The following is a 43,104-nucleotide window of genomic DNA, read 5'->3' on the forward strand; positions in this document are numbered from 1 at the left end:
CGGTCGCCCCCAGATGTCGGGCCGGGCGGGCGGGTTTAAATATCCCACGGCGGGCGCGGCGCCCACGGGGGCGGCATCAAACAGCGGCGGGCTCCCCGCCCGCGGCCACATGGTGGCCACCCAGGGCGGTTTCCACGGCCGGACCATGGGCGCCCTCGCGCTCACCGGCCAGCCCGGAAAGCAGGAGCCCTTCCTCCCGATGCCCGGTGACGTCACCCACGTTCCGTACGGCGACGCGCAGGCGCTGGCCGCCGCCGTCACCGACGAGACGGCACTCGTCGTCATCGAGCCGATCCAGGGCGAGAACGGTGTGGTCGTGCCACCGGCCGGCTACCTCAAGGCGGCCCGCGCGATCACCGCGGCCACCGGTTCGCTGCTGGTCCTCGACGAGGTGCAGACCGGAATCGGCCGCACCGGCCACTGGTTCGAGTACCAGGCGCACGAGGGCGTCCTGCCGGACGTCGTCACGCTCGCCAAGGGCCTCGGCGGCGGACTGCCGCTGGGCGCGACCGTCGCGTTCGGCCGGGCCGCCGAACTGCTCGGTCCCGGCCAGCACGGCACCACCTTCGGCGGCAACCCGGTCGTCTGCGCGGCCGGACTCGCCGTCCTCGACACCATCGCGTCCGAGGGGCTCCTCGAGAACGTGAAGCGTACGAGCGCCAGGCTGCGGGACGGGATCGAGTCACTCGGGCATCCGCTGGTCGACCACGTCCGGGGCGCCGGCCTGCTCCTGGGTATCGTGCTCACCGAGCCGCTCGCGCCCCAGGTGCAGCAGGCGGCTCAGGACGCCGGTCTCCTGGTGAACGCGCCCGCCCCCGATGTCGTACGGCTGATGCCCCCGCTGAACCTGAGCGACGACGAGGTGGACGTCCTGCTCGGAGCCCTTCCCGGCGTCCTCGACGCAGTCAACGGGGATGGATCCTGAGAATGGGACGACGACGATGAGCCAGGCGCAGGACCACGACCACGCCGGACCTGCCGTGCCGCAGACCCGTACCGCACGCCACCGCCGGATCGTTGACATCCTCAACCGGCAACCGGTGCGCTCACAGAGCCAGTTGGCGAAGCTCCTCGCCGACGACGGGCTGAACGTCACCCAGGCGACGCTCTCCCGGGACCTGGACGAGCTGAACGCGGTGAAGATCCGCAACAACGACGGCGACCTCATCTACGCGGTACCGAGCGAGGGCGGCTTCCGCACCCCGCGCGTGCCCCTGGGGGAGTCGGCGAAGGAGGAACGGATGCGCCGCCTCTCCTCGGAACTGCTGATCTCCGCGGAGGCGTCCGCGAACCTCGTGGTCCTGCGCACCCCTCCAGGGGCCGCGCAGTTCCTCGCCTCGGCGATCGACCAGGCGGAACTGCACGACATCCTCGGGACGATCGCCGGTGACGACACACTGTTGCTGATCAGCCGGGACGCGACGGGCGGGCAGGCGCTGGCCGACCACCTGCTGCGGCTGGCGCAGAACCACCCCTGACGGGCAGGGCCTTGACGGGCACGGCGCTGACGGGCACCGAAGCGGAGGGGCACACCCGGTCGGGTGTGCCCCTCCGCTTCCGTGTGCCCTGTGCGAGAGCGGGCCGCACAGGGCTGGTCACGCGGTTCCCCGCACCCTTGGCGGGGCCGCTCCGGTCATCCCAGGCGCTGGGCCAGACCACCGGTGCATCGCACCTCGTCGCCCGCCGTGATGAGCAGGGCCTCGATGTCCGGCAGGGACTCCAGCCAGCTCAGAGCCTCACGGGAACCCATCGCGAAGGCGGCCGTCGCCCAAGCGTCCACCCACGTCAGGCGGGGACCCACCACGGTCACGGCGACCAGGTCGGTGACGGCGGAGCGGCCGGTGCTCGGGTCGACGATGTGGGCGCCGCGCTCGGCGGTGCCGGAGGTGGCCACCGCCAGCTCGTCCACACCGGCGGCGGACACGACGGCCGCGAGCCCACCGGGACGCAGCGGATCCGAGACGCCGACCCGCCAGGGACGGTGGGATCCGGGGACCCCGAACAGCTGGACGTCGCCGCCCCCGTTCACGCTCACGCCGCTCGCCCCGGCCACCGTCAGCCGGTGGGCGGCACGCTCGGTCGCCCAGCCCTTCACGATGCCGGTCGGGTCGAGCGGTCCCGCGTACCTCGTGCTGAACCAGCCCGCGCTCAGCCGCTCCGCCTCGGCGCACAGGTCGAGCACCTCGCCGACCTCCGGATCGCACTCCTCGACGCTCAGCTCACCGCGGGCCAGGCGCGAGAGCTGGCTGTCCTCGCGGTAGGTGCTGAACATCGCGTCCATCTTGTGGAGTTCGGCGACCGCCTCGTCCAAAGCGACCCGGACGACGTCGGGTTCGCCGCCCCGCACATCGAACGAGAAGACGGTGCCCATGACTTCTTCGGCGTGCCGCAGCGCGTGCGGCTCCTGGGAGGGGTCAGCCACCGGCCTTGTCCAGGGCCGACTGCAGGGACTTCTTGTATCCCGTGCTGGTGTAGGTCGCACCGGACACCGCGTCGATGTCGGCGCTCGACGCCGCGACGGCCTCCTGGTTGAGCTTGGGGACGGCCATCGCGGTCTTCTGGTCGCTCAGCCCGCCCTTGGGCGCCTGGACGGCCTCGGCCTTGGTGATCCTGCCGCCGCTGACGGTGACCCGGACCTGGACGGCGCCGTACTGGGTCTGGGCCACCTCTCCGGTGACGGTACGGGCCTGCGCGGCGGGAGCCTTGGGCGCCGCGGATGAACCGGAGGAGCCGGAGGAGCCCGCCGCACCGGTGGACCCCGCAGCCCCCGCCGACCCCGACGCCCCGCCGCCCTGGGCCTTCGCCTTGTCGAGCGCCGACTGGAGCGACTTCTTGTACCCGGCGCTGGTGTAGGTCGCACCGGACACGGCGTCGATGGCGGCGCTGCCCGCGGCGACGGCCTCCTGGTTGAGCCTGGGCACCGAGCTGTTGCTCACCTCGGTGCTGCGGCCACCGCTCGGGATCTGGACGACCTCGGACTTCGTGACCTTGCCGCCGCTGACGGTGATACGGACCTGGACAGGACCGTACTGGGTCTGGGCGACGTCACCGGTGACCGTCCGGGCCCCCGAGGACGACTGCTGCGCGCTGCCGCCCTGGGGCGACTCCTGCGCCGCCGCCGACTGCTGCGGTGCGGCCGCGCCCTGCGCCGACGCGGACGCCGGATCGGAGGCGGGCTTTAGCGACAGCAGCAGGACGATCCCGGACACGGTGGCGGCGCCGGCCAGCACGGCACGTCGAATGGGGTGGCTCTTCTTCATCGCTCCTGACTCCCGTCGCTCACATCTCGAACGACTCGTGATGGATGCGGCGGGCGGGAACCCCCGCGCCGCGCAGTGCTTCGTAGACCTGCTGTGCGAAGCCGGGCGGCCCGCACATGAAGACGTCGTGGCGGTCGATGTCCGGCAGCTTCCGGCTCAGCGTCTCCGCCGAGATGTCCGGGCGCTCCCCCTCGGGACTGTTCACCGCGTACATCAGCCGGGCCCCGCGCTCCTCGGCGATCGAGGCCAGCTCGTCCCACAGGGCCAGGTCCTGGGTGGTGTTGGCCCGGTAGAGCAGGGTCAGATCGCCCGCCGAACCCGGCAGCGTCTCGAACAGCGCCCGCATCGGCGTGATGCCGACACCACCGGCCACCAGCAGGACCTTGCCGCGGCTGCGCTTGGCCGCCGTCAGCGCCCCGTAGGGGCCCTCGGCCCAGACCCGGGTACCGGGCCGCAGGTCGCGCAGCGCGGAGCTGTGGTCGCCGATCGCCTTCACCGTGATGCGCAGCATGGTGGGACGCGGCGCCGCCGACAGCGAGTACGGGTGCGAGCTGAGCCGCATGCCCGGTGCGAGGAAGCGCCAGCGGAAGAACTGCCCGGCCTCCGCACCCATGCGGTGCAGTTTCCGGCCGCTGATCAGCACCGAGACGATGCCGGGCGTCTCCTCGACGACCGCCTCGACCCGCATCCGGTGCTTCAGGTTCAGCCGGATCGGGGCGAGGATCCGGTACCAGAGCACCAGCGCCGTCACCGACCCGTACAGCCCGTACCAGGCGGTCTTCGCGGCCGGTTCGACGGCGAACTCGTTGCCCGTGGACAGCTGGTGCCAGAACGTCAGGAAGACGGCGGCGTAGGTGAGCAGGTGGATGTGGTACCAGGTGTCGTAGCCCATCCTGCGGCGCACCGGGCCCATGGAGAGCAGACCGATGAGGAGCAGCAGACCGGTGCCGATCGCCGCCTTGCCCATGTCGGGCAGCTGGTTGATGGAGTCGATGGTCTGCTGGACGATGTCGCCGAAGCTCTTGCCCGCCTGCAGCGCGTAGCCCCACATGATCAGGACGAGGTGGGCGAGGACCAGACAGAGCGTGTAGCGGCCGCTCATCGCGTGCCAGCGCGCGACCCGGTCCGAGCCCACCCGGCGCTCCAGTGCGGGCACCCGGGCCATCTGCAGCACCACCAGTGCCATCAGGTACCCGGCGAGCAGCCCCGTGATGCGGCCCGCGTTGAGGATCTTGCTGTTGTCGTCCGCGATGGACGGGGTGTTGCTCCACCACAGCCAGATGACCCCGGCCGCGCCCGCCCATACGGCGAGCAGCAGGGGGACGGCGGGGGAGCGTCGTGGGCGGATTCGGCGCAGGGTCTGGCGCCGCGCGGCGCGGCCACCGGCGATCGTGGACACGGTTCCTCCGTGGTCGTCCGTGGGGACGGGGCGAGGGGAGAGGCCCCCTGGCCCAGAGATACGGTCGCCGACGGCTGTGCGTTCAGTGACCTCGGAGTCCGGTCCCTATTCCGTGAGCGCGGACGTCCGCCGGCGGGGCGCGTGCCCGCGTGGACGGGGCCGATCCGGGTGGTCGGTGCGGCGGGCGCCTGGCGCCCGGGCCGACGGATCGGGTGAAACGTGCGTTGGCCCACGCTTGTTGGCGTTCGGGTGTTGGCCCTCGGGTGGTGGCCTCCGACTGTTGGCCTGTTGCTGTTGCCCTACGGCCGTTGGCCCGAGTCCTTGGCCTGCGTGCTTGGCCCACATCCGTTGGTGCACGCAGGTCGACTACGCGTGTGGGTCACCACGGTGGGCCAACGTGCGTTGACCCACTCCTGTTGGCCCACTCCTGTAGGCCCACTTCCGTTGGCCAACGCCGACCCCCGATCAATACCTGGTCAGAGCAGTACTCCCTCCCGTCGTCCCGATCGCGATGTGCGGTCCCCGCGAGGGATCGACCCAGGTGAGGATCCGCCGCATGGCCTCCTCCGGCACCGACACACAGCCGGCGGTCGCCCCGCGCCCGTCGACATGGAGGAAGATGCCGGCGCCGCGGCCCCGTACCGGCTTGTCGTAGTTGAAGCCGACGACGAGGGCGTACGCGTACTGCGGGTCGTACGTGATCAGGTGCTCGGACTCGGTGGCGCGGCAGTCGGCGGGACGGGGCTCGGTCCAGCGGTTGTAGGAGCGGGAGTCGTTGTCCTCGCACCACCAGGACCCCTGGCGCACCCGGCGGTAGGGGGCCCGGGTGCCGTCCGGTGCCTTCCGGATGCCGAACGCGTACGGGAGGCCGTACAGCCCCGTGGGAGTCGTGTTCGTGCTCTGTCTGCGGGAGCCGCCCTCGACCAGCCCCCTGGCCCCGAAGCGGGCCACCGCCGACCCGGCCTTCACCCAGTGCCCGTCGCGCCGGTCCCACCAGGTGAGCGTGCCCGACGTCGCGTCCGCGCGCGGTGCCTGTGCCGTGATCAGCTGGCTGCCGCCGCCGGTGTCCGCGAGCTGCTCGGGGAGCGGCGGCGGCCCGCTCGGGGCGAGGGCGAGAAGGGACGCGGACGCGAGGGCGACGGCTCCTGTGCGCATGGCTCAGACGCTAGTGGGCGGCAGCGGGAGCGGCAGCCCGGGTAGGCCGTCCAGGCTCGTCGCGATGTGCTCCTTCTTGGTGAAGTACGTGTTCAGCGAGGCGTCGTCCTCGCGGGCGAAGCGCTTGGCGTGCAGGTCGCGGTCCTCGTCGTAGGACATGAAGGGCACCGCGTAGCCGCAGGTGTCGCGGACGAGTTCGGCCGTCACGACGATGATCGCGCGCAGGCCGTGCGGGGTGGGGTCGACGCCGGGGAAGTGTCCGAGCAGTTCCTTGAAGCGGGGGTCGTCACGGAAGACGGGCTCGCCGCGGCCGTGCACCCGGACGATGTTGGGCGGCCCCTGGAAGGCGCACCACATGAGGGTGATCCTGCCGTTCTCCCGCAGGTGCGCGACGGTCTCCGCGTTGCTGCCGGCGAAGTCGAGATAGGCGACGGTCAGTTCGTCGACCACGGCGAACGAACCGGTGATGCCCTTGGGGGAGAGGTTGATCGTGCCGTCCGGGGACAGGGGTGCTGTCGCGGTGAAGAAGAGGGGCTGGGCCTCGATGAACGTGCGCAGCCGGCCGTCGATGCGTTCATAAGTCTTTCCCATGTCTAACGATTATCGGGGAAGATCCTTCGCTTGTCTAAGGAATTCTTCCGGCGTGTCCGCCCCGAGTCGGCTCCGGGTCGGCTCCGGGTCGGCTCCGGGTCGGCTCGGGGTCGGCTATGCGTCCGCTCCGGGTCGACCCGGCCCGCCCGGCACCCCCGAGGGTGAGTCCCGATTGACGAATCATGCAGAGTTCTGCATACTCATGCATAACAGCGGATGCACTGCGAAGGAGAATCCCGTGACCGAGCGCGTCGTACTCGCCTACTCCGGCGGCCTGGACACCTCCGTCGCCATCGGCTGGATCGCCGAGGAGACGGGCGCCGAGGTCGTCGCCGTCGCCGTGGACGTCGGCCAGGGCGGCGAGGACCTGGACGTCATCCGCAAGCGCGCGCTCGCCTGCGGTGCCGTCGAGGCCGAGGTCGCGGACGCGAAGGACGAGTTCGCCGACGAGTACTGCCTCCCGGCGATCAAGGCCAACGCCCTCTACATGGACCGCTATCCGCTGGTCTCCGCGCTCTCCCGGCCGACGATCGTCAAGCACCTCGTGGCCGCCGCGCGGAAGCACGGCGCCACCACCGTCGCCCACGGCTGCACCGGCAAGGGCAACGACCAGGTGCGGTTCGAGGCCGGCATCGCCGCCCTGGCCCCCGACCTCAAGTGCATCGCCCCGGTCCGGGACTACGCGATGACCCGCGACAAGGCGATCGCCTTCTGCGAGGCGAAGCGGCTGCCGATCGCCACCACCAAGAAGTCCCCGTACTCCATCGACCAGAACGTGTTCGGCCGGGCCGTCGAGACGGGCTTCCTGGAGGACATCTGGAACGCGCCGATCGAGGACATCTACGAGTACACCGCGAACCCGGCCGAGCCGCGCGAGGCCGACGAGGTCGTCATCTCCTTCAAGGCGGGTGTCCCGGTCGCCGTCGACGGCAGGCCCGTCAGCGTCCTCCAGGCCGTCCAGCAGCTCAACGAGCGGGCCGGTGCCCAGGGCATCGGCCGGATCGACATGGTCGAGGACCGGCTCGTGGGCATCAAGTCCCGCGAGGTGTACGAGGCTCCGGGCGCGATCGCGCTGATCACCGCGCACCAGGAGCTGGAGAACGTCACCGTCGAACGCGAACTGGCCCGCTACAAGCGGCAGGTCGAGCAGCGCTGGGGCGAACTCGTCTACGACGGCCAGTGGTTCTCTCCGCTCAAGCGCGCTCTGGACGGCTTCATCGACGAGGCCAACCGGCAGGTCGACGGGGACGTCCGGATGACCCTGCACGGCGGCCGCGCGGTCGTCACCGGCCGGCGCTCCGACTCGTCGCTCTACGACTTCGACCTGGCGACCTACGACACGGGCGACACCTTCGACCAGGCGGCCGCCAAGGGCTTCATCGACATCTACAGCCTGTCGTCGAAGATCGCCGCCAAGCGCGACCTGGGGTGACACCGGAACCACCCCGCACGCACTAGCCTGACGGCCGCCTCCTCGCTTTCCTGGGTGCGGAGGCGGTCGCACACCGCCATCTTTGAGGAGCAACGCAAGTGAGCAGCAACAGCGGTGACGTACGGCTCTGGGGCGGCCGTTTCGCCGACGGTCCCGCCGAGGCCCTGGCCAAGCTGTCCGCGTCCGTCCACTTCGACTGGCGGCTCGCGCCCTACGACATCGCGGGATCGCGTGCCCACGCGCGCGTGCTGCACGGGGCGGACCTCCTCACGGACGACGAGCTGGCCCGGATGCTCGATGGGCTGGACCGGCTCGAAGCCGATGTGGCGGACGGTTCCTTCGTCGGCACCATCGCCGACGAGGACGTGCACACCGCCCTGGAGCGCGGCCTGTTGGAGCGCCTCGGCCCCGACCTCGGCGGCAAGCTGCGCGCCGGCCGCTCCCGCAACGACCAGGTGGCGACGCTCTTCCGGATGTACCTGCGCGACCACGCCCGGATCATCGGCGGGCTGGTCGCCGACCTCCAGGACGCGCTGATCGGCCTCGCCGAGGCCCACCCGGACGTCGCCATGCCCGGCCGCACCCACCTCCAGCACGCGCAGCCCGTGCTCTTCGCGCACCACGTCCTCGCCCACGTCCAGTCGCTGTCCCGGGACGCCGAGCGCCTGCGCCAGTGGGACGAGCGCACGGCCGTCTCGCCGTACGGCTCGGGCGCGCTGGCCGGTTCCTCCCTCGGCCTCGACCCGGAGTCGGTCGCCAAGGACCTCGGCTTCGAGCACGGCTCGGTCGCGAACTCGATCGACGGTACGGCGTCCCGCGACTTCGTCGCCGAGTTCGCCTTCATCACCGCGATGATCGGTGTGAACCTCTCCCGGATCGCCGAGGAGGTCATCATCTGGAACACGAAGGAGTTCTCCTTCGTCACGCTCCACGACGCGTTCTCGACGGGCTCGTCGATCATGCCGCAGAAGAAGAACCCGGACATCGCGGAGCTGGCGCGCGGCAAGTCGGGGCGCCTCATCGGCAATCTCACGGGCCTGATGGCCACCCTCAAGGCGCTGCCCCTCGCGTACAACCGCGACCTCCAGGAGGACAAGGAGCCGGTCTTCGACTCCTGCGACCAGCTGGAGGTCCTGCTCCCCGCCTTCACCGGCATGATGGCCACCCTCACCGTCCACCGCGAGCGGATGGAGGAACTGGCCCCGGCCGGCTTCTCGCTCGCCACCGACATCGCCGAGTGGCTGGTCAGGCAGGGTGTGCCGTTCCGTGTCGCGCACGAGGTCGCGGGCGAGTGCGTGAAGGTCGCCGAGGCCGAGGGCATCGAGCTCGACGGTCTGAGCGACGAGCAGTTCGCGAAGATCTCCCCGCATCTGACGCCCGAGGTGCGCTCCGTCCTGAACGTGCCGGGCGCGCTCGCCTCCCGCGACGGCCGTGGCGGTACGGCGCCGAGCGCGGTCGCCGTGCAGCTCGCCGAGATCAGGTCGGACGTGACCGCACAGCACACCTGGGCCACGGCGAAGCTGAGGAAGTGACACCTCCCGGGAGCGGCCGCCTCCGGGCGTGAGCGAACCGCCGGTCGAAAGCGGGCAGTACCGGGCGCGTGTTGAGCGGCACCGGACAGATCCGAGCGGCATCGGACAGGAAGTGGCGGCACCGGGCGGAAGAAGCAGTGGGTCCGGTGTGACGGGGGCATCGCGGGTTACGTTGGTCGGCAGCCGTACGGAGCCGATCGAAACGGAGCCCGCGATGCCCTTCGCCCGCCTCGCCTCAGCCACGACTCCCACCGCGCACATCGGGCTCGGCCTGGCCGCGGTCGGCCGCCCCGGGTACATCAACCTCGGCCGCGAGGACGACCTCCCGGCCGTACGCAGTGTCGACGCCCTGCGCGAGCGCACCCACGAACTCCTCGACGCCGCCTACGCCCAGGGCGTGCGCTACTACGACGTGGCCCGCTCGTACGGCCGCTCCGAGGAGTTCCTCGCCGACTGGCTGCGTTCCCGCCCCGAAGTCGACGACGTCGTGGTCGGCAGCAAGTGGGGCTACACCTACACGGCCGACTGGCGCACCGACGCCGAGGCGCACGAGGTCAAGGACCACGGCCTCGCCACCTACGAGCGGCAGCGCGCCGAGACCGACGAACTGCTCGGTGACCGACTCGACCTCTACCAGATCCACTCGGTGACCCCGGACAGCCCGGCCCTCACCGACCGGAAGCTGCACGCCGCGCTCGCCGAGGCCGCGGCCGGCGGTCTCTCCATCGGCTTCTCCACGAGCGGGCCGGCGCAGGCCGAGGCGATCCGCGCCGCGCTCGCCGTGACGGTCGACGGCGCACCCCTCTTCCGTACCGTCCAGTCCACCTACAACGTGCTGGAGACCTCCGCCGCGCCCGCGCTCGCCGAGGCGCACGACGCCGGACTCACGGTGATCGTCAAGGAGGCCATGGCCAACGGCCGCCTCGCCGCCGGGCACGCGCCGGACGCGGTCACGGACGTGGCCACGCGGACGGGGCTGGGCGCGGACGCCGTGGCCCTCGCCTTCGTCCTGTGCCGGCCCTGGGCCGGAGTCGTCCTCTCCGGCGCGGCCACCGCCAACCAGCTCGCCTCGAACCTGCACGCCGCGGTCGTCGATCTGGACGAGGACCGACTGGCCCGCCTCGACGCCCTCGCCGAGGAGCCGGGGGCCTACTGGGAGCGCCGCGCGCGGCTGCCCTGGCACTGAGAGACCCGTCGAGCGAGGATGAGTGAGACGTCGACGCTCCGAATGAGACATGAATGTCTCACATGGGTTATCCTTGTCTCATGGCTGTCGACCGTGACCATGTGCTGCGCAGCGCGGCCGCCCTCCTCACCCGCAGATCCACCGCCACGATGGACGAGGTCGCCCGGGCGGCCGGGATCAGCCGGGCCACGCTGCACCGCCAGTTCGCCGGGCGCGACGCGCTCGTACGGGCGCTGGAGGCGCTCGGCATCCAGGAGTGCGAGGCGGCTCTGGACGCCGCCCGCCTCGACGACGGCACCGCGCAGGAGGCGCTGCGCCGTCTGGTGACCGAGCTGGAGAAGGCCGCCGGACTCCTCGCCTTCCTCTACACCGAGAACCAGCTGTTCGAGGGCGAGGGGCAGAACGAGGGCTGGGCCCGGCTCGACGTCCGTATCGCCGCGCTGTTCCGGCGCGGCCAGGACAGCGGCGAATTCCGCATCGACCTCACCCCGGCCTGGCTCACCGAGGCGCTCTACGGGCTGATCGCCTCGGGCGCCTGGGCGGTGCTGGAGGGGCGGGTCGCCACCAAGGACTTCACCTTCATGATCGTCGAGCTGCTGCTCGGCGGCGCGCTACGGAGAGAGTGATCATGACCAGCACCCTGCGGCACGGGGGTGTCCCCGGCTCGGACGAGGCCGGGAAGGCGGGGGAGCACACGGCGGGGGAGTACACGGCGAAGGCGGAGAAGCGGCCGGGCCGCTGGCTCGCGCTCTCGGTCCTCGTGCTCGCCGTGCTGCTGGTGGCCGTCGACGCGACCGTGCTCGGTCTCGCGACCCCTTACATCAGCGAGGACCTGAGGCCCTCCGGCACCCAGCTCCTGTGGATCGGCGACGTCTACTCCTTCGTCATCGCCGGCCTGCTCGTCTCCATGGGCAGCCTCGGCGACCGCATCGGCCGCAAACGGCTGCTGCTGATCGGTGCCACCGTCTTCGGCGCGATATCCGTGCTCAACGCCTATGCGACGACACCGGAGCTGATGATCCTGGCGCGGGCGCTGCTCGGTGTCGCGGGCGCGACCCTGATGCCCGCCACACTCGCCCTGATCCGCAACCTCTTCCACGACCCGCGCGAGCGCAGCCTCGCCATCGGCATCTGGGGTGCCACGGCGTCCGCCGGTACGGCGGTCGGCCCCGTGGTCGGCGGCTTCCTGCTCGAACACTTCTGGTGGGGCTCGGTCTTCCTGATCAACGTGCCCGTGATGCTCGTCCTGGTGCCCGTCGGCATCAAGCTGCTGCCCGAGTCCCGCAACCCGAACCCCGGCCCCTGGGACCTGGCCAGTGTCGCGCTCTCGCTCGTCGGCATGATCGGCATCGTGTACGCGGTGAAGGAACTGGCCATGCACGGGTTCGCCTGGCAGCCGGTGGCCGTGGGCCTGCTCGGTGCCGCGGCCCTGTACGGGTTCGTACGGCGCCAGCTCAGCATGCCGATACCGCTGCTGGACATGCGGCTGTTCCGCAACCGGGGCTTCTCGGCGGCCGTGGCCGCCGATCTGCTGACCGTCTTCGGGATGTCCGGACTCGTCTTCTTCCTCTCGCAGTATCTGCAACTCGTGCAGGGGCGGGGGCCGTTCGAGGCGGGTCTGGCCGAACTGCCCGCCGCCGTCGGCGCGGTGGGGGCGGGCCTGGTCGCGGGCTCGGCCGCCCGGCGGTACTCGGTGCGTGCCGTCGTCTCCGGCGGTCTCGCCGCGGTCGGTCTCGCGCTCGCCGCGCTCACCCTGCTGAGCCAGTCCACCGGCTACTCGCTGCTCGGCACCGCGCTGCTGGCCGTCGGCGTCGGCGCGGGCTTCTCGTTCACCGTCACCGCCGACGTGATCCTCTCCAGCGTGCCCAAGGAGCAGGCGGGCGCGGCCTCCGCGGTCTCCGAGACGGCGTACGAACTCGGTGCCGCCCTCGGCATCGCCCTGCTGGGCTCCATCGTTACCGGCGTCTACGCGGGCTTCACCGGGCCCGCGGGCACCCCGGCCGGGGCCCACGACTCCCTGGGCGGCGCGGTGGAGGGGGCGGCGACCCTGCCCACCCACACCGCGGAGGCCCTGCTGACCGCGGCTCGCACATCCTTCGTGGACGGCCTGGCACTGGCGTCCGGCATCGGAGCAGCGGTACTGCTCGCCACGGCGGCAGCGGCATGGTTCCTGCTGAGGGACCAGAAACTGGAATCCGGGGTCTAAGGGCTGTCCCGTCAGGGGCGCGGGAAACTGCGCGACAAGCCGCGAAGCACCCGCGCCCGGGATACGACCGAACCGCCGGAGGCGCTACGCCGCCTTCGCCTTCGTGGCGTACATGTCCACGTACTCCTGACCCGACAGCAGCATGACCTCGGTCATCACCGAGTCGGTCACCGCGCGCAGGACGTAGCGGTCACGGTCCATGCCCTCGTACCGGGAGAACTCCATGGCCTCGCCGAAGCGGACCGTGACCCGGCCGGGGCGCGGCATCCCGGCGCCGCCGGGCTGCAGCTTGTCCGTGCCGATCATCGCGAACGGGACGACCGGCGCGCCGGTCATCAGGGTGAGGCGCGCGATGCCGGTGCGGCCGCGGTAGAGACGGCCGTCGGGGGAGCGGGTGCCCTCCGGGTAGATGCCGAAGACCTTGCCCTCCTCCAGGATGCGGCGGCCCGTCATCAGCGCCGCGACACCGCCGTTGGCGCCGTCCCGGTCGACCGGGATCATGCCGACGCCGGTGAAGAACCAGGCCATGAGGCGGCCCTTGAACCCCTTGCCGGTGACGTACTCGTCCTTGCCGATGAAGAGCACCTGCCGGTCGCAGACCAGAGGCAGGATCATCGAGTCGATGAACGTGAGGTGGTTGCCGGCCAGGATGACCGGACCGTCGCCCGGGATGTGCTCCACGCCCTCCACCCGTGGGCGGAACATCAGGCGCATGATCGGTCCGAGCACTGCCTTGATGAGCACGAAGCGGGACAACGGGCCCTCCGGTGTCAAGGGATTCGGTATGAGTCTGTGCAGGTGAGGACGATACTCGCGGCTCCCGGGTGATTGCACATCGGGTTCACCGTCCGGATACGCACTGTTGACCAATGTTTACCTGCCGTGGCCTGCGATCCAGCATGTGTCACCCGTTCGACACGATGTGACGGAAGTCGCCCCCGGACGGCGCAAGGCTCCCCCGGTCGGCCACCCCCGCCCGACGATCCGTCACCACCCGCCTCCCGTACGCCATCAGGCGGAGCCCAGGTGTTCCGCCGCGGGTCTCCCTCCCGTCACGCAAGGGCCCCTACGATCGAGCCGCTTTGTCAGGTGCAGGGCGGGTACGCGGGAGGAGCGCACATGGGGACGCAGGAGTCGCAGGAGCCGAACGGGCAGCACCGGGGCACGGCGCGACGGGCACTGCTCGGGGCCGCCGTGCTCGGCGCGGGCGGAGCGGTCCTCGGACCGGCCGGCGCGGCGCGAGCCGACGAACGTCACGGGGGCGCCGGTCACGGCGCCGGGTACCGGAGTCTGCCGAAGCCGACGGTGATCGGACACCGCGGTGCCAGCGGCTACCGGCCCGAACACACCTTCGGCTCGTATCAGCTGGCCCTCGACATGGGTGCCGACGTCGTCGAGGCGGGCGACCTGGTCCCCACCAAGGACGGTCACCTCGTCTGCCGGCACGAGCCCGAGATCGGCGGAACGACCGATGTGTCGGCGCACCCGGAGTTCGCCGACCGCAGGACCACCAAGACCCTCGACGGCGTCCCCACCACCGGCTGGTTCACCGAGGACTTCACGCTCGCCGAGCTGAAGACCCTGCGGGCGGTCGAGCGCATCCCCGCCAACCGCCCGAACAACACCCTCTACAACGGCCGCTGGGAGATCCCCACCTTCGAAGAGGTGCTCCACTGGCAGGACGAGCAGACCCGCAAGCGTGGCAAGCAGGTCTGGATCTACCCCGAGACCAAGCACCCCACCTACTTCCGGGCGCTCGGTCTGGGCCTGGAGGAGCGCCTCGCCAAGGTGCTGCGCAAGCACGGCAAGGACGGGAAGAACGCTCCCGTCATCATCCAGTCCTTCGAGCCGACCAGCATCCAGCGCCTCGACGGGCTCGTCGACAACCCGCTCGTCGTCCTGCTCTCCGCGGCGAACACCCGTCCCTGGGACTTCGTCGCGACCGGGGACCCCCGCACGGTCGCGGACCTCGTCAAGCCCGCGGGCCTGAAGTGGCTGGCCTCGTACGCCCAGGGCATCGGCCCCACGCTCGACCTGGTCATCCCCAAGGACGCGAACGGCGCCCTCACCACGCCGACCACCCTGGTCGCCGACGCCCACCGCGCGGGCCTGATCCTGCACCCCTACACCATGCGCAACGAGAACGTCTTCCTGCCCGCCGACTTCCGCCGGGGCACCGACCCGAACGCCTACGGCGACGCGTTCGGCGCCTTCCGGACCTACTTCGCCACCGGCATCGACGGCGTCTTCTCCGACAACGCGGACACCGCGCTGCTCGCCCGCGCGGACTTCGTCAACGGCTGACCCCGCCACCCCGGATGGGGTGACACCCGGCCGCCCCGGCAACCTCCCGCCGGGGCGGCCGCGTCCCGCCGCACATGACCCACGAGATGGTTTCCGCGCTGCGTCCGCTGCTCGCCGCCGAGGCCTCGGCGGAGGCGCACGCGACCGGGACCGAACCGAGCGACCTCGAACAGGCCGTGTGGCTGCGGCTCCTGGAGCGCCTCGCCTCGGCCGGCCCGCCCGCCGACCCGCAGGGGTGGCTGCGCCGCGCGGTGCGCTCGGAGGCCCGCCGCGCCCGCCGCACGGCCCGCCGTGAACAGCCGTACGGCTCCGAACCCGCCGACCCGGACGGGCCCGGCCCCGAACAGCGCGCGATGACCGCGGACTCCCGCCGAGCCCTGCACGACGCCGTACGCCGGCTGCCCGGCCGCTGCCCGCGCCTCATGGCGGCGCTGCTCTCCCCCCAGGACCTCACCTACCGCGAGATCGCAGGTGAGTTGGGTATCTCACAGGGCAGCCTTGGTCCGGAACGTTCCAGATGCCTGGGATGTCTACGGCGATTGCTGGCACCGGTGGTTGCGGCCCGCGGACCGCGGGGATAGGAGTGGGGGACAACCGGTGGAACAAGTGAGCGGGAGGCATGCACACATGGGCATGAGCGTGACCATCTCGGGGGCGACCGAGCAGGACGCAGAGCAGATCCTCAAGCTGCAGTACCTCTGCTACCAGAGCGAGGCCGAGCTGTCCGGCGACTACGGCATCGAGCCGCTCACGCAGCCGCTCGACTCCCTCAGGGCGGAGCTGGCGGACGGTACGGTCCTGGTGGCCCGGCTGGGGCAGGAGGTGGTGGCCTCGGTCCGCGGAACCGTGGAATCCGACGGCACGGCCCGGCTCAACAAACTCATCGTCCACCCGCGCATGCAGCGCCACGGGATCGGCGCCCGGCTCCTGCGCGCCGCCGAGGCTGCCCTCGTGGAGGAGCACGGCGCCAAGAGGATCCAGCTCCACACCGGACACCGCGGCGGCGGCAACCTGCGGCTGTACCGCAGCGTGGGCTACGAGACGGTCGGCACGTCGGAGGGCGACGACGGCGTCACCGTGATCGTGCTGGAGAAGCCCGCGGAGACCTACGCGACCACTGCGTAGCCGCGCCCGCCCGGCGGACACGGCCCGGCGGGCGCCCGGAGCACGCGACCGGCGGCCTCGTACCTCCGCCGGCCCGCGGTCTGACTACCGGCTTTCCGCGGAGCGCCGGCGCAGCCAGTACATGGCCGACAGCGGCAGCAGCACCGGAATGAACAGGTACCCCATGCCGTAGTCCGACCACACGGTGGCGTCGGGGAAGGCGGACGGCTCCACCAGCGTCCAGGTACCCACGATCAGGACACCCGCGAGCTCGGCGGCGCAGCACACCAGCGCCGCCCTGCGGGCCTTCTCGCCGCCCCGGACGAGCGAGTACGTGATGAAGCCGTAGACCAGGCCCGCGACCGCCGACAGCGAGTAGGCGAGCGGGGCCTTGTCGAACTCCGTGGAGATCTGCACGGCGGAGCGCGACACGGCGCCGACGACCATCACGCCGTACAGCCAGACCAGCAGCATCCCCGGGCCGCTGATGAGCCGCGTCCGCTTCCGTCCGGTCGCTTCTTCCTCGGTCACGGTGACCTCGGCCTTCGTCACGTCAGCCTCCCCAGATGTCGTACAGGCGCACTTCGAGGACGGCGAGCACCACGCCGCCGGCCGCCACCGTGACCGAACCCCAGCGGGTGCGCTCCGCCAGCGACATGAAGGCCACCGCGGGTACGCACGCGAACGCCCCGAGCAGATAGGCCACGAAGATCGTCGTGCCCTGTTCCGCCTTCTCGCCGCGGGCCAGCTGGACGATGCCGACCACCAGCTGGACGGCGGCGAGCAGCGACACCACCGCCATGCCGATGAAGTGCCAGTCCTTGGTGGGCTGATCACGGAAGGCGGCCCAGCCGCACCAGGCGGCGAGCGCGAGCGCGGCGACGGCGGTCGCGACCGTCAGGGCATCAAGCATGCCGTGACCCTATTACGGGCCAAAAGGCCCGATGCCCTCGCCCCCGGCCGCCCCGTAGGGTCGGGGCCATGAAGATCCACGCTGACGCCCTGCTGTTCGACAACGACGGAACCCTCGTCTCGTCCCTGGAGTCGGTGAACCGCTGCTGGACCCGCTGGGCGCGGGAGTACGGCATCACCGCCGAGGACTTCGCCCGGATCGAACTGCACGGCCGCCCCGCCGTCGAGATAGCCGCCGACCTGCTGCCCGCCGACGTCGTCCCCGAGGCCCTCGCGCGCATCGAGCAGCTGGAGGTCGAGGACGTCCCGGGAGGCGTCCTGCTGCTGCCCGGAACCGCCGCCTTCCTCGGCTCGCTGCCCGCCGAGCGCTGGGCCGTCGTCACCTCCGCCACCCGGCGGCTGGCCGAGGCCCGGCTCGACGAGGTCGGTATCCGGCCCAAGACCCTGATCTCCGCCGACGACGTCACCCGCGGCAAGCCCGACCCCGAGCCCTACCTCCTCGCCGCCCGCGAGCTGGGCGTCGACCCGGCCCGCTGTGTCGTGTTCGAGGACGCGCCGGCCGGCCTCCAGGCGGGCCGCGCGGCCGGCATGACCACCGTGGCGTTGGCCACAACCCACGCGGCGTCCGAGCTGGTCGCGGACCTGGTGGTGAAGGACCTCTCGGCCCTGTCCGCACTGGTCACGGGCGGGGGAGTGGAGATCTCCGTCCGCGGCTGAGAAGTGTCCACCGCTGTCCACGATGCGGACAGCGGTTCCGGGCCGAACCACTCCGTCTGCTTTACTTCACTCCATGACCACGACGAGCAGCCGCACCCTTGCGACCGAGGCGACCATGACGCCCGGTGCTCGTTGTATGTGTCGAATGTGCGCCTTCTAGAGGGCCCCCGCACCACCGCCTGATCCCGCGCCCCGAAGCGGGACCACCGCGCCCTGAGTCCGTACCGCGTACGCGACAGGGGCTGCCCCGCGCACACGTTCTCCTCCCGGTTCCCTCCGGTTCCACGGCCATCGCGCGCCGTCCCGAGAACCGTGCCGCGTTCAAGACCGAATGCACCCGTGCCGGCGCACACCCACGCCCCGCACTCGACAGTGACGGAAACCCCTGTGATCACGACAACGGGCCTCACCAAGGTCTACCGCTCGCGCGGCCGTGAAGTGACCGCCCTCGACGGCGTCGATCTGCATGTCCGCGAAGGCGAGGTGTACGGCGTCATCGGCCAGTCCGGCGCCGGCAAGTCCTCGCTCATCCGCTGCGTCAACCTCCTGGAGCGTCCCACCGCCGGTACGGTCACCGTCGCCGGACAGGACCTCACCGCCCTCGTCGGACGCGGCCCGCGCGCCGGCAAGGAGCTCCGCCAGGCGCGCAGCCGTATCGGCATGGTCTTCCAGCACTTCAACCTGCTGTCCTCGCGCACCGTCCAGGAGAACGTCGAGCTGCCGCTGGAGATCCTCGGCATCTCGGGGAAGGAGCGTTCCGCCAAGGCGCTCGGCCTGCTCGACCTGGTCGGCCTGTCCGACAAGGCGAAGGTCTACCCCGCACAGCTCTCCGGCGGCCAGAAGCAGCGCGTCGGCATCGCCCGCGCCCTGGCCGGCGACCCCAAGGTGCTGCTCTCCGACGAGGCCACCAGCGCCCTCGACCCCGAGACCACCCGCTCCATCCTCCAGCTGCTGCGCGACCTGAACCGGCAACTGGGTCTGACCGTTCTGCTCATCACGCACGAGATGGACGTCGTCAAGACCGTCTGCGACTCGGCCGCGCTCATGGAGAACGGCCGCATCGTCGAGTCGGGCACGGTCGGCGAACTGCTCGCGACCCCCGGCTCCGAGCTGGCCTCCGCGCTCTTCCCGGTCAGCGGCGACGCCTCCGGCGACGACCGCACGGTCATCGACGTCACCTTCCACGGCGAGGCCGCGACCCGGCCGGTCATCTCGCAGCTGTCCCGGACCTACAACATCGACATCTCGATCCTCGGTGCCGCGATGGACACCGTCGGCGGCAAGCAGGTCGGCCGGATGCGCATCGAACTGCCCGGCCGCTACGACGACAACGTCGTGCCGATCGGATTCCTGCGCGAGCAGGGCCTGCAGATCGACATCCAGGGCCAGCAGCCCGCACTCGTGAAGGACGGTGCCAAGTGACCTGGTCGGAGATGCATCCGCTGCTGTCCCAGGCCTGTTGGGACACGCTCTACATGGTCGGCTGGTCCACGCTGATCGCCGTCGTCGGGGGTCTGCCGCTCGGCATCCTGCTCGTCCTCACCGACCGCGGCGGACTCCTCCAGAACGTCGCGGCGAACAAGGTCATCGGGCAGGTCGTGAACATCGCCCGCTCGATGCCGTTCATCATCCTGATGGTCGCGCTGATGAACTTCACGCGCACGATCACCGGAACGACGATCGGTCGCGAGGCGGCGATAGTGCCGCTCGCCATCGGCGCGATCCCGTTCTTCGCGCGGCTCGTCGAGACGGCCGTCCGCGAGGTGGACGGAGGGCTCGTCGAGGCCGTGCAGTCCATGGGCGGCAACACCTGGACCGTCGTGCGCAGGGTGCTCGTACCGGAGTCGCTGCCCTCACTGATCTCCTCGGCGACCACCACCGTCGTCGCCCTCATCGGCTACTCGGCCATGGCGGGCACCGTCGGCGCCGGAGGACTCGGCGACATCGCCATCCGTTACGGCTACCAGCGCTTCGAGACCGGGCTGATGTGGATCACCGTGGCGATCCTGGCCGTGGTCATCTCCGTCATCCAGTTCGCCGGCGACTACGCCGCCCGCGGGCTGCACCGGCGCGGCGGCCACTCTGGTGCGGCACCCAGGCTCCGGCTGCTCAAGGCCGGGACGTCCACGACCGCGGAGGCCGGCGCCCCCGCGGAGGCCGCCACCGCGGACGCCGGCAAGGCCCTCTGAGCCGGGTCGTCCGAGCACCTCACCCCTCACTCCCCACCCGCGTACTTCCCCGTCCCACCCGACACGGGGACGCTCAACCCCTCAGGAAAGGCACTTTTCGTGCGTAACACTGCCAAGATCACCACCGCCGTCCTCGCCGCCGGAGCCCTCACCCTCGGCCTCTCCGCCTGCGGTTCGGACAAGGACTCCGCCGCCGACACGAGCGGCCCGCTGATCGTCGCCGCGAGCCCCACCCCGCACGCCGAGATCCTCGACTTCGTCAAGAAGAACCTGGCGAAGAAGGCGGGCCTCGACCTGGAGGTCAAGGAGTTCCAGGACTACATCGTCCCGAACACGGCGACCGAGGACGGCTCGGTGGACGCCAACTACTTCCAGAACCAGCCGTACCTGGACGACTTCAACAAGAAGCGCGGCACCCACATCGTGCCCGTCGTCACGGTGCACCTGGAGCCGCTCGGCCTCTACTCCCACAATGTCAAGAGCGCCGACGCCCTCAAGAGCGGCGCGACCGTCGCGGTCCCGAACGACGCGGTCAACGAGGCGCGCGCCCTGAAGCTGCTCGCGTCCAAGGGGCTCATCACCCTCAAGGACGGCGCCGGCAGCGAGGCGACCCCGCAGGACATCTCCAAGAACCCGAAGAACCTCAAGTTCAAGGAGGTCGAGGCGGCCCAGACCCCGCGCTCCCTGGACGACGTGGACGCCGCGGTCGTCAACGGCAACTACGCCATCTCCGCCGGCCTCAAGCCCGCCGACGACGCCCTCGTCCTGGAGTCGGCGACGAACAACCCGTACGGCAACTTCCTCGCCGTCAAGAAGGGCAACGAGAACGACCCGCGGGTGAAGAAGCTCGCCAAGCTCCTCACCTCGCCCGAGGTCAAGAAGTTCATCCAGGACAAGTACGCCGGCTCGGTCATCCCCTCGTTCTGATCCGTCTTCGGCGGTCCGTACCGCCGCACGGTGCCCACGACCACACGCGGTGGTCCTCCCCCGTTCCCCTTCGGGCAACGGGGGAGGACCCCGTGGTGCGGTTCGGTGCTTTCATGCTGCATGCTGGGCAGTTCAGCGGGCCCGAAGGTTCCGAGGGCCCCAAGTCCCCGACGGTTACGGAGCGGCGCATGACTAGCACCTTCCCCGACATCTCCATCAGCACGGAGCGGTTGGTCCTGCGCGCGCTCGACGAGGACGACGTTCCCGCCCTGGCCGAAATGATGAACGACGAGCAGGTCGCGGCCTGGACCGACGTGCCCCAGCCCTTCACCGAGGAGGGCGCCCGCACCTGGATCAGCGAGCACGCGCCCGCGGAACGCACCGCCGGCCGCGGACTCGACCTCGCCGTCACCGAGTTCCTCACCCAGCGCCTGGTCGGCATCGTTCAACTCGGCAGGACGAACTGGCACATCCGCTCCACCGAACTCTCCTACGTCATCGCCCCCTGGGCCCGCGGCGAGGGTTACGCCTCCGAGGCGTCGCTCGCCACCGCCCGATGGCTCTTCCGCGAGCAGAAGTTCGAGCGCATCGAGGTGCGCACGGCGGCCGACAACACCGCCTCCCAGCAGGTCGCCCAGAAGATCGGCTGCATCAGCGAGGGTGTGCTGCGCAACGCGTGCATAGCGCACAGCCGTACCGAGGACGGCCGTTGGGTCGACCACCGCACCGACTTCATCGTCTGGAGCCTCCTCCCCGAGGACATCGAAGGAGTCGGCGACCAGCTCGCGGACTCCAGCGGTTTCACGTCGTTCTCCGACTGGAACTGACCACGGGACGGACACGGAACTGGGCACGGGACTGAACACAGGACTGGGCACAGTGCTGGACACGGGACTGGGCACACGGCTGGGCACGGTACTGAACACAGGGCTGGGCACGGAGGCGGTCCGGAACCGAGACCCGGGGGCTCCCGCGGCCGGAGCCGGTGACCGCGCACGCCCCGTCTGACCCCTCACGCGCGACGGCACCCCTCACGCCCGACGGCACCGCCCACGCCGGACGGCACGACGCATGCCGCACGGCACCGCCCGTGCCGGGCGACGGCACCGCTCCCGCCCGACGGGACCCGCGCGCGGCCCCACCCGGCGACGCCAGGTACCCTCACGGAGCCCGCTCACGGGCTGCCCCCTGACGACCTGCGAAGACCCTCTGGAGACTGACGACGATGGCCGACCGCGTCACGGTGATCGGCTGGGACGGCTCCCCCCTGACCGCGGCGGCGCGCTCCGCCCTCGGCGCCGCCACCCTGGTGGCCGGAGCGGCACACCACCTGACGCTCCCCGAGGTACCCGAGGGCGCCGAGCGCATCCGGCTCGGCAGCGTCGCCCTCGCCGCCCGCCGCATCGCGGGCCACCGCGGCAGCGCCGTCGTCCTCGCCGACGGGGACCCCGGTTTCTTCGGCGTCGTACGTACCCTGCGCGCTCCCGAGTTCGGCCTTGAGGTCGAGGTCGTGCCCGCCGTTTCCTCGGTCGCCGCCGCCTTCGCCCGCGCCGGAATGCCCTGGGATGACGCACATGTGGTAGTCGCACACCGTCGCTCCCTGCGACGCGCGGTGAACGTATGCCGAGCCCACACCAAGGTGGCCGTCCTCACCTCGCCCGGTGCGGGCCCCGCCGAACTCGGCCTGCTCCTCGAAGGCGTCCACCGCACCTTCGTCATCTGCGAGGAGCTCGGTACCGCACGCGAGCGGGTCACGATCCTCACCTCCGACAAGGCCGCCGACCACACCTGGCGCGACCCCAACGTCGTCATCGTCATCGGCGGCTTCGTGGCCGCGGCCGAGGACGGCGGCTGGATCGCCGGACGCGACCCGGCCACCGAGCCGCGCGGCTGGGCACTGCCCGCCGAGGCGTACGGCGGCGCGCTCGGAGAAGGAGAGACGGATCTGCTGCGCGCGGCCCAACTCGCCCGGCTGGGCCCGCGCCTGGGGGATCTGGTGTGGGACATCGGGTCCGGCAGCGGTGCCTTCGCCACCGAGGCCGCGCGCACCGGCGCCGCGGTCATCGCGGTGGACCGGGACCTGCGGGCCTGCACCCGCACCGACGACGCCGCCCGCCGCTACGGCGTGCAGATGCAGATCGTGCACGGCGACGCCCCGCACATCCTGGAGAACCTCCCCGAACCGGACGTCGTGCGGGTCGGCGGCGGGGGAGCGGAGGTCGTCTCCGCGGTCGCCGACCGCCGTCCGCAGCGCATCGTGACGCACGCGGCGACCCGGGACGCGGCCGAACTGGTCGGCCGGAACCTCACCGAGCACGGTTACCAGGTCGAGTGCGCCCTCATCCAGTCCGTCGAACTCGACACGAGGGCCTGGACGGAGACGGAGCGGAGCGTCGCGTTCCTGCTCACGGGCCGTCTTCCCGATCGCAACCCGTGATCCTGTTGTCGTACCGCGCGCGGTAGGCTGGCCGATCGTTGTACCGCTCCAGGATGATCGGCTTTTCGTAGGCCAATGTCCGGAAAACGCGCCCGTTTTGAGGCGAGTGTGGTACGGCAGGACCGGAGGACGCGCAACGTGGCGCAGTCCACAGCGGGCCGTCGCGGATCAAGCTGTCGCGAGGGTCGGACGACCGGGACAATGCCAGTTAATGGCTTTGTCGTCTTTGTTGGCCGGTCGTTCGTGCCGCTGGGCACGCACGCTCGTTCTTCACTGTGGGGCGGTCGGTGCGCCGTTCCGGGCGAGCAGGACTTGGAAGCACTAACCGATGGGCGAGGGGTACGCATGACCGACACCGGCCAGGTCCCGGGCGAGGGACTGCCGGAGAACGCAGGCATGGTGGAGCAGCCGGGCGCCCCCGCCCCGGACGCGTACACCTTCCTCGACCCCTCCGAGAACCACGCCGAGGACGACGACCTGCTCCTCATGCCGGGTGCCCAGGGTGCCTGGGGCAACGAGGTGGGCCCGCCGGCCCCCCAGCCCCCCGTCCACGAACCGGGCCCGCACGAGACGGCGGGCCGGGACAGCGGTTCGGTCGACCTCAGCGCCGTCCGCGGAGCCGGTCCCGCGACCGCCGCGCAGCCGGTGACGCCGCGCCGCCCCCTGCACCTCGGCCCCCCGACCCCGGACGTCTCGGCCGGCCCGGTGCGCTCGCTCGCCGACCGCGGCCCCGCCTCCGCGCCGCTCGCCACCCCCGCCCACGCGATGAACCCCGCGACGCCGGTCCGGCACGCCGGTCCTCCGACGACGGGGCCCGAGTACCTCGACGTTCCGCAGCTGTCCGAGATCCCGCCGCAGGGCGCGGTGCCCTGGGGGGTTCCGCCGACCGGTCCCGAGCCGACGGCAGAAGAAACGGTCGTCCCGGCCGCGGGAGAGGGTGCCGAGGCCGGCTTCGCCGCCGGACCGGAGTCGGCGTTCGGGTCGGCGCCGCCGCACGACGAAGCCGCGGACCCCGCGGGGTCCCTCCCGGCGCACCCGGCCGCCGAGGAGACCGGGCCCGCGGGGCTCGCGTCCCCCCTCGTCGTCGACGGGGCGGCCGGGGACGCCGTTCCCGCGCAGGCTCCCGCGGCACCGGAGGCCGGCCCGTCGGCCGAGTCGGCGCAGGACCACCTCGCCCGGGCGGGTGCGGAGTCCGCGCAGGACGCCGAGGCCGCCCACGTGCCGGCTGGCCCGCTGGACCTCCAGGCCCCGGAGACTCCCGACGCCGCCGCCTTCGAGACGGCCCACGACGTTCCGCGGACGGAGCCGACGGCGGACGACGCCGCCGCGCAGATGTCCGACGCCCACGTGACCGAGTACGCCGCCGCCCCGGCGCAGGTTCCCGTGGACCAGGCGGACCCGACGGACCAGGGGGACCTGACGCCCGAGCAGGCCTTCTCGTACGCCCAGGACCAGGCCGCGCAGGAGCAGCTCGTCCACCAGGACCAGGTCGTCCAGGAGGAGCAGGCGGCTCACCCGGCGGTCCCGGCGGCCGCCGACCCGTCCGTGCACCTCGCCGATCAGGCCGTGCGCCTCCCGGGCCAGTCCGTCCCCTTCGTCGAGCAGGCCGCCCACGCGGCCGAGCAGGCGGCGCGGTTCCAGGACCGCGCCGTCCGGTTCGTCGACGCCGGTGTCCACATCCCGGAATCGGCGGGCCGGTTCGCGGACGTCGCCGCCGGTGGCCGAGCGGGCGGGACGGGCGGCGGGTTCGCCGAGGCCGCGCGGCCCGCGTCCGCCGCGCATCCCCACGCGCCCTCCCTGACACACGAGTCCGCCGACGCGGTGCCGGCCGCGGACGACTCCTACGGCCGGGCGGTCCCCGGTGCCGGGGCCTTCCCGGTCCAGGCCGCCCAGTTCGCGCCCGCCGCCGAGGCGCACGCCGCGTTCGCCGATGCCGCCGCCGGTGTCCCGGTCGGCGTCGCGACCCACGGCGAGACGTCCCACGCGGCCGGGAACCCGTCGCACGACGAGGCGTCCCACACGGCGGACCAGTCGCACGACGAGCACCTTCCCGGCGAGGCGCAGCCCTCGGCGGACGACTCGCTCGGCCGGTTCGTGCCCGTCGACGGCCAGGTGCCGACGACCCCGCACCTGGCCCCGACCCCGCCGCACGCCATGACCGTGCCGCCCCTGCCCACGGAGGAGTGGCACCCGGCCGAGGAGGCAGCCCAGGAGCAGGCCCCGGCCTTCGCCGACCTGCCGGAGGCCGCGCCCGGACAGGCCCCGGAGGCTCCCGCCGGCCAGGAGGCGTCCGTCGCCCCGGTGCCCGCGCCCCGCGAGCCCGAGGCACCCCCCGTACCGGAGCCGCTCGACGCGGAGCCGGAGCCCGTAGTCGCACAGCAAGCGGAGGACCTGCACACCCAGGTCGCCGACCAGGAAGAGAGCACGGCCGCAGTGGAAGACGTACGAGAGTCCACCGGCCCGGCGGCCCCCGGCTACGACGACGCCGAGCGCGAGGCGGTACTGCGCGTGATGCGCGAGCGCCGCGACATCCGCAACGGCTTCCGCAGCGACCCGATCCCGCACGACGTCCTGCTGCGGGTCCTGGAGGCCGCGCACACCGCGCCGTCGGTGGGCCACTCCCAGCCCTGGGACTTCGTCGTCATCCGCTCCGCCGAGACCCGCCGCACCATGCACGAACTGGCGGCACGCCAGCGCGAGGCGTACGCCAAGTCGTTGCCCAAGGGCCGGGCCAAGCAGTTCAAGGAACTGAAGATCGAGGCGATCCTCGACACCCCGGTGAACATCGTCGTCACCGCCGACCCCACCCGCGGCGGCCGCCACACCCTGGGCCGGCACACCCAGCCGCAGATGGCCCCGTACTCGTCCGCGCTCGCCGTCCAGAACCTGTGGCTCGCCGCCCGTGCCGAGGGCCTCGGCGTCGGCTGGGTCAGCTTCTTCGACGAGCGCGAGATGGTCCGCGCCCTCGGTCTGCCCGAACACCTGGACGTCGTCGCGTATCTCTGCGTCGGCTACGTCGACGAGTTCCCGGAGGAGCCCGAGCTCATGCAGGCGGGCTGGTCCAAGCGCCGCCCGCTGTCCTGGGTCGTGCACGAGGAGACGTACGGCCGGCGCGCGCTGCCCGGCGAGGAGCCGCACGACCTGCTCGCCGAGACCGTCTCCAACATCCGCCCGCTGGACGCCAAGGCGCTCGGTGAGGCCTGGGAGCGGCAGAAGCGGATGACCAAGCCCGCGGGCGCGCTCGGCATGCTGGAGATCATCTCGGCCCAGCTGTCGGGCCTGTCCCGGATGTGCCCGCCGCCGATCCCGGAGCCCGCCGCCGTCGCGATCTTCGCGGGCGACCACGGTGTGCACGCCCAGGGCGTCACCCCCTGGCCGCAGGAGGTCACCGCCCAGATGGTGGCCAACTTCCTGGGCGGCGGCGCGGTCTGCAACGCGTTCGCCAACCAGGTCGGTGCGGAGGTGTGCGTCGTCGACGTGGGCGTCGCCTCCGACCTTCCCGCGACGCCGGGGCTCCTGCCGCGCAAGGTCCGTGCGGGCACCGCCGACATGACCACCGGTCCCGCGATGACCCGCGAGGAGGTCACCGCGGCGATCGAGGTGGGCATCGAGACGGCCCGCGACCTGGTGGCGGCCGGCAACAAGGCACTGCTGACCGGCGAGATGGGCATCGCCAACACCACCGCGTCCGCCGCCCTGATCTCGGTCTTCACCGGCGCCGACCCGTCCGAGGTGACGGGCCGGGGCACCGGCATCAACGACGAGACCCTGGCCCGCAAGACCGAGGTCGTGCGGCGCGCCGTCGAACTCCACCAGCCGGACCCGGCCGACCCCATCGGCGTCCTCGCGGCCATCGGCGGCCTCGAACACGCGGCGATGGTCGGCCTGCTGCTGGGCGGTGCCTCCCTCCGTACGCCGGTGATCCTGGACGGCGTCAGCGCCGGCGCGGCGGCCCTGGTGGCCCGCGCCATCGCTCCCGAGGTGCTCGCGGCCTGCATCGCGGGCCACCGCAGCGCGGAGCCGGGCCATGTGGCGGCCCTGAACAAGCTGGGCCTGCGCCCGCTGATCGACCTCGACCTCCGGCTCGGCGAGGGCACCGGCGCGTTGCTCGCCCTGCCCGTGGTGCAGAGCGCGGCGCGCGCCATGCACGAGGTGGCGACGTTCGACTCCGCCGGGGTCACCGAGAAGTAGCCGGCGCTGGTGGGCGGGCGTTCCGCGGCGCGGAGCACCTGCCCACCACCGCGACCCGCCCGCACGCGGGGCCGGGGCAGGGCCTCTGTTTCGGGACGAGGCCGCCCAGGGAAGGAACCCCCACTCGGCCCGCTCACCGGGCCGGCGCCTAAAATCCGCACGTCAGGGCCGCTCCACAGCCGCGGCGCGCCCCACCGCACCGTCCGTACGAGGAGCCGCACCGCCATGGCCGAACACCCCGCCTATCCCGTAGGCCTCCGCCTCGCCGGCCGCCGTGTGGTCGTCCTCGGCGGCGGCCAGGTGGCCCAGCGCCGCCTCCCCGCGCTCATCGCCGCGGGCGCGGACATCCACCTCGTGTCACCGGAGGCGACCCCCTCCGTCGAGGCGATGGCGGACGCCGGCGAGATCAGCTGGGCCAGGCGTCCCTACGAGGACGGCGACCTCGCCGGTGCCTGGTACGCCCTGATCGCCACCAGCGATCCCGAGGCGAGCGCGGCGGCCTCCGCCGAGGCCGAGCGGCACCGCGTCTGGTGCGTCCGCTCCGACGACGCCGACGCCGCGACGGCCTGGACCCCGGCGACGGGGCACAGCGAGGGCGTGACCGTCGCGGTCCTCACGACGGACGCGCGGGGCCGCGACCCCCGGCACACGGCCGCGATCCGCGACGCGGTGGTCGAGGGACTCCGCGACGGGACCCTGGTGGCGCCGCACCACCGCACCCGCGCCCCGGGTGTCGCCCTGGTCGGCGGCGGCCCCGGCGACCCGGACCTGATCACGGTCCGCGGCCGCCGTCTGCTCGCCGAGGCCGACGTGGTCATCGCCGACCGCCTCGGCCCGCGCGACCTGCTGGCCGAACTCCCGCCGCACGTGGAGGTCATCGACGCGGCGAAGATCCCGTACGGCCGGTACATGGCGCAGGAGGCGATCAACAACGCGCTGATCGAGCACGCGCGACAGGGCAAGGCCGTCGTCCGGCTCAAGGGCGGCGACCCCTTCGTCTTCGGCCGCGGCATGGAGGAGGCCCAGGCACTCGCGGAGGCGGGCATCGCCTGCACCGTGGTCCCCGGCATCTCCAGCTCGATCTCGGTGCCCGGCGCGGCCGGTATCCCGGTCACCCACCGGGGTGTCGCACACGAGTTCACCGTGGTGAGCGGTCATGTCGCCCCCGGCGACGAACGCTCCCTCGTCGACTGGCCCGCCCTCGCCGCACTGCGCGGCACGCTCGTCGTCCTCATGGGCGTCGACAAGATCGGCCGGATCGCCGAGACCCTGATGGCCCACGGCAAGCCGGCCGACACCCCGGTCGCCCTGGTCCAGGAGGGCACGACCGCCGCGCAGCGCCGGGTCGACGCGACCCTGGCGACGGTCGCCGAGACCGTCGTCGCGCAGGACGTGAAGCCGCCCGCGGTGATCGTCGTGGGCGAGGTCGTGAACGTGGGCCCCGGACAACCGGTACGGCCGGCTCCGCACGCATCCGAGTAACCCGGGGTAACCCGACCCCTTCCCAGCCGTTGGCACCGCACCCAGGACAAGGCAGTATCACCCTGTGGCCGATCTCATCACCGTCGAGAACCCCGACGACCCGCGTCTGCGCGATTACACGGGCCTGACCGACGTGGAACTGCGCCGCAAGCGCGAACCCGCCGAAGGCCTGTTCATCGCCGAGGGCGAGAAGGTCATCAGACGGGCCAAGGACGCCGGATACGAGATGCGCTCCATGCTCCTGTCCGCCAAGTGGGTCGACGTCATGCGCGACGTCATCGACGAGCTGCCGGCCCCGGTCTACGCGGTCAGCCCGGAGCTCGCCGAGCAGGTCACCGGGTACCACGTGCACCGTGGCGCGCTCGCCTCCATGCAGCGCAAACCGCTGCCGACGGCGGACGAACTCCTCGGGTCCGCCCGCCGGGTGGTCGTCATGGAGTCGGTCAACGACCACACCAACATCGGGGCGATCTTCCGCTCCGCCGCCGCCCTCGGCATGGACGCGGTCCTGCTCTCACCGGACTGCGCCGACCCGCTCTACCGCCGCTCCGTGAAGGTCTCCATGGGCGCGGTCTTCTCCGTCCCGTACGCGCGTCTCGACAGCTGGCCCAGGGGCCTGGAGTCGGTCCGCGAGGCCGGTTTCACCCTGCTCGCCCTGACCCCGGACGAGAAGGCCCGGTCCCTCGACGAGGCGGCCCCGCACCGGATGGACCGGGTCGCGCTGATGCTCGGCGCGGAGGGCGACGGCCTGTCCACGAAGGCCCTGATGGCGGCGGACGAATGGGTCCGCATCCCGATGGCGCGGGGCGTCGACTCGCTCAACGTGGGCGCGGCGGCCGCGGTCGCGTTCTACGCGGTGGCGACGGGGCGCCCCGCCGTCTGACCCGAAGGCCGAGGGGAGGACCTCCGGCGCCCGACCGGAGGGTGCCCGGGTCGCCTCCGGTGTCCGACCGCCGAGCTCCGACTGCCGACCGCCGAGTTCTGACTGCCCAGCTCCGACGTCCGACCTCCGGCGGGCCGGTCCGCTGCCGTGGATTACGTGCGCCCGGCCCAGCCTCCCGTCACATGATCCGGACGACAGGCCCTATCCGTCCGTCCCGTCGACACCCCGGTCGCGTTCGCCCCTCGTGCCCCCGGCGGGCGCCGACGAGGCCGACGAGTTCTCCTGCTCCAGGGCGCGTACGGCCTGGCGTCCGTCTCCGCCGCCGAGCCCGCGCGCCGGACCCTGGCAGCCCTGCGCCACCGCGATGCCCAGGGCGACGAGCAGCGTCACCACGACGAACACGAAGAGCCGCTGCCGCAGCAGCCGCGGGTTGGCGGGCCGGCGTCCGGTCCCGGTGGTCCTCGGCCCCTGCCGCCCCGTTCCGCTGCGGGGCGCGGGCCGGCTGCCGGAGCGCCCGGTGTTCCGGGAGGGCGTGGGGCGCGAACCCGACGGCGCCGGCCGGGAGCCGCCGCCGTTCGTCCCGCCGGTGCGCGGCGGGGGAGTGCCCTGCGGGCGCCGCTGGGTGGGCTGTTCGGCGTACTGCTCGGCGAGGCGCCCCGTGGGCCGGTCGGGGTCGTTGCGCTGCGCCGGCGGCCGGACGTCCGCCAGGCCCTGCGCCTCGCGAGCCGCGATCTCCTTGAGCCGCAGGGACAGTTGGAGCGTGCTGGGGCGCTCCTCGGGATCCTTGGCGAGACAGGCCCGGACGAGCGGGGCCAGCGAGTCGGGCACGCCGTGCAGCTGCGGTTCCTCGTGCACCACCCGATAGAGCATCACTTCGGAACTGCCGTGTCCGAAGGGCGAGTCGGAGGTCGCCGCGTACGCCAGGGTGGCTCCCAGCGCGAAGACGTCCGTGGCCGGGGTGACGGCGGCGCCGCGCACCTGCTCGGGCGCCAGGAAGCCGGGCGAGCCGACGGCGGTGCCGACGTGGGTGAGGGTGGAGGCCCCCGTGGCCCAGGCGATGCCGAAGTCGATGATCCGCGGCCCCTTCGGGGACAGCAGGATGTTGGACGGCTTCAGGTCGCGGTGCACGACCCCCGCCTCGTGCACCGCCACCAGGCCCTCGGAGAGCGCGGCGCCCACGGCGGCCACGTCGGCGGCCGCCATCGGACCCTCCTCGGCGACCTTGTCGTGCAGCGAGGGCCCCGGCACGTACTGCGTGGCGAACCAGGGCCGCTCCGCGTCGAGATCGGCGGCGACGAGCCGGGCCGTGCAGCCGCCCCTGATCCGCCGGGCCGCCGAGACCTCACGCGCGAACCGCGACCGGAACTCCTGATCCTCCGCCAGATCCGGCCGGATCACCTTGAGCGCGACCCGCTGACCACGGCGGTCGGAGCCCAGGTAGACCACGCCCATCCCACCCGCGCCGAGCCGCCTGTGAAGCCTGAACGAGCCGACGACACGCGGGTCCTCGCGCCTCAGGCGCATCATCGCCATGTCCATCCCCGCTGCCCGGTCCGTTTGACGAGCCACAGCTTACGTTTCCGCGGCCGGGAGCGCGCAGAGGCCGCGCCCTCGCGGTCCGATCGATTGTCAGTGCCGGGTGGGAAACTTGAGAGGTGGTCAGGGAATGCGCGAACAGCGTGGCCTTGGGCCGGCTGTGATCCCAACCATCCGTCGCAGAAGGGGGATTGAGCCCGTGAAGGGTGATCGCGTGGAGATAGTCGTGGACGCCGGGGACACGACGCGTACGTACGAGGTGGTGGCGAGCAGGGCGGGCCGCAGGGTGGAGACAGCGGTACGCCGAGGTGTCGTGGAAGTGAGCGAAGTCACCCGAAGCGGATCAGTCGTGCGCACCGCCCGCTTCATGGCGACGCGGGTGCTGGCGCTGGTCGAGCAGCCGGTGCCCAGGGAGGACAGCTCGGAACAGTAGGGGTACAGCGGGCGACCCCTCCGGGAAGACCCTGAGACCTAGGTCCTCGTCTCCACCCAGGGGAGTACACCGCAGGTCATCGCTCATCCTCCGGGAGGCCCGGCAATCGGTACGAGGGCATGACGACCCGGTTCCGCCGCGCCCGTAGATTTGAGGTCAAGCGGCGGGTGCAGCACTCGTCCCCCGAGGTCAGACACCCGCCGCTGCCAACCACAGATGCTCGGTCAGGAGAGGGACCATGGCCCACACGGCACCGCGGACCGCGATCCGCACGCAGGGACGCAGGGCATACAGCGCCGCGTTCCGCCCGCGACGCCAGGGCCAGCGCCACCCCTTGGTGGCGACGGCGATGGTCCTTCCTCTGGCGGCCCTGCTCGTGGTCGTCTTCGGCGGCTGGGAGTCAGTGGTCACACAAGCGTCGTCCGTGGGCGTGATGCTGGGGCGCTGAGCGGCGCCCCAGGCCCGGAAGAGCGGTCCGGGCGGGGACATCCGGCCATGAAACCCCGTGGGGACGGGGGTGCGGCGGACGGCAAGAAATGCCCGCGCAGCTGGGGAGCTGCGCGGGCATTGCCTTGTGCCCCGACGGGTCCGCTTGTCCGGCGGCCCCGTGGATCTGCCCATGTGCCGGTGGCCCGGTGGCCCGGTGGGGCCGCGGCCGGGCGGCCAGGTAGTCAGGCGGTGAGCCTGCGGGTCGGCGTTCTCTTGTTTGGGTGTTCCGGGTGTTCCGGCAACCCCGGAACCTGTCCCGCTGCCCGCTGCCCGCTGCCCGCCGCCGGGACGCCCGAGGCCCCGGGGAGCGCGACAGCGGGCACGACGGCACGGACGGGCGACCGGAGGTGAGGGACGGGGAACGCCGGGGAAGCCGGGATTCCCCGCGGCGCGCCCCGCTGCGTACGCTCGCCCGGTACGGACGCACGCACCCAGGGGGACCCGTGACCGCAGATGTGCTGCCCGCCCTGACCGCCGGGGCGCGGAGCGCGGCCCACCCCACGGCCGGGGCGTGCGCGCACCGGGACAGTGTCCTGGCCGATCGCACCGACGGCACCGTCGTCCGCCACGGCGACACCGTGGCCAAGGCCCACGCGCCCGGCACGGACCCCGCCGGCCTCGCCCGCCGCCTCGCCGTCGCCGCGCACCCCGCCCTGTACGGCGTCCTCCTCGCCCCGCTCCGCCCGGAGCCCGCCGACCTCCACGGGCGCCCGGTCACCTTCTGGCCGTACGGCACCCCCGTAGACCCCGAGGTTCCCGAGGCGGCCCCCTGGGAGGCTGCCGCGACCCTGCTGGCCCGCCTGCACCGCACCCCCGCTCCGGCCGGCCTGCCGCCCATGCGGGGCCCTGCCAAGGCGGCCCGGGCGATCACGCGGCTCCGAGCGGCGGGTCCGCACCCGGCCACCGCCCCGGTCCTGCGCGCCTGGGCGGGCCTCCCGGCCTGGGCCCGCGCGGAGGCGGCCATGCCCGGCCCGGACACCCTGTGCCACGGGGACCTGCACCTCGGCCAGCTCGTCCGCCACCCCGCCCCGGCCGGCCGCTGGCTCCTCATCGACGTGGACGACCTCGGTGTGGGCGTCCCGGCCTGGGACCTGGCCCGCCCGGCCGCCTGGTACGCCTGCGGTCTGCTCCCGCCCGAGGACTGGACCCGCTTCCTCACCGCCTATCGGGGCGCGGCCGGCCCCGCCGTCCCCGCCGACGGTGACCCCTGGCCCGCCCTGGACGTGGCGGCCCGCGCTCTCACGGTGCAGACCGCGGCCCTGGCGATCGCCAAGTCCGTCGCCGCGGACCGCCCGTTGGACGAGGTGCAGCAGGCCGTGATCGACGCGTGCGCCCGAATGGGAGCCGTCCCGCCGCAGTTGGCACCCGGTCCGACGACGTAGGGTGCAACCGATCGAAGCCGGGCAGTGTCTGTCCTGGCGGAAGCAGTACCGACCGGCGAGGAGTTGAGCCGAGCATGCAGTGTCCGAAGTGCCATGCGCCGATGCACACGTACAACCGCAACGGTGTCCAGATCGAGCAGTGCAGCGGCTGCCGAGGGATCTTTCTCGACTACGGCGAGCTGGAGGCGCTGACCCGCGTGGAGTCGCAGTGGTCGCAGCCCGCGCCGCCGCCCCCGGCCGCCCCGCAGGCGTACCCGTCCGCTCCCGCGCCCGCCTGGGGTGCCCCGCACGGCGGTGGCCACGGCGGCGGTCACTACGGCGGCGGCCACGGCGGCCACCACCGTCACAAGAGCTTCGGGCACATGCTCTTCTCGTCGTGACCGTGCCGGCCGGGGTGTCCCCGGCCGGGCGTGGCGCACACGACGAAGCCCCCGACCGTACGAGACGGCCGGGGGCTTCTTGCTGGTGCGCGATACTGGGATTGAACCAGTGACCTCTTCCGTGTCAGGGAAGCGCTCTCCCGCTGAGCTAATCGCGCGGGACGGACCTCAAGGTACAGGATCCGCGGCGTACTGCGTGCGCGATACTGGGATTGAACCAGTGACCTCTTCCGTGTCAGGGAAGCGCTCTCCCGCTGAGCTAATCGCGCGGGTTCGGATCTCGCACACCAGTGCGGGGCGATCCAGTGGACGATACTGGGATTGAACCAGTGACCTCTTCCGTGTCAGGGAAGCGCTCTCCCGCTGAGCTAATCGTCCTTGGAGGTGGAGACGGGATTTGAACCCGTGTAGACGGCTTTGCAGGCCGTTGCCTCGCCTCTCGGCCACTCCACCAGGAGCGCGGGGGTTCGGGTGGATCCCCCACTGTCCTGCGAGCGGACGACCAGGTTCGAACTGGCGACCTCAACCTTGGCAAGGTTGCGCTCTACCAACTGAGCTACGTCCGCTTGTCGTTTCCGGTCGGCTTGTGCGTCCCGGCGACGTGTTGAACTCTAGCGGATTCCCCGGCCAGTACAAAAACGCGTTTGCGCAGCGTGCTGCGGTCTGTCCGCCCGAGGACACGGTCAGGGCACCCGCAGGTCACCCGCCCTAGACTCGACTGCGTGCTCGACCTCCCTCCTCTCGCCCGCTTCGGTGACCTCCTCGCGACCGGTCTCCTCGATGTCACCGGCGACCCCGCGGCCCTGGACTCCACCGGCTTCTGGGCCGTCTCGGCGGACTTCGAGGGGCGTCTGGTCTGCGCCCGCTTCGCCGACGTACGGCGCGAGCCGGTGCCCGCTCCGGTGCCCGGGCGGTGGCGCGGTCCGGCCGCCGGTGACTGGACGTCGTCGCTCGACCGCGCCGCGTACACACGGGGTGTCCGCCGCATCCGCGACCACATAGCCGCCGGCGAGGTCTACCAGGCCAACCTCTGCCGCGTGCTGTCCGCGCCGCTCGCCCCCGACGCCGACCTGGACGCTCTGACCGCCCTGCTGGCCCGCGGCAACCCCGCCCCGTACGCCGGCACCGTCCGGCTGCCCCGGCAGGGCGTCGAGATCGCCACCGCCTCACCCGAACTCTTCCTGCGCCGCACCGGCCGCACCGTCGAGTCCGGGCCCATCAAGGGCACCGGACGCACCGAGGCCGACCTGCTGCCGAAGGATCACGCCGAGAACGTGATGATCGTCGACCTGGTCCGCAACGACCTGGGCCGGGTCTGTGCCACCGGCACCGTGACCGTTCCCGATCTGTGTGCCGTCGAGAAGCATCCCGGGCTCGTCCACCTCGTCTCCACCGTCCGCGGTGAGCTGCGCGAGGACGCCGGCTGGCCCGAACTCCTCGCCGCCGCCTTCCCGCCCGGTTCGGTCACCGGCGCCCCCAAGACCAGCGCCCTGCGCATCATCGACGCCCTGGAGACCGCCCCGCGCGGCCCCTACTGCGGGGGCATCGGCTGGGTCGACGCCGATCGCGGCACCGGAGAACTCGCCGTCGGCATCCGTACCTTCTGGGCCGACCGGGAGGAGGGCGTCCTGCGGTTCGGCACCGGCGCGGGCATCACCTGGGGCTCCGACCCCGAGGGCGAGTGGCGCGAGACCGAGCTGAAGGCCTCCCGACTGCTCGCTGTAGCGTCGGGAGCATACGAGGTGAGTGAAGGGATCCTGACGTGAAGATCTGGCTCGACGGCGGGTTGCAGGACAGCGAGTCCGCCCGTGTCTCCGTCTTCGATCACGGACTGACCGTGGGCGACGGCGTCTTCGAGACCGTGAAGGCGGTGGAGGGGCGGCCGTTCGCGCTGACCCGGCACCTCGACCGGCTGGCCCGCTCCGCGCACGGCCTCGGGCTTCCCGACCCGGACCGCGACGAGGCGCGCCGGGCGTGCGCGGCCGTCCTGGACGCCAACCCGATGCCGCTCGGACGGCTGCGCATCACGTACACCGGCGGCCACGGCCCGCTCGGCTCGGACCGTGGGGACCGGGGTCCGACCCTGGTCGTCGCCCTGGGCGAGTCCGCGCGGCGACCCGACTCCACCGCCGTGATCACCGTGCCGTGGACCCGCAACGAGCGCGGCGCCCTCACCGGCCTCAAGACCACCTCCTACGCCGAGAACGTCGTCGCGCTGGCCCGGGCGCGCGAACAGGGCGCGTCCGAGGCGCTGTTCGCCAACACGGTCGGGCAGCTGTGCGAGGGCACGGGGTCGAACGTCTTCGTCGTGCTCGACGGCGAGATCCACACCCCGCCGGTGGCCTCCGGCTGCCTCGCCGGCATCACCCGCGCGCTCGCCGTCGAGTGGACCGGCGCCAGGGAGACCGACCTGCCGCTGGACGTCCTGGAGCGCGCCGACGAGATCTTCCTGACCTCCACCCTGCGGGACGTGCAGGGCGTGCACCGGGTCGACGGACGTGAACTCCCGGGCGCCCGCGGACCGGTGACGGCCAAGGCGATGCGGATCTTCGACGAGCGGGCCGGACACGACCTCGATCCGTAGGACGGCCGGGCGGGCCCTCGCGCCCCGTGACGCGGAGCCCCGCGCCGGGTGTGCCGGCAGGGGCGAACGGTCCGCCGGCGGTCGTAAATCAGGATGACGGGGAACGGCCGGGCGGGTAGAACACCCCTGATGACCACCACTCTGCGGCCGACCGAGCCGCTTCAGCGCGGAGCCGACGGGGCGCTGTCCCGCCGCTACCAGGTGTGCGTGAACAGCCGCCCCGTGGGCGGGATCCATCTCTCCACCCACCCCGAATACGGGCCCACCGTGGGTCGGATAGAGGAGCTGAGCATCGACGAGCCGGACCGCGGGCGGGGCCGGGGCACGGTGGCCGCGCTCGCGGCCGAGGAGGTGGCGCGCGGCTGGGGCTGCCGGCGCGTGGAGACCTCGGTGCCCGGGGACGCGGAGGCCGCGCTCCGGCTCGCCACGACGCTCGGATACGTCCTCACGAACCGCAACATGACGAAGCACCTGGCCGGACCGCCGCCCGCACTGCCCGCCGGGAGCGTCGCGCGCCCGATGACCGAGGCCGAGTACGTTCCCTGGCTGGCCGCCGAGCGGGACGCCTTCGCCGGCACCCTGATCGCGCGGGGAGTGCCGGAGGCGGAGGCGTACAGCAAGACCGACCAGGGGCACGCCAGGTTCCTGCCGGACGGCCTGGCCAGCGAGAACACGCTGATCAGCGTCCTGGAGCAGGAGGGAACCCCGGTCGGCACCCTGTGGGTGGCGCTGTGGCCCGACACGGCCTACGTGCTCGACGTCGAGGCCGACCCCGCGCACCGGGGCCGCGGTCACGGGCGCTCCCTGATGCTGCTCGCCGAGGCGCAGGCCGTGTCCGGCGGGCGGGACCGCATCGGCCTCAACGTGTTCGCGGGCAACACCCCGGCCGAGAGCCTCTACGAGGCGCTCGGCTACACGACGAGCTCGTACCACCTCTACAAGAACCTGCTCTGAGGCTTTACGAGAACCCGCTCCGAGGGCGGGAACCGGCTCGGCGGGCGGGAACCCGCTCCGCGGGCGCTACTCGATCCCGGCCAGCAGCCGGTCGGCGATCTCCTCGACGCGCTCGCGCAGGCCCTCCCGGCTCTTGCCGCCGTCGAGCCGTTCGCCGCCGATGACGTACGTCGGGGTGCCGGTCACCCCGATGGCCTTGCCCTCGGCCTGGTCGGCGTCGACGATCAGGATGTGCCGCCCGTCGATCAGGGCGGTGTCGAACTCCTCGGCGTCCAGGCCGAGTTCACGGGCCACCTCGATCAGGAAGGGCTCGCCCCCGCGGTCCAGCTCCTCGACGCGGCCGAGCACCGCCTCGACGTACGGCCAGGACCGGCCCTGCTCCGCGGCCTCCTCGGCGGCCTGCGCGGCGGCGAAGGCGTGCCGGTGCTTCTCCAGCGGGAAGTGCCGCAGCCGCAGCTCCAGCCGGTCGCCGTAGCGAGCGCGCAACGCGCGCAGGTCGTCGAGGGCGTCGCGGCAGTCGGGGCACTGGAGTTCGCACCAGACGTCCAGGACGGCGGTGGCGCGGGCTGCGGAGGAGTCGTTCATGCCCCCAGTCTCCCAGTCCCGGCTCCGGCGGCCCACACGGGACCGAGGGGGAGCGGGCCGGTGGCGGGCGGACCGGGACCTGGGGAGGACCCCGACCCGGAGATGTCCCTGAGGTATGCCCGGAGCATGGCATATCGGGCGCGGAGCGGTGCAGGATGGAAGGGACGAACCGCCCCCCGCCCCGCCGAGCCCTGCCCTGGAGGACCGGATGATTGCCGAGACCGTCTGTTCCGCCGTCTCCGCCGCCGGCCTGGGCATCGCCGCGGTCACGGCCTACCGCAAGCGCTTCCTCGCCGCCGCCCGCATCGCCGCCTACGCGCTGGTGCCGGTCGGACTGGTGATGACCGGGGTCGTCGGCTGGCTCGCCGACACCGCGTTCAGCCCGACGGCGTGGGCGGGCTTCGCGGTGCTCGCCGCCGCCTGGCTGCTGTTCATGACGGTGCGGGCGGTGGAGCGGCGTGGCGGCGGAACCCGCAAGGAACGCAAGGCGGCCGCCCGGGCCGCCCAGCGTGAGGCGGTGGCCCCCGCCGCCTCGGCGCCGTCGCTGAGCCAGGGCTCCCGCCCCGCCGCGCGCCCCGCGACGACCCCCCGGGCGTCCGGCGCCGGCGACGACTTCAGCGACATCGAGGCCATCCTCAAGAAGCACGGCATCTGAAGAAGCGCGGGACATGACGCGGAACGGCACATGACGCGGCACGGGACGTGACACGCGGCACGGTCCGAAACGACACGGCAGATCATGCGGGCCGCGGAAACGATCACGTTCGTTCCAGCTCATCGCGGATATAGCGGATATTGGCGAACTCCCGGTCATGCCGAGCGTGTTGATCGCGAAGCGGGTGGCGGCTGCGTCATCATCGCCGCGAGATGCTGGACACAACCCAGAGCGACCCCGCCGCGCCCCCCGAGGAGCGGCGAGGTTGTCTCTTCGCGCTTTCCCAGCCACCGCTGATGATCTTCCTGGCGGTGATCGGCTGTCTCCTGCTCATGGCTTCGCTGCACGACCTGCTGCTGCTCTGAGCCGTACACGGAGCCCCTGGCGTCACCCGCCGAGGGCTCCGTAGCCCGCCGCCCGCCCAGCCCCTCACCCGCCGGTCCGTCACAGAGCGGCCCGCCCGCCTCTCCCGTCAGGGGCCTCCCGCCCGGCCCCTCAGCCCGCCGCTTCCTTCCGGCGTGCCCGGTACGCGGCCACGTGGAGCCGGTTCCCGCACGTCCGGCTGTCGCAGTAGCGGCGCGAGCGGTTGCGCGAGAGATCGACGAAGGCCCGCCGGCAGTCCGGTGCCTCGCAGCGCCGCAGCCGGTCCTGCTCCCCGGCGACCACGAAGAACGCCAGCGCCATCCCGCAGTCGGCGGCCAGGTGGTCGGCGACCGAGGCGCCCGGCGCGAAGTAGTGCACGTGCCAGTCGTAGCCGTCGTGGTCGGTGAGCCGGGGCGTGGTGCCCGCGGCGGCGACCAGCTCGTTGATGAGCCCGGCGGCGATCCGCGGCTCGTCGGCGGCGAAGACCCCGGCGAACCGGCCGCGGACCCCGCGTACCGCCGCGAGATCCCGCTCCGACAGCACACCGACATCACTGATTTCGTGCTTTCGTACGAAATCGGCGAGGGACGGGACATCCGCGAGTCCGTCCGCCGTGTCGTCCTCCGGCGCGGTGTTCACCAGATCCACCACGGTGTCGAGGGCGCACCGGGTGTCGTGGGTGATCAGCACGTTTCGCTCCCTGGCCTGAGGGTCGGGCGGCCGCCCGCCGATGCTGGCCGATGTTAGTGGCTTCCAGGCCGTGGGGGAGCGGGGTACGCCCGGCAGGCGTGGCCCGGCGCGGTCCGGGCGCGCGTGTGCGCTGCGTGACCGGCCGGACGGCGCGGCGGAACGCACGGTGCCCGCCCCCGCACGCAGCGACGCCGTCCCCGCACGCACCGACGCCGTCCCCGCGGGAGTCCGCGGCGACGGCGCCGGTGTTCCTGATCTGTGCGGTTGTGCGACATGCTGTCGTGCCTAACTCGGTTGTGCCCTATGCGGTTGTGTTAGCCCGAGCCGTCTCCCCGAGTGGACGGCGCCGGGCGGCTCTGTGGGGTCGCTAGCTCTCGGCCAGGATGTGTGAGAGCTCCGTGTCGAGATCGAAGTGCCGGTGTTCCGTGCCTGGGGGCACGGCGGCGTCCGTTCGCTTCAGGAAGGACTCCAGGGCCCGCGCCGGGGCCTCGAGCAGAGCCTCACCCTCCGGGGAGCTCAGGGCGATGCATACGACGCCCTGACCATGACTTCGGGACGGCCAGACTCGGACGTCGCCGGTACCGGTGGGCCGATGGAGGCCCTCGGCGAGGAGGTCGCGGGCGAACACCCACTCGACGGTTTCCTCGGCTCCGGTGTGGAAGGTGGCGTGCACGGCGTAGGGATCGGCCGTGTCATACCGCAGTCCTGCGGGAACAGGCAGTGAGGACTCGCTCGACACAACGAGGCGCAGGTGCAGCTCGCAGCTGACCGTGGTGTTCATAAGCGCCAGGGCCTTTCGCTCAGTGTGCGCTCGGGGATTCGCACGTCGGCGAAATCGACATGCCACCTACGGTGCCGTTGTAAACCCCTCTGAGTGTTTTGCGTGCCTTTACGTAACTCATCCGGCCGAGGGTGCCTTCGCCGGATAGGGCCATTCCGGTGACCGGTTTCTCTCCGGTAGGGTTTGGTCGTATGAATACGGGGAGTGACGAGCTGGGCGAGGCCGCCATGGCTGATGACGAGAAGGCCGAGCAGCCGCTCGGTTCGAGGGCGCCGGAATTCATCAAGGCGCGTCGTGCGCTGCACCTGAGCTGGCAGGTGGGCGTTTTCGTCGCGGGGCTCGCGGTGGTCGTCGCGGGCGTGATCATGCTTCCGCTGCCGGGCCCCGGCTGGCTGGTGATCTTCGGTGGCATGGCGATCTGGGCGACCGAGTTCGTCTGGGCGCAGCTGGTCCTCCGCTGGACGAAGCGCAAGGTCACGGAGGCGACGCAGCGGGCACTCGACCCCCGGGTCCGGCGCCGCAACATCATCCTCACGACCGTCGGTCTGGTGATCGTCGCGGCCCTCTGTGCCGTCTACCTCTGGAAGTTCGGCTTCGAGATGCCCTGGAACATCAAAGAGTGACAAGGAGTGACGGGCGGGTGCTCCCGGGGCGGGCCTGAGCGCCTCCGGCCGGTCGGAGTCACCCCCTGACATGGGGTAATGTTCTCCCTGCGCCCGGGCGATTAGCTCAGCGGGAGAGCGCTTCGTTCACACCGAAGAGGTCACTGGTTCGATCCCAGTATCGCCCACATGCACGATAGGCGGCCCAGATCCACACACAGGTGGACGGGGCCGCCTTCGTCGTTTCCGTGCCAGGTCACGCCGCGTCACGTCACTCTGCGCGACCCTTCGGTCGCGCATACCGCGGTATCTCGGCCACCGGCGCGGGGTGTCCGTGAAGCCGGCGGGGCGGGTGAACGAGGCCGGACTCGGTGCATGGCGCGCGGTGCTCGTGCCGGGTGCCGGCGAGGGCTTCGGCGGGGCGCCGGTGTCGCGTGCGGGCCGCGGTGCCGGAGTGGCGGCGACTTCGCCGCGGGTGGGCGAGGCGGGCGGCGGTCGGCGGAGTCCCACCGGGCCCGCCCGGCCATGAACGCCCCGGCGCTCGAAGACCGAGGATCAAGGCGGCGACGGTCTTCCAGGATTATGTGGCCTTTCGGGAGAAGTCCCGGACCCGGGCGGCCGGTAAAAAATCTGCCGGACGCATTCCGGAACGCGGTCGGTTCTCGTGGAAGTACGACAAGGCGGACGCGCCGCTCGGCGCGGGGCCGCCGACGGACGCCGGAAATGCCGGAGTCGGGAAGGCCGGCCTTGTCGGCGGAAAAGAAACTGGGTATTCCGGAAGGAACCGACGAGATGTCACCTGTGTTCGGTGGGACGGTATTTGAGAAGGCGGTCGTCGCGCCGGAACGGGGCCGGAGCCCGGGCGGGTGCGTCGCCGCCCCGGAGGAGCCCCCGCGGCACCGGGAAGCGTGTCCGGTGACGGACCGCCCGGGCATCGTCGGCGCGGTGACGGGCCGTCGCTCCGTCGTCCCGTCAGGTCGGCGCCGTCGAAACCGAGTCCGTGGTCCGGTGGCCTGCGCACGCCCCGTTCGCCGGAGCGGGCCGGCCTCGGCGACGCCACCGAGGTGATCCACGATCCCGCCCGCGGAGGTCGGCTCGTACCCCTTCTCCCGCTCCGGTCCCCGGACGGGCACACTCGCTCCATGGACTGGTGTCACTACCGCTTCCGCAGCCTGTGGGCACTGCCCGCGCCGCCCGCCGCCGTCTACCGCGCGCTCGAACAGGCCGAGGACTACCCGCGCTGGTGGCCCCAGGTCCGCGAGGTGCGCCCGGCCGACGGACGGAGCGGCACCATCCGTATCCGCTCCCTTCTCCCCTACGACCTGGTGTTCACCGCACGTGAGACGCGGAGCGACCCGGTCGCCGGGGTCCTGGAGATCGCGATGTCGGGCGACGTCGAGGGCTGGGCCCGCTGGACCGTGCGCCCCGACGGGCCGGGCACCCGCGCCCGGTACGACCAGGAGGTCGACGTGCGCAAGCCGCTGTTGCGGCGGCTCGCCGTGCCGGGGCGGCCCCTCTTCCGCCTCAACCACACGCTGATGATGCGTGCCGGGCAGCGCGGACTGAGGGCAACTCTGCGAGCGGTTTGAACGACACCCACAAGGACCTGTATTGTTCAGTGCGTTCCCGGGCGATTAGCTCAGTGGGAGAGCGCTTCGTTCACACCGAAGAGGTCACTGGTTCGAACCCAGTATCGCCCACCGGGAAAGGGGGGGGGGGGCGCCCACCCCCCCCCCACACAGGAGGAGCGCGCCGCGAGCAGA

General features: G+C 72.2%; 41 protein-coding genes, 7 tRNA genes and 1 pseudogene. 32 read left to right on the forward strand and 17 right to left on the reverse strand.

Annotated features, from left to right (window positions below; all coding sequences use genetic code 11):
• Positions 1–100: 100 nt before the first annotated feature.
• Together ACFV2J_RS16595 and ACFV2J_RS16600 are read left to right on the forward strand one after the other, a co-directional pair.
• Positions 101–925 (forward strand): annotated as a pseudogene (locus ACFV2J_RS16595) (aminotransferase class III-fold pyridoxal phosphate-dependent enzyme); the annotation flags it as partial.
• 16 nt (positions 926–941) lie between these two features.
• Positions 942–1,478: an arginine repressor gene (locus ACFV2J_RS16600; protein ID WP_385087157.1), complete on the forward strand. Its 537-nt coding sequence runs from the start codon at positions 942–944 to the stop codon at positions 1,476–1,478.
• Between the two features lie 155 nt (positions 1,479–1,633).
• Here ACFV2J_RS16600 and ACFV2J_RS16605 read toward each other — a convergent pair whose 3' ends face one another.
• From ACFV2J_RS16605 to ACFV2J_RS16625, 5 genes are all read right to left on the reverse strand, one after another.
• Complete coding sequence (locus ACFV2J_RS16605) at positions 1,634–2,371, reverse strand: FAD:protein FMN transferase (RefSeq protein WP_385089191.1); 738 nt, start codon at positions 2,369–2,371, stop codon at positions 1,634–1,636.
• A gap of 43 nt (positions 2,372–2,414) precedes the next feature.
• On the reverse strand, positions 2,415–3,260 hold the full coding sequence (locus ACFV2J_RS16610) for an FMN-binding protein (protein WP_385089160.1): 846 nt from the start codon (positions 3,258–3,260) through the stop codon (positions 2,415–2,417).
• Positions 3,261–3,279: 19 nt separating this feature from the next.
• Positions 3,280–4,659 (reverse strand): ferric reductase-like transmembrane domain-containing protein, encoded by a 1,380-nt coding sequence (locus tag ACFV2J_RS16615; protein WP_385089163.1) that lies wholly within the window; start codon positions 4,657–4,659, stop codon positions 3,280–3,282.
• 465 nt (positions 4,660–5,124) lie between these two features.
• Positions 5,125–5,814 carry a L,D-transpeptidase gene (locus ACFV2J_RS16620; protein ID WP_385089166.1) on the reverse strand — a complete coding sequence of 230 codons (690 nt, stop codon included), beginning with the start codon at positions 5,812–5,814 and terminating at the stop codon, positions 5,125–5,127.
• A gap of 3 nt (positions 5,815–5,817) precedes the next feature.
• On the reverse strand, positions 5,818–6,405 hold the full coding sequence (locus ACFV2J_RS16625) for a pyridoxamine 5'-phosphate oxidase family protein (protein WP_385089169.1): 588 nt from the start codon (positions 6,403–6,405) through the stop codon (positions 5,818–5,820).
• A gap of 238 nt (positions 6,406–6,643) precedes the next feature.
• Between ACFV2J_RS16625 and ACFV2J_RS16630 the strand changes: the two genes are divergently transcribed.
• The 5 genes from ACFV2J_RS16630 to ACFV2J_RS16650 all read left to right on the forward strand — a co-directional run bounded on the left by ACFV2J_RS16630 (position 6,644) and on the right by ACFV2J_RS16650 (position 12,761).
• A complete protein-coding gene (locus ACFV2J_RS16630; RefSeq protein WP_385089172.1) occupies positions 6,644–7,837 on the forward strand; it encodes an argininosuccinate synthase in 1,194 nt (397 codons plus the stop codon).
• 98 nt (positions 7,838–7,935) lie between these two features.
• Entirely contained in the window at positions 7,936–9,369 is a 1,434-nt protein-coding gene (gene argH, locus ACFV2J_RS16635; protein WP_385089175.1) for an argininosuccinate lyase, read from the forward strand.
• A gap of 214 nt (positions 9,370–9,583) precedes the next feature.
• A complete protein-coding gene (locus ACFV2J_RS16640) occupies positions 9,584–10,555 on the forward strand; it encodes an aldo/keto reductase (RefSeq protein WP_385089178.1) in 972 nt (323 codons plus the stop codon).
• Positions 10,556–10,635: 80 nt separating this feature from the next.
• Positions 10,636–11,181 (forward strand): TetR/AcrR family transcriptional regulator, encoded by a 546-nt coding sequence (locus tag ACFV2J_RS16645; RefSeq protein WP_385089181.1) that lies wholly within the window; start codon positions 10,636–10,638, stop codon positions 11,179–11,181.
• A 2-nt stretch (positions 11,182–11,183) separates the two neighbouring features.
• Positions 11,184–12,761 carry an MFS transporter gene (locus tag ACFV2J_RS16650; RefSeq protein ID WP_385089183.1) on the forward strand — a complete coding sequence of 526 codons (1,578 nt, stop codon included), beginning with the start codon at positions 11,184–11,186 and terminating at the stop codon, positions 12,759–12,761.
• 84 nt (positions 12,762–12,845) lie between these two features.
• On the opposite strand, the gene ACFV2J_RS16655 is transcribed toward ACFV2J_RS16650, so the two are convergent.
• Positions 12,846–13,535: a lysophospholipid acyltransferase family protein gene (locus ACFV2J_RS16655; RefSeq protein WP_385089186.1), complete on the reverse strand. Its 690-nt coding sequence runs from the start codon at positions 13,533–13,535 to the stop codon at positions 12,846–12,848.
• 345 nt (positions 13,536–13,880) lie between these two features.
• Here ACFV2J_RS16655 and ACFV2J_RS16660 point away from each other — a divergent pair, with 345 nt between their 5' ends.
• The 3 genes from ACFV2J_RS16660 to ACFV2J_RS16670 all read left to right on the forward strand — a co-directional run bounded on the left by ACFV2J_RS16660 (position 13,881) and on the right by ACFV2J_RS16670 (position 16,190).
• Complete coding sequence (locus ACFV2J_RS16660) at positions 13,881–15,065, forward strand: glycerophosphodiester phosphodiesterase (RefSeq protein WP_385089189.1); 1,185 nt, start codon at positions 13,881–13,883, stop codon at positions 15,063–15,065.
• A 74-nt stretch (positions 15,066–15,139) separates the two neighbouring features.
• On the forward strand, positions 15,140–15,646 hold the full coding sequence (locus ACFV2J_RS16665; protein ID WP_385439289.1) for a sigma-70 family RNA polymerase sigma factor: 507 nt from the start codon (positions 15,140–15,142) through the stop codon (positions 15,644–15,646).
• A gap of 46 nt (positions 15,647–15,692) precedes the next feature.
• Entirely contained in the window at positions 15,693–16,190 is a 498-nt protein-coding gene (locus ACFV2J_RS16670) for a GNAT family N-acetyltransferase (protein WP_385082392.1), read from the forward strand.
• Positions 16,191–16,274: 84 nt separating this feature from the next.
• On the opposite strand, the gene ACFV2J_RS16675 is transcribed toward ACFV2J_RS16670, so the two are convergent.
• Positions 16,275–16,643, reverse strand: coding sequence for a hypothetical protein (locus tag ACFV2J_RS16675; RefSeq protein WP_385082396.1), 369 nt, complete (start codon positions 16,641–16,643; stop codon positions 16,275–16,277).
• 79 nt (positions 16,644–16,722) lie between these two features.
• A complete protein-coding gene (locus ACFV2J_RS16680) occupies positions 16,723–17,082 on the reverse strand; it encodes a hypothetical protein (RefSeq protein ID WP_385439292.1) in 360 nt (119 codons plus the stop codon).
• A gap of 68 nt (positions 17,083–17,150) precedes the next feature.
• On the opposite strand from ACFV2J_RS16680, the gene ACFV2J_RS16685 reads away from it, so the two are divergent.
• From ACFV2J_RS16685 to ACFV2J_RS16725, 9 genes are all read left to right on the forward strand, one after another.
• Positions 17,151–17,798: an HAD family hydrolase gene (locus tag ACFV2J_RS16685; RefSeq protein WP_385082390.1), complete on the forward strand. Its 648-nt coding sequence runs from the start codon at positions 17,151–17,153 to the stop codon at positions 17,796–17,798.
• 387 nt (positions 17,799–18,185) lie between these two features.
• Complete coding sequence (locus ACFV2J_RS16690; RefSeq protein ID WP_385082388.1) at positions 18,186–19,220, forward strand: methionine ABC transporter ATP-binding protein; 1,035 nt, start codon at positions 18,186–18,188, stop codon at positions 19,218–19,220.
• Positions 19,217–19,987 carry a methionine ABC transporter permease gene (locus ACFV2J_RS16695; protein ID WP_385082387.1) on the forward strand — a complete coding sequence of 257 codons (771 nt, stop codon included), beginning with the start codon at positions 19,217–19,219 and terminating at the stop codon, positions 19,985–19,987. The genes ACFV2J_RS16690 and ACFV2J_RS16695 overlap by 4 nt, the downstream gene beginning before the upstream one ends.
• 99 nt (positions 19,988–20,086) lie before the next feature.
• Positions 20,087–20,914, forward strand: a complete 828-nt coding sequence (locus ACFV2J_RS16700; protein WP_385082386.1) for a MetQ/NlpA family ABC transporter substrate-binding protein — start codon at positions 20,087–20,089, stop codon at positions 20,912–20,914.
• A gap of 188 nt (positions 20,915–21,102) precedes the next feature.
• Positions 21,103–21,741 carry a GNAT family N-acetyltransferase gene (locus tag ACFV2J_RS16705; RefSeq protein ID WP_385082384.1) on the forward strand — a complete coding sequence of 213 codons (639 nt, stop codon included), beginning with the start codon at positions 21,103–21,105 and terminating at the stop codon, positions 21,739–21,741.
• A 398-nt stretch (positions 21,742–22,139) separates the two neighbouring features.
• Complete coding sequence (gene cbiE, locus ACFV2J_RS16710; RefSeq protein WP_385082382.1) at positions 22,140–23,351, forward strand: precorrin-6y C5,15-methyltransferase (decarboxylating) subunit CbiE; 1,212 nt, start codon at positions 22,140–22,142, stop codon at positions 23,349–23,351.
• 345 nt (positions 23,352–23,696) lie between these two features.
• A complete protein-coding gene (gene cobT / locus ACFV2J_RS16715) occupies positions 23,697–27,542 on the forward strand; it encodes a nicotinate-nucleotide--dimethylbenzimidazole phosphoribosyltransferase (protein WP_385082380.1) in 3,846 nt (1,281 codons plus the stop codon).
• Between the two features lie 225 nt (positions 27,543–27,767).
• Positions 27,768–29,024, forward strand: coding sequence for a uroporphyrinogen-III C-methyltransferase (cobA, locus tag ACFV2J_RS16720; protein WP_385439300.1), 1,257 nt, complete (start codon positions 27,768–27,770; stop codon positions 29,022–29,024).
• Positions 29,025–29,088: 64 nt separating this feature from the next.
• Positions 29,089–29,907 carry a TrmH family RNA methyltransferase gene (locus ACFV2J_RS16725; protein ID WP_385082377.1) on the forward strand — a complete coding sequence of 273 codons (819 nt, stop codon included), beginning with the start codon at positions 29,089–29,091 and terminating at the stop codon, positions 29,905–29,907.
• A 201-nt stretch (positions 29,908–30,108) separates the two neighbouring features.
• On the opposite strand, the gene ACFV2J_RS16730 is transcribed toward ACFV2J_RS16725, so the two are convergent.
• Positions 30,109–31,446 carry a serine/threonine-protein kinase gene (locus ACFV2J_RS16730; protein ID WP_385082376.1) on the reverse strand — a complete coding sequence of 446 codons (1,338 nt, stop codon included), beginning with the start codon at positions 31,444–31,446 and terminating at the stop codon, positions 30,109–30,111.
• 196 nt (positions 31,447–31,642) lie between these two features.
• Here ACFV2J_RS16730 and ACFV2J_RS16735 point away from each other — a divergent pair, with 196 nt between their 5' ends.
• From ACFV2J_RS16735 to ACFV2J_RS16750, 4 genes are all read left to right on the forward strand, one after another.
• Complete coding sequence (locus ACFV2J_RS16735) at positions 31,643–31,876, forward strand: hypothetical protein (protein WP_081223398.1); 234 nt, start codon at positions 31,643–31,645, stop codon at positions 31,874–31,876.
• A gap of 238 nt (positions 31,877–32,114) precedes the next feature.
• Complete coding sequence (locus tag ACFV2J_RS16740; RefSeq protein ID WP_148007775.1) at positions 32,115–32,324, forward strand: hypothetical protein; 210 nt, start codon at positions 32,115–32,117, stop codon at positions 32,322–32,324.
• 484 nt (positions 32,325–32,808) lie between these two features.
• Complete coding sequence (locus tag ACFV2J_RS16745; protein WP_385082375.1) at positions 32,809–33,747, forward strand: phosphotransferase family protein; 939 nt, start codon at positions 32,809–32,811, stop codon at positions 33,745–33,747.
• A 74-nt stretch (positions 33,748–33,821) separates the two neighbouring features.
• On the forward strand, positions 33,822–34,127 hold the full coding sequence (locus ACFV2J_RS16750; RefSeq protein WP_356281029.1) for a zf-TFIIB domain-containing protein: 306 nt from the start codon (positions 33,822–33,824) through the stop codon (positions 34,125–34,127).
• 83 nt (positions 34,128–34,210) lie between these two features.
• Here the strand turns inward: ACFV2J_RS16750 and ACFV2J_RS16755 are convergent.
• The 5 genes from ACFV2J_RS16755 to ACFV2J_RS16775 form a co-directional block, all read right to left on the reverse strand.
• Positions 34,211–34,285, reverse strand: a tRNA-Val gene (locus ACFV2J_RS16755).
• Positions 34,286–34,324: 39 nt separating this feature from the next.
• Positions 34,325–34,396: transfer RNA gene (locus ACFV2J_RS16760), tRNA-Val, on the reverse strand.
• Positions 34,397–34,433: 37 nt separating this feature from the next.
• Positions 34,434–34,505: transfer RNA gene (locus tag ACFV2J_RS16765), tRNA-Val, on the reverse strand.
• 1 nt (position 34,506) lies between these two features.
• A tRNA-Cys gene (locus ACFV2J_RS16770) sits at positions 34,507–34,580 on the reverse strand.
• Positions 34,581–34,620: 40 nt separating this feature from the next.
• Positions 34,621–34,693: transfer RNA gene (locus tag ACFV2J_RS16775), tRNA-Gly, on the reverse strand.
• A 156-nt stretch (positions 34,694–34,849) separates the two neighbouring features.
• On the opposite strand from ACFV2J_RS16775, the gene ACFV2J_RS16780 reads away from it, so the two are divergent.
• The 3 genes from ACFV2J_RS16780 to ACFV2J_RS16790 all read left to right on the forward strand — a co-directional run bounded on the left by ACFV2J_RS16780 (position 34,850) and on the right by ACFV2J_RS16790 (position 37,665).
• The gene (locus ACFV2J_RS16780; protein ID WP_385082374.1) at positions 34,850–35,893 is read left to right on the forward strand and encodes a chorismate-binding protein; all 1,044 of its coding nucleotides are present in this window, start codon (positions 34,850–34,852) and stop codon (positions 35,891–35,893) included.
• Positions 35,890–36,711, forward strand: coding sequence for an aminotransferase class IV (locus tag ACFV2J_RS16785; protein WP_385082373.1), 822 nt, complete (start codon positions 35,890–35,892; stop codon positions 36,709–36,711). The genes ACFV2J_RS16780 and ACFV2J_RS16785 overlap by 4 nt, the downstream gene beginning before the upstream one ends.
• Before the next feature lie 129 nt (positions 36,712–36,840).
• The gene (locus ACFV2J_RS16790; protein ID WP_385082372.1) at positions 36,841–37,665 is read left to right on the forward strand and encodes a GNAT family N-acetyltransferase; all 825 of its coding nucleotides are present in this window, start codon (positions 36,841–36,843) and stop codon (positions 37,663–37,665) included.
• Between the two features lie 66 nt (positions 37,666–37,731).
• Here ACFV2J_RS16790 and ACFV2J_RS16795 read toward each other — a convergent pair whose 3' ends face one another.
• Positions 37,732–38,250 (reverse strand): DsbA family protein, encoded by a 519-nt coding sequence (locus tag ACFV2J_RS16795; protein ID WP_385082371.1) that lies wholly within the window; start codon positions 38,248–38,250, stop codon positions 37,732–37,734.
• Between the two features lie 208 nt (positions 38,251–38,458).
• On the opposite strand from ACFV2J_RS16795, the gene ACFV2J_RS16800 reads away from it, so the two are divergent.
• On the forward strand, positions 38,459–38,905 hold the full coding sequence (locus ACFV2J_RS16800; protein ID WP_385082370.1) for a hypothetical protein: 447 nt from the start codon (positions 38,459–38,461) through the stop codon (positions 38,903–38,905).
• Positions 38,906–39,117: 212 nt separating this feature from the next.
• The gene (locus ACFV2J_RS16805) at positions 39,118–39,270 is read left to right on the forward strand and encodes a hypothetical protein (protein ID WP_194280740.1); all 153 of its coding nucleotides are present in this window, start codon (positions 39,118–39,120) and stop codon (positions 39,268–39,270) included.
• A 130-nt stretch (positions 39,271–39,400) separates the two neighbouring features.
• Here ACFV2J_RS16805 and ACFV2J_RS16810 read toward each other — a convergent pair whose 3' ends face one another.
• Positions 39,401–39,958, reverse strand: coding sequence for a CGNR zinc finger domain-containing protein (locus tag ACFV2J_RS16810; protein ID WP_385082368.1), 558 nt, complete (start codon positions 39,956–39,958; stop codon positions 39,401–39,403).
• A 367-nt stretch (positions 39,959–40,325) separates the two neighbouring features.
• The gene (locus ACFV2J_RS16815) at positions 40,326–40,739 is read right to left on the reverse strand and encodes an SsgA family sporulation/cell division regulator (RefSeq protein ID WP_003959770.1); all 414 of its coding nucleotides are present in this window, start codon (positions 40,737–40,739) and stop codon (positions 40,326–40,328) included.
• A 191-nt stretch (positions 40,740–40,930) separates the two neighbouring features.
• Between ACFV2J_RS16815 and ACFV2J_RS16820 the strand changes: the two genes are divergently transcribed.
• From ACFV2J_RS16820 to ACFV2J_RS16835, 4 genes are all read left to right on the forward strand, one after another.
• Positions 40,931–41,362: a TIGR02611 family protein gene (locus tag ACFV2J_RS16820; protein ID WP_385082367.1), complete on the forward strand. Its 432-nt coding sequence runs from the start codon at positions 40,931–40,933 to the stop codon at positions 41,360–41,362.
• A gap of 95 nt (positions 41,363–41,457) precedes the next feature.
• Positions 41,458–41,529, forward strand: a tRNA-Val gene (locus ACFV2J_RS16825).
• A gap of 954 nt (positions 41,530–42,483) precedes the next feature.
• Positions 42,484–42,930 (forward strand): SRPBCC family protein, encoded by a 447-nt coding sequence (locus ACFV2J_RS16830; RefSeq protein ID WP_385082366.1) that lies wholly within the window; start codon positions 42,484–42,486, stop codon positions 42,928–42,930.
• A 39-nt stretch (positions 42,931–42,969) separates the two neighbouring features.
• A tRNA-Val gene (locus tag ACFV2J_RS16835) sits at positions 42,970–43,041 on the forward strand.
• The last annotated feature ends 63 nt before the right edge of the window (positions 43,042–43,104 follow it).

Source organism: Streptomyces sp. NPDC059668, assembly GCF_042734135.1.
Lineage (GTDB): Bacteria > Actinomycetota > Actinomycetes > Streptomycetales > Streptomycetaceae > Streptomyces.

What these genes read in the sequence shown, in the direction of transcription:
- ACFV2J_RS16705 (WP_385082384.1), top strand. Translation starts at nt 21,103, where the DNA reads ATGACTAGCACCTTCCCCGACATCTCCATCAGCACGGAGCGGTTGGTC.
- ACFV2J_RS16830 (WP_385082366.1), top strand. Translation starts at nt 42,484, where the DNA reads ATGGACTGGTGTCACTACCGCTTCCGCAGCCTGTGGGCACTGCCCGCG.
- ACFV2J_RS16805 (WP_194280740.1), top strand. Translation starts at nt 39,118, where the DNA reads ATGCTGGACACAACCCAGAGCGACCCCGCCGCGCCCCCCGAGGAGCGG.
- cobT (WP_385082380.1), top strand. Translation starts at nt 23,697, where the DNA reads ATGACCGACACCGGCCAGGTCCCGGGCGAGGGACTGCCGGAGAACGCA.
- ACFV2J_RS16640 (WP_385089178.1), top strand. Translation starts at nt 9,584, where the DNA reads ATGCCCTTCGCCCGCCTCGCCTCAGCCACGACTCCCACCGCGCACATC.
- ACFV2J_RS16680 (WP_385439292.1), bottom strand. Translation starts at nt 17,082, where the DNA reads ATGCTTGATGCCCTGACGGTCGCGACCGCCGTCGCCGCGCTCGCGCTC.
- ACFV2J_RS16610 (WP_385089160.1), bottom strand. Translation starts at nt 3,260, where the DNA reads ATGAAGAAGAGCCACCCCATTCGACGTGCCGTGCTGGCCGGCGCCGCC.
- ACFV2J_RS16645 (WP_385089181.1), top strand. Translation starts at nt 10,636, where the DNA reads ATGGCTGTCGACCGTGACCATGTGCTGCGCAGCGCGGCCGCCCTCCTC.
- ACFV2J_RS16600 (WP_385087157.1), top strand. Translation starts at nt 942, where the DNA reads ATGAGCCAGGCGCAGGACCACGACCACGCCGGACCTGCCGTGCCGCAG.
- ACFV2J_RS16790 (WP_385082372.1), top strand. Translation starts at nt 36,841, where the DNA reads ATGACCACCACTCTGCGGCCGACCGAGCCGCTTCAGCGCGGAGCCGAC.
- ACFV2J_RS16685 (WP_385082390.1), top strand. Translation starts at nt 17,151, where the DNA reads ATGAAGATCCACGCTGACGCCCTGCTGTTCGACAACGACGGAACCCTC.
- ACFV2J_RS16660 (WP_385089189.1), top strand. Translation starts at nt 13,881, where the DNA reads ATGGGGACGCAGGAGTCGCAGGAGCCGAACGGGCAGCACCGGGGCACG.
- ACFV2J_RS16620 (WP_385089166.1), bottom strand. Translation starts at nt 5,814, where the DNA reads ATGCGCACAGGAGCCGTCGCCCTCGCGTCCGCGTCCCTTCTCGCCCTC.
- ACFV2J_RS16820 (WP_385082367.1), top strand. Translation starts at nt 40,931, where the DNA reads ATGAATACGGGGAGTGACGAGCTGGGCGAGGCCGCCATGGCTGATGAC.
- ACFV2J_RS16730 (WP_385082376.1), bottom strand. Translation starts at nt 31,446, where the DNA reads ATGGACATGGCGATGATGCGCCTGAGGCGCGAGGACCCGCGTGTCGTC.
- ACFV2J_RS16795 (WP_385082371.1), bottom strand. Translation starts at nt 38,250, where the DNA reads ATGAACGACTCCTCCGCAGCCCGCGCCACCGCCGTCCTGGACGTCTGG.
- ACFV2J_RS16670 (WP_385082392.1), top strand. Translation starts at nt 15,693, where the DNA reads ATGGGCATGAGCGTGACCATCTCGGGGGCGACCGAGCAGGACGCAGAG.
- ACFV2J_RS16815 (WP_003959770.1), bottom strand. Translation starts at nt 40,739, where the DNA reads ATGAACACCACGGTCAGCTGCGAGCTGCACCTGCGCCTCGTTGTGTCG.
- ACFV2J_RS16625 (WP_385089169.1), bottom strand. Translation starts at nt 6,405, where the DNA reads ATGGGAAAGACTTATGAACGCATCGACGGCCGGCTGCGCACGTTCATC.
- cbiE (WP_385082382.1), top strand. Translation starts at nt 22,140, where the DNA reads ATGGCCGACCGCGTCACGGTGATCGGCTGGGACGGCTCCCCCCTGACC.
- ACFV2J_RS16650 (WP_385089183.1), top strand. Translation starts at nt 11,184, where the DNA reads ATGACCAGCACCCTGCGGCACGGGGGTGTCCCCGGCTCGGACGAGGCC.
- ACFV2J_RS16740 (WP_148007775.1), top strand. Translation starts at nt 32,115, where the DNA reads ATGGCCCACACGGCACCGCGGACCGCGATCCGCACGCAGGGACGCAGG.
- ACFV2J_RS16665 (WP_385439289.1), top strand. Translation starts at nt 15,140, where the DNA reads ATGACCCACGAGATGGTTTCCGCGCTGCGTCCGCTGCTCGCCGCCGAG.
- ACFV2J_RS16750 (WP_356281029.1), top strand. Translation starts at nt 33,822, where the DNA reads ATGCAGTGTCCGAAGTGCCATGCGCCGATGCACACGTACAACCGCAAC.
- cobA (WP_385439300.1), top strand. Translation starts at nt 27,768, where the DNA reads ATGGCCGAACACCCCGCCTATCCCGTAGGCCTCCGCCTCGCCGGCCGC.
- ACFV2J_RS16605 (WP_385089191.1), bottom strand. Translation starts at nt 2,371, where the DNA reads ATGGGCACCGTCTTCTCGTTCGATGTGCGGGGCGGCGAACCCGACGTC.
- ACFV2J_RS16800 (WP_385082370.1), top strand. Translation starts at nt 38,459, where the DNA reads ATGATTGCCGAGACCGTCTGTTCCGCCGTCTCCGCCGCCGGCCTGGGC.
- ACFV2J_RS16675 (WP_385082396.1), bottom strand. Translation starts at nt 16,643, where the DNA reads ATGCTGCTGGTCTGGCTGTACGGCGTGATGGTCGTCGGCGCCGTGTCG.